Source organism: Aeromonas sp. SER (assembly GCF_038739615.1).
Classification (GTDB): Bacteria; Pseudomonadota; Gammaproteobacteria; order Enterobacterales; family Aeromonadaceae; genus Aeromonas; species Aeromonas jandaei.
The window spans coordinates 115,344-173,014 of sequence record NZ_JBCGFC010000007.1 but is presented as its reverse complement, the minus strand read 5'-3'; the positions used below and the strand labels follow the sequence as shown (position 1 = coordinate 173,014).

Here is a 57,671-nt window from a genome sequence, read left to right as displayed (position 1 = left end):
AGCCAGGCGTTGGAGATGGCGGACTGCTCGGCGTGAACCGAGTGAAACAGACCCTGACCCGCAAACTCCATGTTGGCACCGAAGTACCAGCTGCCGCTCAGGCCACAGGCGATGGCACCTACGTAAAATTTGGAGATGGGCGCCACCGAGCAGGCAGCGGCCAGCGGCAACAGGGCGAGGCGCAGGGCGCGATCATCGAGACCTGTGGCGGCTTTCAGGGTGGCGACTTGCTCCGGCGTGAAGCGGGCGTTGAAGTCGGCACTATCCAGCATGGGCTGCACGGCTGCTTTGAGCGGGGCAGAGAGGGTATCGAATGGCTTGGCAAAACGGGGATGCATAGTGTGTCCTCAAAGGCCAATTGGGCGGCCATTGTAGGGAGCAAGCTCGGGTAAATGTGTGAGCAGGCTCACGCCCTGATGGGCAAACGGAGGGGGATGGTAATGGAAACGTTTGTCTTGTGCAAATTGTGCGGCAGGTCGCACCCCGACAGCGCTGCAGAGCCGTCGGGGTGGTTAATCATCGGTCAGGTGAGCCAGTGATAGATGGCAAAAAGGAGGGGAGCGACGGCCGCGGTGAGGATCCCGCACACCACCATGGCGAGCGATGCAAAGGCCCCCTGGGTGATCCCCTTCTCGGCGGAGGTGGCGGTGCCGATGGCGTGGGCACAGGCCCCCATGGCGAGCCCTTGCGCTTCCGGGTCGGTCACTTTGAACAGTTTGAGCAGCGGGTAGCCGATCAGGGCGCCGACAATTCCCACCACCACCACCACGGCGGCCGCGATGGCGGGAATGCCGCCGATGGACTGGCTGACGCTCATTGCGAGCGGGGTGGTGATGGATTTGGTCGCCAATGAGGCGAGCAGCGCCGGATCTGTGCCCATAAAATGACCGATCAGCAGGGTTGTGCACACCGAGATCAAGACGGAGGCGAGGGTACAGATTAGGATGGGCTTGAGCTTGGCCTGGATCTGGCGCGCTTGCTGATAGAGCGGCAGCGCCAGTGCCACCACGGCGGGCTCCAGCAGCATGGTAATGGGGCTGCTGCCGCGCTCGTACTGCTCAAGGGGCAGATCGAGCCAGAGCAGCAGGCCGATGATCACCGCGGTCGGCACCAGCACCGGATTGATGATGGGCCAGGGCAGGCGGCGATAGAGGGCCCGGGTGGCGAAATAGAGCGCCAGGGTCAGGGGAATGGCTAGCCAGAAGATCATTTGTTCATCCTCTGGTAGAGCCGACCGACGGTGGCGAGGATCAGCACGATCCCGAGCACGATGCAGAGCATGATGACGCCGAAGGATTGGCGCAGGGGCTCAAGCCAGGCCACCAGCCCGACTGCAACCGGCACGAACAAAACGCCCATGTGGCGCAGCAGCAAACCTGCCCCCAGCTCGACCCAGTGCAGCTTGATCAGTTGCAGGGAGAGCAGCACGAAGAGCAGCAGCATACCGATGATGCTGCCGGGGAAGGCGAACGGCAGGATGGCTGCCACGGATTTGCCTGCCAGCAGGCAGGCGACGATGACCATAAAGTCACGAAAGTACAGCAAGGCGCGTTGCGCGATCACGTGAACCTCATCGACTGGGATGAAAAATCGCAGTTTACCAGAGAGGCCGGGTCGCGGCATTAAAACAATAACAACTGAAATCAGTTCATTTGAAGCTGATTTGATTGGCATTTTTGAAAAGTGCCTGATAGAACTCTTTTCGAACTACAAGGAGTAGTGATGACATCCCTCTTGTCCCGAGTTCGCCAGCTGGCGAACGATAATGCGTTGCCACCCCACATGCTGCAAACCCGTCAGTGGGACGGGCCCCTGTGCCGGGTGCGACTCGACAACACCGGTTCTGATGCCACATCAGTTGACCGCTGGGTGCTGTTTGACGGCAAGCTTGGCCTGCCGGTGGAGAGCGCCATCTATGGCGAAGGATTCCAGATGCTGGCCCAGACCATGGGTAGCTGGCTGTCACCGCAACATGTCGGCCGTTGCCCCGATGCCAGCGTCTATCGCATCACCGATGACAATGGCTATCACTCCATTCACAATCTGTTGCTGGTGGAGCATAACAAGGGGTGGCTGCTGCTAGCCTTTGCCAGCTGTCACCGTTTTGGCGGGGAATTTCGCCTCTACCCTGATGGTCGCTTGCAGATCCTGATGAACTGCGAAGGGCGAAAACTCGCGGCCGGTGAGCACTGGCAGAGCGAGGCGCTGATCTGCCTCGAAGGTCCGGAGCGCGAGGATCTGCTGGCCAAGCTGGCACAGCTGATCGAGGTCGAGCACGGCTCGCTGATCGGCCAGGTGAGTGAGCGCCCGAGCGGCTGGTGCTCCTGGTATCACTACTACGCCGAGGTGAGTGCTGCCGACATTCGCGAGAACCTGCAGGTGCGCGCCGAGCGCTTCCCAGCCCTGCGTTATGTGCAAATCGACGACGGTTATCAGGCCAAGATGGGCGACTGGCTCACCCCGTCGGCCAAGTTCGAGCAGGGGGTGGCATCGCTGGCTGCGGAGATCAAACAGGCTGGCTGCGAGCCTGCCCTCTGGGTCGCTCCCTTTATTGCCGAGCCCGGTTCACAGGTGTTTCAGGAGCACCCCGACTGGTTTGTGAAGGGGGATGACGGCCTGCCGCTCCCTTCCGAACGGGTTACCTATGGTGGTTGGCGTTGTACCCCTTGGTATGTGCTGGATGGTACCCACCCCGAGGTGCAGGCGCACCTTGAGCAGGTGTTCCGCACCCTGCGCGAACAGTGGGGCATCCACTATTTCAAGCTCGATGCCAACTTCTGGGGCGCCATCCACGGTGGCCGTTTCCACGATCCGGCAGCCACCCGGGTTGAAGCCTATCGGCGTGGTATGGCGGCCATCCTGCGTGGTGCAGGTGAAGGCGCTTTCCTGCTAGGTTGCAACGCGCCCATCTGGCCAAGCCTTGGGCTGGTGCACGGCATGCGGGTGAGCGATGACGTGGAGCGCAATGGCCACCGCTATCGCCAGATCGCTCGCGAGGCCTTCTGCCGCGCCTGGCAAAATGACAATCTCTGGGCCCTCGACCCCGACTGCATCTGTCTGCGTGATCTACCGAGCCAGCAGGCAAGCAAGGCGGATTACAGCTTCCATCTGGCAGCGCTGGTGGCGAGCGGCGGCATGATGCTGGCGGGTGATCGACTGCAAGATCTCGATGAGGAGCAGGCAGCGCAACTACGCAAGCTGCTGGGTCTTTGTGCTGCCCGGGCGCCCTCTGCCCGTTTCGAGTCGATGGACTTTGCCTGCGGCGAAGTAAGCCTGCCCGAGGGCGGCACTCTGCTCTGCCTCTTCAACTGGGAGGGGCAACCACAGGAGTTTCTGCTGCCGGAAGGGGGAACCGATTTTTGGCAGGGGCAGGCAGTAGGCACAACCGTGACCCTGCAAGGGGGCGAGGGGCGGGTGATCCACTACATCTGATAAGGCTCGTCTCTCAAACAATTCAGGCTCCTGCGGGAGCCTGAATTGTTTGCTATTTAGGGGGCCGTGTCAGTAACGCCACTCGACGCCAGCCGCGTATTTGGCTGAACCATAACCCGGGATATCGCTGCCCGAGGTGATGGCCTTGAGGGTGAGATTAGGGGTGATTGGCATACCAAAGCCAAAACCGATAGCCAGCCGATCGTTGGGGTTACCCATCACATCGACCCGCATCACCCGGTAAAGCGACATATCTTCGCTCAGGTGCATATAGGCCTGAGACGCGCGGTTATAGGCCTGACCAAACACCTCCAGCTGAAAGCCGGACTGGGCGGAGATGACCAGTGGCACCCCGACAAACTTGTAGAGGTTGGAGTTGTTGAAGTAGCTGTTGGTGACCTGAGGCGTGAAGTCGGTCTGCTTGTACAGGGTGCTGAAGCTGTGCTCAACGATGTGATAGGTCTGCTCAGGCAACTGCGCAAGGTAGTCCGGCATATCGAACCGGTATGCGGCGTTGGCTGCCAGCGGCAGCAGGGCCAGTAATCCCAGCAGAGCGTGGTGACGAGGCATCAGCAAATGGCTTCCGTTTGATCGGGGCAAGACAAAGGGATGCAACACATTGGTTTTTGAGAAGATCCCCTTCGTCATTATGACCTGAAGAAGGGGATTGGCGAGGAGGATTTAGTGTGAAATCACTCACAACTCATAAATCTTCCAGATAGTGGTAGAGACTCTTAAGAATCGCAAAGTTTCGTTCGTTACCCTGATTCTGCTCGGCCAGCGCTTCGAGACGCGGTACGTAGTCAGGCAGACGGTTGCTGAAGTAGTCGCTGCAGTGCAGGCGCCAACGTTTCTGCTCCGCTTCGCTCAGCGTGTGCGGCCAGTTGCGGGCGCGGTAGCGAAACAGCATCTCCGGCAGCCGTGCGTCGGTGAAGGCAAACTCCCGCTCGCCCAGCAGATCCGCCGGGGTGGCGCGCACCAGATCCATGGTGGACTTGTCGCCGTGACCGAAGAAGCCGGCGTAGAGCTGGGTGTCGGGGTCGCCGTCACTGCTGCCAGCAAACTCCTGATTGAATACTTCCACCAGTTTTTCCCGCACTTCGGGGTGGGCGCGCAGCAGATCCAGGCTCTTGCGGCACTGCTCCCGATCGATGCCCAGCTGGTCGGCCCGCTCTGCCGTCAGGGTGGCGGCCGGTGCAAGTACCGGACACTTGTTGATGTGCACCAGTTTGACCGGAATGCCCGCCAGATCCCCCAGCTCCTCTTTCTTGGTGTAGAGGCGCTCGCGGATCTCCTCGCTGGTGAGCTCGATAAGCGGGGTGGGGTCGCGGGTCAGATCGACCATGATCACCGCGTTCTGGTTGGTGGGGTGCCAGGCGAGCGGCGACACCCAGCTTGCGCATCCCTGCCACGGGGAGAACATGCCGGAGACGTGTACCAGTGGCTTCATGGTCACCACGTCGATCAGTGCCTTCACCTTGTTCTTGTTGCGAAGGTCAAACAGGTACCCGAACAGCTTGGGCTGGGCCTTTTTCACCAGCTTGGTCATCTCGATGGTGGCCAGCACGTCAGAGAGTGCATCGTGGGCATTGGCGTGAGTCACGCCGTTGGCGACAGTCAGCTTCTCCAGCCGGAAGCTCGGTTTGCCTTCATCATCAAAGGCCCACTCGATCCCCTCTGGGCGCAGGGCGTAGCAGGCCCGGAGCATGTCGAGGATGTCCCAGCGGGAGTTGCCGTTCTGCCAGCTGTAGGCATAGGGGTCATAGAAGTTGCGATAGAGGGTGTAGCGGGTCACTTCATCATCGAAGCGGATGCTGTTGTAGCCCAGCACACAGGTATTCGGAGTGGCGAACTGTTCGTGGATCTGGCGAATGAAATCCGCCTCGCATAGTCCGTCCTTCATCGCCTTTTGTGGCGTGATACCGGTGATAAGGCACGCCTCCGGATCCGGCAGGTAGTCCGCCGGAGGTTTGCAATAAATGACCAGCGGCTCGCCAATGATGTTGAAATCCGCATCGGTACGAATGCCGGCAAACTGCGATGGCCTGTCTTTGGCGGGGCTGATGCCGAAGGTTTCGTAGTCGTGGAAGTAGAATGTGGGCTCGTTGCCGGCGTGTGCTGTTTTGCTCATGTTGCTCGAGATGAGGTATCCGATGACGGCGGCTAGCGCCAAGATGGGCGGTGCCAAGCACCACAATTGCCTGCATGGTAAACCATAGTGCAGGAAGAACGAAGGGTTGGGCCCTCATTCGTCGCTTTATTAGACAAGGGGACCCTTTGTGTACCAGTAACAAAGCGCTGATTTGCAAATGTTCCGGCGGGTAGGAGGCCGCATAGGTACTTTTCACGGTAATCCTCTGCCACATCATACTTTTTGTCTGTCCACCAAGGCCAAGAGGAGGGCTGTTGACTAAATTATTTATATGAGCAGAGTAAAACGGCTCCTCTGATAACAACATGGCGGCATGGGATAGTGATCATGGACAGAATGCTGACGGAGAAGAACTCATTCTCGTTGCAGGTCGATCTTAGACAGGTGGTATATGCCTTGTCTGCATCGCTGGATCTGGTGGGTATTGGCGATGTTGCCCATGGTAAACGAGTCGGGATCATGGCAGCCGAGTGCAGTCGGGTACTGGGGATGGACGATGTGGAGCGCCGACTGCTCTTCGAGTTGGGCGTCCTGCATGACATCGGCGTCTCCTCGACAGTCATCCATCACCACCTGGTCAGCGAGTTTGACTGGGAGTCGTCACAGCTTCACTGTGAAGTGGGATATCAGCTATTAAAGGATTTCCGGCTGCTCGCTCCTTTGGCGCTTCCCATCCGTTATCACCACACTCACTGGAAGTTGCTGCGCAATTTACCCGACGTGGACAAGAAAGTTGCCCGTCAGGCCAATCTCATCTTTCTGGTAGACCGTTGTGACGCGCTGGCGGCCCCTCACTATAGCGACGGGTCGCTCTTGATGCATACCAACGAGATCCGCGAACGGCTGCAGGGTTATAGCGGTGAATTTTTTGACCCCGAGCTGGTAGCGGCATTTCTGCAAGCTTCTCGCTCGGAGGCTTTCTGGCTGCAACTGGAAGCTCGTTCCATCAATGACTACATGCTTGAGATGCTGCAAGAGCGCGAGCCTTGCATGACGACCAATGGCGAGCTGAAAGCATTGGCGCTGATTTTTTCGGGCATTGTTGATGCCAAAAGCTCGTTTACCATGGCTCACTCCTTCGGTGTTGCTCGTCTCTCGCGTCTGCTGGCCGAGCGTATGGGTGTCAGTCCCATCCATTGTGACATGCTGGAAATTGCCGGATTGCTGCACGATCTCGGCAAGCTGCGAGTACCGGATGAAATTCTGGATAAACCGGGGCGATTAACCTCTGAGGAGCGGGCCATCATCAATACCCACAGTTTCGAGACCTATCAGATCTTGCGCCATATCGAGGGGTTTGAAGAGATCGCGTGCTGGGCCTCCTATCACCATGAAGAACCGGACGGAGAGGGATACCCGTTTCATCTGCCGGCTTCGGCGATGGCATTGGAGGCGAGGATCTTGCGGGTGGCCGATATTTTTCAAGCCATGGTGCAGGACAGGCCGTATCGGCAGGGGCTCTCTGCTGGCGAGGCGCTCTCTTTTATGAAGCAGTTGGTTAGAGAGGGTCGGGTTGATGGCGACGTTGTCGCTGTGCTGGCAGAGAATTTGCCACAGATGGTACAGGCCGCTATTCCAACGGTAGAGGAGGTGTATGCGTACTGCTGACCTGCACTGGCTTCCAGCTATGCTTGGAATAAGCCGTGCATGGTGCTGATATCCACGTGCAATACGCAGGCTTGACTGAACACCATAGGGGAACAGATATGGAATCGCTAAAAGCCAGGGATTATATGCAGAGCAGACCCATCACCTTTAAAGCGGACATGATGGTACAAGCGGCAGTCGAGAAATTTTTAAACAGTCACCAACTGGGGGGCCCAGTGACCGATGAGAAAGGACATCTGATCGGCTGGATCTCCGAGCAGGATTGTATCGCGGTAATGCTCAAGGAGGCGTATCACTGTGAACAGGTGGCACAGGTACGGGATGTGATGCGCAGAGAGGTGCTGACGGTGGGGCCAGATACCAGCATTCTGACTCTGGCTGAGATGATGATGGGACAGAAGCCCAAGATCTATCCGGTAGTGGAGGAGGGCAGGCTGCTCGGAGTGATCAATCGCCACAATGTGATGCAGGCGATCCACGCTCAGCTCACTACCTGTTTTGTCCATAGCCACGGGTGAGTGCTGCGTCTCTATGTTGGAGCAGGCCAATGGCCTGCTTCGTTATTTTGGGAGACTGCAAGTTCGCCGACCTGATGCTTGCAATGAAGCAAAGGGGTCTACTCGTATGCCCCTAGCTTCATGTTAAGGCTTGCACCTCTCCTTCTCGCTCTTTAGGATCTGCCCCAGCTATCGATATGGCCCCCTTGTCGGGCACTCTTTTAAGGAATTCGTACCTTGTCTCTCTCTATCGAGGCGCTGCGCCGCCGTCTCTCTGCCTGCATGAATCTCGACGCCCGCCGCCTTTCCAGCCGTCTGCACGGGGTCAAGAAGCTGCCTGAAGGCAAACAAGCCGCCGTGCTAGAGACCATTGCCACCGATCTGGATGCGGCACAGGCGCGTTACCAATCCCGTCTTGCGGGCGTACCCAAGGTCACCTATCCGGATAACCTGCCGGTCAGCCAGAAGCAGGCGGAGATCGCCAAAGCCATTGAAGAGCACCAAGTGGTGATCATCGCCGGGGAAACCGGTTCGGGCAAAACCACCCAGATCCCCAAGATCTGTCTGGCGCTCGGGCGCGGGGTGAAGGGCTTTATCGGCCACACCCAGCCACGCCGTCTGGCGGCCCGTACCGTGGCGGCCCGTATTGCCGAGGAGATGGAGTCCGAACTCGGCCACTACGTGGGTTACAAGGTGCGCTTTACCGATCAGGTGAGCGAGCAGACCCACATCAAGCTGATGACCGATGGTATCCTGCTGGCGGAGATCCAGAACGACCGGATGCTCACTCAGTACGACACCATCATCATCGATGAGGCCCACGAGCGCAGCCTCAATATCGACTTCATTCTGGGCTATCTCAAACAGCTGCTGCCAAGGCGCCCCGATCTCAAGGTGATCATCACCTCGGCCACTATCGACCCGCAGCGCTTCTCCCGCCATTTCAACAAGGCGCCGGTGATCGAGGTCTCTGGCCGCACCTACCCGGTGGAGGTGCGCTACCGCCCGCTGTTTGTTGACAAAAAAGGCGGCGACAAGAACGAAGGGCTGGAAGAGCGCGACGAGCTGCAGGGGATTTTCGATGCGGTGGAAGAGCTGGCCCGCGAAGGGTTGGGGGATATCCTCATCTTCATGAACGGCGAGCGGGAGATCCGCGATACCGCCGATGCCCTGCGCAAGCTCAATCTGCGCGATACCGAGGTACTGCCGCTCTACGCCCGCCTCTCCAACGCCGAGCAGAACAAGGTGTTCCAGCCACACGCCGGGCGGCGCATAGTGCTCGCCACCAACGTGGCGGAGACCTCGCTGACGGTGCCGGGCATTCGCTACGTCATCGATCCGGGCACCGCCCGCATCAGCCGCTACTCCTGGCGCACCAAGGTGCAGCGCCTGCCCATCGAGCCGGTCTCCCAGGCCAGCGCCAACCAGCGTAAAGGGCGTTGCGGCCGGGTGGCAGACGGTATCTGTATCCGCCTCTACTCGGAGGAGGATTTCAATAGTCGTCCCGCCTTTACCGACCCCGAGATCCTGCGCACCAATCTGGCCTCGGTCATCCTGCAGATGCTGGCGCTCGGCCTTGGCAATATGGAGGCGTTTCCCTTTGTCGAGCCACCAGAGTCGCGCCATATCAAGGATGGCCTGACCCTATTGAAAGAGCTGGAAGCGGTGCGCGAGCTGCCCGCCACCGGCGATCGCGAAGCCAAACTCCAGCTGACCGAGACCGGACGCCAGCTCTCGCGCATTCCCCTTGATCCGCGTCTGGCGAAGATGGTGATCAGCGCGGCGCAGACCGGCTGTTTGAGCGAGGTGATGGTGATCACCTCCGCCCTCAGCATTCAGGATCCCCGCGAGCGGCCCATGGAGAAGAAGCAGGCCGCCGATGAGCAGCACCGACGCTTTGAAGACAAGGATTCCGACTTCCTCGCTTTTGTTAACCTCTGGAACTATCTGAAAGAGCAGCAGGATGCCCTGGGCAGCAACCCGTTCCGCCGCATGTGCCAGAAGGAGTTTCTCTCCTACCTGCGGGTACGGGAGTGGCAAGACATCCATTTCCAGCTGCGTCAGACGGTCAAGGAGCTTGGTTTTAAAGCCAACCATGAACCGGCGGATTTCAAGACGGTGCACTGCGCGCTGCTGACCGGCCTCTTGAGCCATATCGGCAACAAGGATTTGGAAAAGCCCGAGTTCCTTGGCGCCCGCAACGGCCGTTTCCACCTCTTCCCGGCCTCGGGCCTGTTCAAGAAGCCGCCCAAATGGGTGATGGCTGCCGAGCTGGTGGAGACCTCGCGCCTCTACGCTCGTATCAACGCCAAGATTGAACCCGAGTGGGTGGAGCCGCTGGCGGGGCACCTCATCAAGTTGCACCACAGCGACCCCCACTGGTCGAAGAAAAATGGCGCCGTGATGGCCAAGGAGAAGGTGACCCTCTATGGTCTGACTCTGGTCAATGAGCGCACCATCAACTTCAGCCGCATCGATCCGGCGCTGTGCCGCGAGTTGTTTATCCGCCGCGCGCTGGTGGAGGGGGATTTCGAGACCCGTCACCGTTTCTTCAGCGATAACCGCAAGCTCCTGGCCGAGGTAGAGGCGCTGGAGCACAAATCCCGTCGTCGCGACATTCTGGTGGATGACGAGGATCTGTTCCGCTTCTACGATGCCCGCTTGCCGGAGGAGGTGATCTCCACCCGCCATTTCGACAAGTGGTGGAAAGAGGCGCAAAAGCAGGACGCCGAGCTGCTCAACTTCGAAAAAGAGATGTTGATGAAGGGGGATGCGGCCCACATCAGCGATCTCGACTACCCCAACTTCTGGCAGCAGGGGCGCCTCAAGCTCAAGCTGACCTATCAGTTCGAGCCGGGAGAGGCGGCCGATGGCGTGACCCTGCATATTCCGCTGCCGCTCTTGAATCAGGTGGAGGTGAAGGGGTTCGAATGGCTGATCCCGGGTCTGCGTCATGAGCTGTTGGTGGCCCTCATCAAGTCGATGCCAAAGCCGATGCGCAAAAACTTCGTGCCGGCGCCGAACTATGCCGATGCACTACTCGCCAGTATCAACCCCGAGCAGGGGCCGCTGCTTGACGAGATGGAGCGCCAGCTGCGCCGGATGACCGGCGTGACCGTGCCCCGTGAATCCTGGGACTGGGCTGCGGTGCCCGATCACCTGAAACTCACCTTCCGGGTGGTGGATGACAAGCACAAGAAGGTGGCGGAAGGCAAAGATCTGGAGGCATTGAAAGAGTCCCTGCGTGGCAAGGTGCAGGAGACCCTGTCGCAGGTGGCGGATGATGACATCGAGCAGTCCGGCCTCACCCTGTGGAGCTTTGGCGAGTTGCCCCAAGAGTACAGCCAGAAGCGCGGCGGCTTCGAGGTGAAAGCCTATCCGGCCTTGGTAGACGAGAAAGATTCGGTCGCCATCCAGCTGGTGGAGAGCCCGGTGGTGCAGCAGCAGCTGATGTGGGCCGGTCAGCGTCGGCTGGTACTGCTCAACGTACCATCACCTATCAAGTACCTGCAGGAGAAGCTGCCCAACAAGGCCAAGCTGGGGCTCTATTTCAACCCGTTTGGCAAGGTGGCCGAGCTTATCGATGACTGCATTGCCTGCGGTTGTGACAAGCTGATTGAGCAGCACGGCGGTATGGCTTGGGACGAGGCTGGTTTCGAGGCGCTCAAGGAGTATGTCCGTGCCGAGCTCAACGATGCGGTGGTGGAGGTGGCCAAGCAGGTGGAAGCCGTGCTGACCCTCTCCCATGAGATCAAGAAACGGCTCAAGGGCAAGATGCAGCTCGACACCGCTTTTGCCATGTCGGACATCCAGCAGCAGTTGGGTAACCTCATTCACAAGGGCTTTGTCACCGAGACCGGCTGGCAGCGGCTGTCTGACTTGCTGCGCTACCTGCGGGCCATCGAGCGTCGCCTCGAGAAGCTTGCCATCGATCCCAACCGGGATCGGGTCTACATGCTCAAGGTGCATAGCGTGGAGTCGGAGTACAAGGCGCTGCTGGCCAAGATCCCCAAATCTCAGCTTATTCCCACCGAGGTGGCCAATATTCGCTGGATGATCGAGGAGCTGCGGGTATCGTTTTTTGCCCAGAATCTGGGAACCCCCTATCCGGTGTCGGATAAACGGGTGCTGAATGCTATCGCTCAGTGCTAAGCTGCTATCTGTCTGTTTTAACTGCGTGATATAGAGTGTGGGAAGGGGCTGCCAAGGTGGTGGGCCCTTTTAAACGGAAGTCAGGGAGGCAAGGATGCTGGGGATCTGGTTGAGTGTGGCGCAGGTGGTGATCAGCGGTTACCAGCCTATTGCAGAGCAAACCTGGGTGCAGTTGAACCCTGAGTATTACCCTTTAGCGCGCAAACCGCCCGCCATGTTTGTGGCATGGCACGGCAACCAGTTTCCGCCGCTGGCCCAGAAACAGAAAAATGGTCGCTGGCAGCTCCTCTTTCCTGCCCGGCTGGTACCTCCTTTTGATCTGTTCGAGGGGGAGGCCGAGCTCTCCAAAGCTTATCTGGCAAGGTTGCGGCGCATCGACGAGATGGCTTATGGCGTCGCATCCGTTCAGGCTGTTGCTGCAGTGCAGCAGCAGGGGCTCTCTCCGTTGGATGAAAATGGGCAGCTTGCTCCCTTTATTGCCGAGTTCAGTGCCGCGCATACCATGCCGGTTCAGCTTGCGGTAACGCCTCGCTACGAGGCGGAGCCGTTGCTGGCGATGCTGGGGAGCGTTGCGCGTGAATCGGTAAACAATGCTGATATCCAGCTGGCTGCTGCCGCCTCCACCGATAGCGCCACCCTTACGCTATCGGCCCCGGCTGCAGGAGGTGAGCGTGCCGTGTGTCATCAGGTGGCGGCCGGTGAGACGCTGTGGCGCATAGCGAACCAGCTCTCCAGTGCCATGGGGGCCGATACGTACAGCTATTTGTTGGCGTTAGTGGCTGAAAATCAGGCGCGACTTGGCCATAGCATCCGGGTCAAAACGGGGGATGGTCTCTACTGTCCCCGCGCCGAGACGCTGGCGCAGTTTGATGCGCTGAGCCCGGCCCAGCGGCAACAGCAATTTGCCCGCCTTGAGCAGGGGCGTTAAGGCTCGGGATTAGCCTTGTATCCGCTATTGGCCCATGGTAGTATTCGCGCTCGTTTTGCGAGGTGCTGACCGGTCGCAGTTAGCACCATAAATTCATCCAAAAGAGATACATACTATGTCTTTCGTATTCCAAGCTGAAGTCCGTTCTGACCTGGGGAAAGGTGCGAGCCGCCGCCTGCGTCAAGCTGACCAAGTTCCTGCCATCGTTTACGGTGCAGGCAAAGAAGCTCTGTCCGTCGCTGTTGACCACAAGAAAATGATCCTGGCTCAAGAGAAGCCGGAATTTTATGAGTCCGTACTGACTCTGGTCATCAACGGCGAAGAAGTTAACGTAAAAGTGAAAGCTATCCAGCGTCACCCGGTACGTTACAAGCTGGTTCACCTGGACTTCGTTCGCGTCTAATCGCGAGCCGTCAGGTTGAAGAAAAGCCACTCTCAGGAGTGGCTTTTTACTATCTGGCGTTTGGTTGTTTTCACTGTGTGAAAAGAGGGCTTTGCCCTCAGGCTTCATTACCCCAGCTGGTTCAGCGCCTGCTGACAGCGCTGTTCGGCGGCATCCAGCTCCAGCAACACCATCCTGATATCTTCCATCTGTTGTTGCAGCGTTTCACGTTTATCCGTTACCAGTCCCAGCATGGTTTGCAGCTGGGTGCGGCTGCTCTTGTCGGCATCATAGAGATCAAACAATTCGCGGATCTCGGCGAGGCTGAAACCAAGACGTTTGCCACGCAGGGTCAACTTGAGGCGAACCCGATCCTGCTTGCTGTAGATGCGGGTCTGGCCCTCTCGTGCGGGATTGAGTAATCCCTGATCCTCATAAAAGCGGATACTGCGCGTCGTAATATCAAATTCCCGAGCCAGCTCACTGATGCTGTAGCGCCGGGCTTCATCCCTGTTTTTGTTCATACAGACTTCTTGGCGAACTAAATCCTGCTGGCACCTTACCTAAACGTAAACTGCACTGCAACTCTTGTTCCCGTGGCACAGAAAACCTATGTTATGGCCATGTAACAAAAAGAGGCTGGCAAATGGATATTGCGATTGTGGCGGCAAAGCGGACCCCGATGGGGGCATTTCAGGGTGCATTGGCAGAGGTAACGGCACCTGAGTTGGGGGCGTGTGCCATTGAGGCTGCGTTGCAGCAAAGCGGCCTGCATCCGGAGCAGGTCGACGAAGTCTTTATGGGCAACGTGCTGTCGGCCGGGGTGGGGCAGGCTCCCGCCAGACAGGCGATGTTGAAAGCGGGATTGCCGCCATCGATACCCGCAACCTCAGTCAACAAGGTGTGTGGTTCTGGTATGAAGGCGGTGATGCTGGCGGCAGATTCTATCCGGCTTGGCGACAACCGGGTTGTGGTTGCGGGTGGCATGGAGAGCATGAGCCGTGCCCCCTATCTGTTGGATAACGCCCGTAGCGGTTTTCGGATGGGACATCAGCGGGCGCTGGATCACCTCTTTCTCGACGGATTGCAGGATGCCTATGATGGCCAGCTGATGGGAATCCATGCCCAGCGCAGCGCTGATCTGGCCGGTTTGACCCGCAGTGCCATGGATGAATTTGCCCTGGCATCGCTCCAGCGTGCCCTTGATGCCCAGCAGGCTGGCTCGTTTAGTTCGGAGCTAGCGCCTTGTCATTGTGAGGGGCGCTTGCTGCTGGCAGAGGATGAGCAACCCGGCCGAGGACGGCCGGAAAAGATACCAACGCTAAAACCTGCGTTTGGTAAAGAGGGGACCATTACTGCAGCCAATGCGAGCTCCATCTCTGATGGTGCGGCGGCGCTGATATTGATGGATAGCGCTACGGCAGTTGCCCGGCAGGTGCCGGTATTGGCAAGGATCGTCGGTTATCAGAGCCATGCAGCCTTGCCAGCCGAGTTTACCTCGGCACCCATTGGCGCAATATCCAAATTGCTGGAGCGGCTTGACTGGTCAGTGGAGGAGGTTGATCTCTTTGAGATCAACGAGGCATTTGCCATGGTGACCATGTTGGCCATGGCGGGATGTGGTATCCCTCATGACAAGGTCAATGTATACGGTGGGGCCTGTGCACTGGGGCATCCGCTCGGAGCGAGTGGTGCCCGTATTCTGGTCACCCTGGTCTCGGCCCTGCGTCAGCGGGGAGGGAAAAGAGGGATTGCCTCTCTGTGTATCGGAGGGGGAGAGGCGACAGCGATCGCGGTGGAGATCGATTAGTCGGTTGCTTCCATCGCCTGCAGCTGCTCGTTGACCCAGGTGGTTGCAGCCAGATAGAGGTGGCTGACCTTCTCCTCGCTCAAGCCAAGCTTGGCTGTTCTGGCTGTGACTCGTGACCAGTTGGCATTCTCGTAGTCTTCGCAAAACGCGAGGTAGAAGCCGAGATTGCCCTTGCGCTCAAGCAGTGCCAGCCGGATGGCATCGATCAGCGGAATGGTGCCGAGCAGCTTGTCCATCGGCTGCTCCATCAACACATCCAGCAGGGAGAAGAGGCCGGTGATAAAAGCTTGTGGCGCCTGCTGGGTCGGGGCATGAGCGTGGGCCAGCAGCTCACAGAAGCGGGCTCTGATCAGCGACATCTGATAGAGCTCAGCACTCTTTCCCTTGCCTGCACTGGTGGCAGCAACCAGCGAGACAAAACGCTTTAGCTGGGTGTTGCCAAGGTAGATGGCGGCCTGGCGAAATGAAGAGATGGGATTGGTGTGTCCTTTGAGATGGTTGACGTAGCGCAGTAGCTTGAGGGAGAGGGAGATATCCTGGCTTAGCAGCTGCTCGATCCGGTTGATGTCAGGTTCGGCCTGATTGACCACGTTGAGCAGTTGCATCACGACGACCTGGGCTGGCTCCATGGTCGCCTGCTTGACCATCTCGGGGCGACTGAAGAAAAAGCCCTGAAATAGCTGGATCCCAAGCTGCTTGACCCGCTCGAATTCCGCCTTGTCCTCCACCTTTTCGGCCAGATAGGTGAGATTCATGCTTTGGTGGCGCTGGATGAACACCTTGATCTGCAGTAGCGGTGTTGCCCGCAGATCGAACTTGATGATCTTGATAAATGGGAGGAAACGCTCCCAGTCTGGCGACATGGTGAAGTCATCGAGCGCCAGCGTATAGCCCAGTTTATGGAGCTGTTTGACCTTCTCCAGCAGGGCATCGTCCGGTGCAGCATCCTCCAGAATTTCTATCACCACCTTCTCTGGGGGGAGGCACTCTGCCAAACCATCCAGCAACAGGGAGTGGGGGAAATTGATAAAGCAGGGGCGGCCGCCCAGTAGCTGATCGATGTTTTGTTGCAGGAACTGTTCAACGACAAGACTCGACGTTGCTTGCCGTGAGGAGATGCTCGGGAAGACATTATTCAGGCTATCGCGAAAGAGCAGCTCATAGGCGTAGGTATTAAGGTCTCTGTCGAGAATGGGCTGTCTTGCAACGTAGGAATACATGCCTAGCTCCGATATGGGTACTGGCTTGATTTTATGGTGTTGCAGAACACTATGCCAGTCCTGACCCTATTGAGTAAGGCAATAATTGGCATAGTGTTTTTCTGTCAGAGCCGAATTTAGAAGAGATAGCTCATTTGTAAGCCAGCCAGCCAGGCATCCCCTTCAGAAGTGCCCCGGAAGGTTGACGTCGTTAGCGGGTTGCCCGGTTGCAGCTCCATCTTCTCGGTGACATCGACCTTTTTACCGTCGATCAGGGTCAGCCCCAGATCCACTGTCAGGTTGGGTGTGAACTGATAACCCATGCCAAGGCTGTACCAGATACGATCGGCATCCGGTATGGAGATGGTACGGCGATCTGCAGGTACTGGGCTTGCATCATAAGCGACCCCGGAACGCAGTTGCCATTGGGGAGTCAGTTGATAGGTCATGCCAATGGCATAGCGCCAGCTATCTTCCCAGTGTTCATCCTTGATATGCATGTTGGACATGTTATCGAGATCTGCTTCCAGCTGGACGAATTTGCTCCAGTTGGTCCAGTTCAGGCTGCCATGAAGAGCCAGCTTGTCTGTCAGCTGATGAAATGCCGCCAATTCAGCCGTTGCGGGCAACGGCAGATCCAGACTGCCGGTATCTCTGATCTCGGTAACGGAGCCATCTGCATTGGGTCGGCCCACGATAGCATCTCCCGAGAGGGTTAAAGTGACATCATGGCGGTAGGAGAGGCCAATCCGGGTTTGCTCCGACAACTCCAGTAAAGTGCCGACATTCCATCCCCATGCCCAGCCATCCCCTTGCAGATGTTTTGCTATCAGGTTGCGAGAAGGGAAGGTGCCACCCACTTCGCCCTCGCCCTGAATAGCAGAGATCCCGGCACCAATTGACCACATCTCATTGATGCGATAGGCGAGTGAGGTACCCAGATCCATGGTCTTGATATCAGATACATTGCCAAAGTGACCGGCGCTGTAGTTATCCGGCATCTTGACGCCGAGACCGTAATAAGAAGTGGCCGAGAATCCAAGGCGCCACTGCTCATTGAGTGGAATAATGAGATAGGCGTTGGGAACCCAGGCCGCGGCAGCGATATCGTGTGCACTGGCATCGGAAGTGACGATGCCGGCTTTGGTCGGCAAGCGGGTATTACCTTCAATATTTACGTCAGGGCTGACGTAAATTGCTCCGCCCGAAAATGCCATCTTGTCGAAGCGAGTCATGGCTGCCACGTTGCGAGATAAAACGCTGGCATTGTCCGCGATAGCCGCTTCTCCGGCAAAGGCTCGACCAAGCCCGGTTGCCGATTGTTCAGCCAGCTGGAAACCTGCAGCATGGGTGTGACCAGCCATCACCAACAGAGCAAGAGCGGATAGTTTGAGAGTGGAATGCATGAAATATCCTTGCGTGTATACCGAGCTTTCACTCGGCCATATCATTGAAGGCGGGATTTTATATGGTACGACCAGCAAGGCAACGGTGATGGCGTGCATCTGGGAAAAACGGGATTAAATGCTGATGAAACCAGTTCTAATAGATTGATTAAAAAAGAAAAATAAACAGATGTGTGCTACATGTGTTCGCTGAAAACGGGATCTTGCATAAAAAAAGAGCGCCTTGCGGCGCTCTTTTAAATTGCTCAACAATCAGAACTTCATGTTGAACTGGGCAGATGCCAGGAAGGCGTTGCCGTGGGAAGTGCCCTGCCAGCGTGGGTTATTCACTGTGCCATCATGGCTAACGAGGCCTTCGTTTACATCAACCTTCTTACCATCCAGATAGGCCATACCGAAATCAACACTCATATCAGGGTTGATATGGTAGGTGGCACCAGCACTGTACCAGATACGATCAGAGTCGGGGATACTCAGACTACGGTACTCAGCTTCGATAGGGGAGTTGTCATATGCAAAGCCCATACGCGCTTCCCAAGACGGGTTGATGTACCAAGTACCACCGATAGAGTAACGAACAGAATCTTTGAACTTCTCATCTTTTTGCAGGCAGACACCTTTTGAACACTGAGAACTGGTTGCTTTGAGCTCTTCGAAGGCGCTCCAGTCAGTCCAGTTGACAGAGTAGTGGACGGCAAACTGCTGGTTCAAACGGTGATAACCTGCAAACTCGGCTTGAGCTGGCAGATCCAGTTTCAGGTTTCCGTCAACAGTTTTGTAGTTAGAGCTGGTGCCGTTAAAGTCGCCATCAAAACTGAGATCAACTTGGGAGCGATAGGTCAAAGCAAAACGGTGGTTTTCGTTAACTTCATACAAAGTACCAACGTTCCAGCCGAAGCCCCATGTATCACCCTTCAGCCCTGCAATTTTTGTATCAGCAGAATGTTGTACGCCTGTTGCCGCAGTCAATGTAGGAGCCAATACCCCTGCATAACGGTTCAATTCGGCTTCAGCATACACGGCGTTGATACCAGCACCGATGCTGAATTGTTCGTTGATGCGGTAGGCGATATTCGGGTTGATATTGAAAGTTAAGAGTTCTGTATCACCAGCGCCTGAGCCAGCGGCAAAATTCTTGTCGTACTCGGTAGAGAGACCGTAGTTGGAGAAAAGCCCAATACCCCATGCCCACTTATCATTCAGCGGCTGAATGAAATAGGACGCAGGGACGAAAGCCGCAGGAGCAATATCCGAAGCGGACGCATCACGATTGAAGTAATTGGGAACTGTACCTGCTTTTGTGGTCAGATTTCCGCTGGTTTTCCCCTCAACATCCACATCCGGCTTGATATAGGTACCGGATACAGAAACTGCCATCTTGTCGAAGGTAGTCATGGCTGCAGGGTTGCGGGCCAGGACGGAGGCGTTGTCGGCAATGGCTGCTTCACCAGCATAGGCACGACCCAGACCGGAGGCTGAGTGCTCGTTCAACTGGAATGCCGCTGCATGGACTTGACCGGTGGCCAGCGCAATGGTGGCGGCAATCAGGCTCTTCTTAAACATAGTTGTCGTCATGGTGGTCTCTCTTGTAGGCAGATTTTTTTGTCGATATTGGCTGCATGTTCAATGCAAACCTCGACAAAATCCGTTTTTATTTCAGCTTCTTCCGAATCAATTCTGGCGTGATTCTATGTATCTGGTAGGAGGTAAGAAATCAGACCAGTGACAGCAGAATACATAAAAGTGATCGATCTGTTAATCATTTGTTTTAACCTGATGTTTAATTCATCATTTACGGGGTAAGACAGGGTGTTTTTTAGGCGAAACGGTTGATCCTGCTCACAAAAATAATTTTGCTGTTTTTCGCAATTTTGCGACAAAAAGCAGGTAATGGGTCGGGAAAGAGAGGGGAAACAGGCAGCGGGCTGGTGTCACTGCCTGTTTTTACCGATGGAATCGGTTCGTTAAATGTTCCAGTGAAGTCGTGATTGCAGGGCCGTAGCGACGGGGGCAAGCGGCTCCTTCATCTGGCCAATCAGTACCATATTTCCTCCTTTTAACTGGACGATCTCTCCTTTGAGGGTGCCATCTTCAAAACTGGGCTGCAGAGAGAGAGGAACATGCTTGGGAACCAGAAAGAGGGTAACGGGTCCCATCTTGCCCTGGATCACCATATGCAATGCCGGCCCCTGATAGAAGGCGCAGTGGTTGACATAAGTCACCCTGAGACCATCCATACCACTCAGGGTCGCGCCATATTTCTCCATCTTGGCGTTGATGCTCTGCAAATTGACCCGCTCATCGATACCTTCGATAAACGGCTCCTCACCATAGACATGGGCCATCGCCACCTGAGCGAGGGAGAGTGTTTGATCGGAGCTGGCAGGCCAACTTATCCAGCGGGTACTCACTCCAAGTAGAAAAGCGACGGATGCAGCCATGGCCACGGCCCACCAATGGGATTTCGGCACAGTGCTGCTGGCAACATGCCGTGTTTTCTCCTGCTGATCTGCACTCTGTTGCAGGGCTTGTCTGAGCAGGATCCGCTCTGCCAGCCCTGACGGCGGCTCGATACTCATGGTGCGCGCAATCTGTTGCTCGAGAGTTTTCATCTCGTCGAGATAGCGCAGGTTGGCAGGATTGGCACGGGCAGCCTCGAGGAAGTCGGGTTGCTGATCGCCGGGCTGGATCATGGCGCGACGGCGAAACTCGAGTTCATCCATGTCCATCTCCTCTTGATAATTTCTTCTGCGCCATCGCCTCTTTCAGCTGGTTGCGGGCGCGAAACAGTCTTGTCATGACCGTGTTTTTGTTGAGCCCGAGCAGTTCGGCAATGTCCTCACCGCTAAATCCGCCCAGCACCTGCAGCATCAGGGGCTCCCGATACTCTTCGGGCAGGCGGGCAATGTGACGATGCAACCACTCGTTCTCCATCTCCTCTTCGCTGTGTAGCGTATCGGGCTGGGGTTGGGGATGGTCGTCCAGATCCACCAGATCAAACTGTTTGCGCTCGAAACGGCGGGCATTCTCCCGGCGCAAGATAGTGATCAACCAACCTTTGGCTGCCTGATCGTCCTGCAGGGCGTTGATACCCTTCCAGGCTCGCAGGAAGGTTTCCTGCACCAGATCTTCCGCGACGTGAGGATCCCTCACCAGCCAGTAGGCGTAGCGATAGATATCCTTGTGCAGCGCATGAACCAGCGCTTCGAATTTGGTTTGTTTGTCAGCCATAGGGTCATAGACCGGCAAAGTGGCCGGATCATTTCCACTTTTATGAGGCTGACCCCGCTTTTTTCTAAAAAAGAGCAATAGGTGTGTCTCCTGTTGTGGAGGCTGGGTTAACCCCGTAAGGGGAACCGGTGGGCCATCAGAGCAAGGAGCTGAGCGATGCCCGCTGTTTCAACGTGGCAGAGCTCACGGGAGATTGTGCGCCATGGCACGACTGGTGCCGAGGGCGCAAAGCAGGCGCGATCCAGCTTGGCTTGCCATCTTTGCAACTGCTCTGTATTGGCCGGTTTGGCCCAAACGGATGGGGCGGAAAGCGAGACCCAATGGCGCAGGGCCAGGCGGCTTTGTTCGCTCTGCTGGCTGGCAAGTGTTCGTTGCAGACGATAGAAGGCGAGCCAGCGCGGATAGTTGTGTCTTATGCCTCGCAGCAGCAGCGCCAGCAATACCCACCAGAGGCTCTCGTTGGCCAGTGGCAGTGACTCGCCCGTACCTTGCCGGCTGGCCGGTTGGAAAACGAGGCGAGTGGCAGGCAGCTTCGCCTGTTCTATACGACCGGTCACGGTATTGAACCAGGGCAGGGTGATTGCCGGTAGCTGATACTCTCCTGCCTCGCCGGCCAGCAGGGTTTGGCGCCACTCCCGCTCAAACAGCAGTTTGCCCTCCCGATAACGCTCCTGCTGCTGCTCGCCATCGGGGTGCGCTTGCAGCCCGGCGGGGAGCTGCTGTGCCATAAGAGGGGCAAGCTGCACCTGACTGCTGTCGCCATTTTCGAGCGTGATGGTAATGACCCGGATCAGCGGCTCCCCTGCGTGCCCCTTTGCCGAGGGCTCTATCCGCTGGGTCAGCAGCAAGCGACTGGCTACCGGCGTTGCGGGTGCTTGATCTACGCGTACCTGAAGGGGGGCTGCCCGGGCGGCAAGGCGTTGAAGCTGGCCCCCGTTTTGGGGCAATTCTCCCTGTAGCCTCGGGGAGTCGATAAGCCAGAGGCCCGGTGCCTTGGCCTGGATAAGCCAGCTGCGGGTCAATCTGCCGGGCAGCCCGCTCTGCACTGGGGGAAGCCACTCATCGCTGCCAAGGCGGCGAATGATGAAATGGGGCGAGTTGAGTTCACTGAGCCCGGGTTGCTGCATGGTGGTGGGGAGCCAGAGCGTGAGCCGATAGATCACCGGCTGACCGGGATAGAGGGGGCCCTGATGATCAAGCTGGGTCTCCATCTCCAGTGCGGCTGGGGGTGGTGGTGCAGGCAGAGTTTGTTGTGGTGCTGGGGCCTTGAGTGTCAGCTCGGGTGTCCACTCGTTGCCAAGCTTTAGCGGTGCGATCGCCATGCTGGCAGGATCATCTGGCTGGCTGGTCAGGTGCAACGGGATCTGCCAGCGGGTCAACTGCTGCACCGGGGTGGATACCCGACTCATGGTGACTCTGCCCACGGCGAACTGGCGCAGCAGCGGTGTGATCTCGAGCTCGTTGCCCTGACGCACGCCATCCGCCTCGATCACCAGCAACCAGTCAGCCGGGGTGGCACCAGGCAGCAATTCAGCCCGTGGCTGTGCCCAGCCGGGGAGGCTCAGCATCACAAGCAGTAGCCAGCAGAGCATGTGCTGCTTCACCATGGCTCTTCTACCTTGATGAGCTCACGGCGCAGCGCCTCTTTGCGCAGCCGCTGTTCCAGCAAAAGCACTGGCGGCGCAGGGGGCAGTGGTACCACATCGACCTGTGCCTTTTCTGGTTTGCTGGATGCGCTGCTGGGCGTTGCTTCTGCAGGGGCTGCCGACTCACCGCCTTGCAGTAGTGAGAGGTTATAGAGGGCATCCTCATGGCGTGGTTCAATGGCCAGTGCGGCCAGATAGGCCTCTTTGGCTGCGGCCAGTTCCCCCAATTGGATCAGCGCATTGCCCCGGTTGTAGTGGGCGGTCGCGCTTGTTTCCTGCTCGTAGGCCGCGACGGCTTGCCGGTAATCGCCAGCCCGATACCAAGCGTTGCCGCGCCATACCGGGTTGCCGAATGTGCTGGCTGCCAGCTGGTACTCTCCTTTGAGATAGGCTTGCATCGCCTGCTCGTCTGGTGATAGCGGGAGGGGGGAGGCTTGCGTCGGGGCTGGCGCCAGCAGCGACCAGCTGATGGTTATTGCAATGAGAAGTTGGGTTCCCACCCGGGCAAGCAGCGCCAGGGGCAGTAGCGGCAACAACAGCCAGGGGCCGAGATCGCGCGGCGCCGGGGCGAGCGCCACCGTAGTGGTCGGCAGCGGAGCAAAACGGGGAGATTCGCTGCCCAGCCACTGCAGTTCGCCACCCAGCTTGTGCGCCAAGGTAGCCATGGCTTCGCTCTGTGGTGCTGCCAGTTGGGCTGGGGGGCGTGTGGCAAAACCCAGTTCATTGGCCGGAATGGGTGGCATGGCCGCAGGTTCTGCACTGCTGGCAAGGAGAATATCGAGTCGCGGGCTATTGCTGTTGTGACAGAAAAGGCTCTCCTGACAGGGCCACTGCGCGGCAATCTCATCCATCTGTTTGTTACTCAGGCCGTCGGTGATGAGCAGCAGACGTGCCTGCTCACCGGGGGCAATCTGTTTCATGGCAAGGGCGATGGCCCGCGCGGGGTTACTGCCTTGCAACGGCATGATGTCGGGGCGCAGATCGGGCAGCAGCAGGGCGATGGCTTGATGATCCCGGGTGGGGGGCATGGCGAGATAGGCGTCGCCAGCGTAGAGAACGAGCGCAATCCGGGCGTTGTTGGCAGTGCCAAGCAGTTGCTGAAGTTGCAGTCTGACCCGGGTAGCACGATCCGGTTTTAGGTCGGTGGCCTGCATCGAGCGGGAGAGATCCAGGATCCAGATATCGAGTGGCGCGGCCGGTTGCGCTTGCCACTCACTGCGCAGGGCGGGGCCGCTGAGGGCCAGAATGACCGGCAGGGTCGCCAGCCAGAGCCAGGGACGAGCCGGTTTAGCTTCTGGCAACAGGTAGGCGCGCATGGCCGGAGCCAGCATGGGGGGCAGGCGACGACGCCGCCATCCCTGCCAGAGCCACGGGATGAGCGCCAGTAGCCAGAGTGGCCGGAGCAGGATCAGATCCATCGTCTCATTCTCAGCAGCAGGGCGCGGGTAAATCGGTTATCTACCCCGCCATGGCCTGCGGGCAGCAGTAACAGCGCACAGGCCAGCGCCAGCGGCCAGGGATAAAGCTCTGTCACCGGTTGATAGTGGGCGACGGGATGGGCGGTCGGTTCCAGCTGGTTGATGGCCTCGTTGATCGCCTCCAGATCGTTCTGGCTGCGGGCGCGAAAATAGCGCCCATTGCCAATTTGGGCCAGCTGCTTGAGCAGGGGCTCATCAAGCTCGCTGCTGGGATCGCTCTGATCTGCGCCAGTGTCATTGAAAGGCTGCACAAAGGTATCGGGGTCGGCTCCGACCCCAAGGGTGTAGATACGTATCCCCTGCGCTGCTGCGAGTTTGGCCTCTTGCTCCGGATCGGCACTGCCTGCGGTATTGCGCCCATCGGTTACCAGCAGCAGCGCCGTCGGACTACCCCGCTCGGCATGCTGGCGTGCCAGCAGAATCGCTTCACCGAGGGCGGTGGTACGGCCAACCAGATCAAAGTCGAGCTCGTCGCTCAATGTCAGCAGCGCCGGGATCTCCTGGGTCAAGGGAGAGAGCAGGTAGGCGTGATCGGCAAAGACGACCAGCGCGATCCGATCGCCGGCGCGCTGGGCGATCAATCTCTTGATTTGCTGGCGAACCGCCGTCAGGCGCGCCAGCTGCTCGCCGCTGTCGAGCATATCCGGGGTGCGCATGCTATCGGAGAGATCGACCGCCAGCAGCAGATCACGGCTCCCCTGATAGCGCACCACCGGCTCTTCCCACCACTGGGGACGGCAGAGCGCTGCAATCAGGGCGCACCAGATAAGCCCCGCTCGCCACAAAGACATACCTGCATGGGCGCGCAGCAGGGGAAAGCCGGGGTGGGCAAGATAACCGTGGCGCAGGGGCGGCAGGCCGAAGCGCACCAGCAATGGTAGTACCAGCGAGAGCGCAAACCAGGGCCAGGCAAGGGTCATCGGTTTCCCCTTGCACGGGCTTTTCTAGCCAGCCGTGGCTTGTACAGAAAATAGGCGCGACCCCAGCGGTAATAGTTCTGTTTGAGCTGCTCGCTCTGTTCGTGGTCGGGTGCCTGATTTCCATAGAGCCAGCTGTTCCAGTGATGGGCAAACTGGCTGAAACGGGTACTACCCTGACGATCCAGAAACGCAAGCCACTCCTCTCCCTGCAGCAGGCGAGACTCGGGCCAGCGATGCAGCGCCTCCTGGCGCAGGTGATCCTGGATGCTGTTGACCAGCAGTTGTGGATCGCCCTCCAGCTGCCTGCACCAGCGCCTGTATTGCCGTACTCGCATTGCCAATCTGATGATCAGCACCAGTAGCAAAACGAGGATCAGGAGCCATAGCAGAGCTTGTAAACGGGGATCGAGGAGTTGCTCGCCAACCTCGGGGCCTGGATGAATGTCCCGGATCTTGTCTTTCAGCAGGGCGTTCAGGGGGGCAGTAATGGCCTCTGATGCCGGACTGCTGGTCAGGAGTGGCGCTATCCCTGATGACATAACCCCTCCTGCCACTGTTGTTGCAGTGTCCGACCGTTATCGAGCAGGTAGAGGCGCTGTACCAGCGGCAGCAGCTGTTGCCTGCCCAGTTGCAGTTGCTGCTCGGCCGCCTGCTGGTAGCGATGGGAAAAACCGCTGTGCTGTCCATCGAGCCAACCCTGATAGGGGGCTGAAGCCCGGTTGATGGCTACCGGCAGCAAACCGCTTGGTGGCAGCGTGGCTTCCAGCGGATCACGGATCTGCCAGTAGTGAATATCGTGACGCAGCGAAAGTTGTTGCAGCCGTTGGCAGAGCGCTGATTCACAGGGGCGGTGATCGGTAATGATGGTCAATTTGGCGCCGTGGGGGAGTGCCGTTTGTCCGAGAGTATCGGCCAGTGTCTGGGAAAGTGGCTGGCGGGCCAGCCCCTGCCGGTAGTGATGGCAAAGGGATTCGAGCAGCGGTAGCACGTTGCCCCGCTGGCTCTGGCGATGGGGGGCTATCCCATGGCAAATCAGGGTGTTGTGCTGTTTCTCATGTCGCCAGATAAGGGCGGCCGCCAGCTCGCAGCCAAGGCGAGCCTTGAGCTGCATGGTGGAGCCGAAATACATGGCGGGGGAGAGATCGAGCAGCAGCCAGTGCGCCTGATCCTGCTCTTCACGATAGAGACGGGTATAAGGGCGCCCAAGGCGCGCAGTCACCCGCCAGTCGATATGACGAACCTCGTCACCCGCCTGATAGGCGCGCAGCTCGCGAAAGGTGAGCCCGGGAGTGCGTCCCGGTTTGCCACGCTCGGTGCTATTTCTGCCCGTGCGGGGGGGCGCCTTGGCCTTGGCCCAGTAGCGGATCTTGAGCAGCTGTGGCAGCGACAGGGCGATATCGGGATGGAGGTCCGGCGCTAGGGACATGGCACCTGATCCAGCAGCTGGGCGATCAGGGTGTCGTTATCCAGATTGTCCGCCAGGGCCTGATAGCTTGGGATAAGGCGGTGACGGAGCACCGGATAGGCTTGCAGCTGGATATCTTCCGGCAGCACGAAATCCCGTCCCGCCAGCCAGGCGCGGGCGCGGGCTGTACGGGCCAGTGCCAGCGTGGCTCTCGGGCTTGCCCCCACCGCGAGCAGCGGTTCAAGGGCAGGGCAGAGGCCGCTACCGGGTCGAGTAGCGCATACCAGCTCAACCAGATAGTGTTCAAGCCTGCTCTGCATGCTGACCGCCAGCACTTCGCTGCGAGCGCCTTGCAAGGCGCTCTGGCTCAGGGTCACTGGCGCTGCGCCAAGCTGTTCGCCACCGGCATTGAGCTGCAAGATGGCGAGCTCCATGGCCGGGCTCGGATAATCGACTATCAGCTTGAGCAAAAAACGGTCGAGCTGTGCTTCCGGCAGGGGATAGGTTCCCTCTTGCTCGATGGGGTTCTGGGTGGCTGCCACCATAAAGAGCGGCGGCAGGCGCCAGCTCTTTTTGCCCACGGTAATTTGGTGTTCTGCCATCGCCTCCAGCAACGCAGATTGCACCTTGGCCGGCGCACGGTTGATCTCGTCCGCCAGTATCAGATGATTGAACAGGGGGCCGGGCTGGAATACAAAACTGGCATCCTGCGGGTGAAACACCTCGCTGCCGGTCAGATCTGCCGGCAGCAGATCAGGGGTGAACTGGATGCGAGCAAAACGCCCCTCGACAGCGCCAGCAAGCGCCTTGACGGCACGAGTTTTGGCAAGGCCGGGAGCGCCTTCGATTAATACATGTCCTTCACATAACAGGGCGATCAATAGCCCTTCGATGAGCTCATCCTGTCCCAGAATTTGACTGGCAAGATAGTCCCTCAGTTGTTTGAACTCCGCCGCTGCCATGCGATAAACCCGTTGTTTTTATGGAAGTTGATCTTTTTATACTCCACTTGAGCCACAAGGGCGAGTGAAGGGCGCCAGCCTTGCTGAATTTAGTTTCAATCAGCTGTATGAAACTTGTGATTGGATTGTTAAGATGTGGCGCAATGAGGTCAGACCTCTCCCTTATAAACCCAAGGAGCCAGGATGAAACAGCCATTGAAACTGACGACTCGCCAGGGCGAACGGATTGCCGTCGTGGCGGGGCTGCGCACCCCATTCGCCAAGCAGGCGACCGCCTATCATGGCGTCCCTGCGGTGGATCTCGGCAAGCTGGTGGTGAGCGAGATGCTCGCCCGCACCGATCTCGACCCCAAGCTTATCGATCAGCTGGTGTTTGGCCAGGTGGTTCAGATGCCGGAAGCCCCCAACATTGCCCGTGAAATCGTGCTCGGCACCGGTATGAGCGTCAACACCGATGCCTATAGCGTCTCTCGTGCCTGCGCCACCAGTTTTCAGGCGGTGGCCAACGTCACCGAATCCATCATGGCCGGTACGGTAGATATCGCCATCGCCGGTGGTGCTGACTCCTCTTCCGTGTTGCCTATCGGGGTGAGCAAGAAGCTGGCTCGCGCTCTGGTGGATCTCAACAAGGCGCGCAATCTGCAGCAGCGCTTCAATATTTTGCGTCAGCTGCGGGTCAAGGATCTGCTGCCGGTGCCGCCTGCGGTGGCGGAATACTCCACTGGCCTCTCCATGGGACAGACCGCCGAGCAGATGGCCAAGAGTCACCAGATCAGCCGCGAGGCGCAAGATGCGCTGGCGCACCGCTCCCATACTCTGGCGGCGCAAGCATGGGCCGAGGGCAAGCTCAGTGGCGAGGTGTTTACCGCCCATGTACCGCCCTACAAGTCGCCGCTCGAGCGGGACAACAATATCCGTGAAAGCTCGGACTTGGCGAGCTACGCCAAGCTCAAGCCGGTCTTTGATCGGGTTCATGGCACCGTCACTGCAGCCAACGCCACCCCACTCACCGACGGCGCTGCCGCCGTGCTGCTGATGCGGGAAGGGCGAGCCAAAGAGCTGGGGCTCGAGCCGCTTGGCTATATCCGCAGCTTCGCTTTTTCGGCCATCGATGTGTGGCAGGACATGCTGATGGGCCCCTCCTACGCCACGCCGCTGGCGCTGGACAGAGCCGGCATCACGCTCAGCGATCTCACCTTGATCGACATGCACGAAGCCTTTGCCGCCCAGACCCTGGCCAACCTCAAGATGTTTGCCAGCAACGAGTTTGCCCGTGACAAGCTGGGCCGCGATCATGCCATCGGCGAGGTGGACATGGAGAAGTTCAACGTCCTCGGTGGTTCGCTGGCCTATGGCCACCCCTTTGCCGCGACCGGTGCGCGGATGATCACCCAGACCCTGCACGAGCTGCGTCGTCGTGGTGGGGGATTGGGACTCAACACCGCCTGTGCGGCGGGTGGATTGGGCGTGGCTATGGTGTTGGAGGTTGAATAATGAGCGCTAAGACTTTTTCCCTGAATGTTCGCCATGATGGCATTGGCATTCTCACCATGGATGTGCCGGGCGAGAGCATGAATACCCTGAAAGCCGCCTTTGTGGAGGAGATCCGCAGCGTGCTGGCCGAGGTGAAACGCAACAAGGATTTGATCGGTCTGGTGATCACCTCCGGCAAGAAGGATTCCTTCATCGCCGGAGCCGACATCACCATGCTGGCCGCCTGCGCCAGTTCCAAGGATGCCGAGACCCTGTCGCGGGAAGGGCAGGTTATCTTTGCCGAGATCGAGTCATTGACCATCCCGGTGATCGCCGCTATTCACGGCCCTTGCCTCGGCGGCGGGTTGGAGCTGGCGCTGGCCTGTCATGGCAGAGTGGTGACCGATCACGGTAAAACCGTGCTGGGTCTGCCCGAGGTGCAACTTGGTCTGCTGCCAGGATCCGGTGGTACCCAGCGCCTGCCGCGCCTTATCGGGGTGGCCAAGGCGCTTGATCTGATGCTGACCGGCAAGCAGGTGCGCGCCAAGCAGGCCAAAAAGTTGGGGCTGGTGGACGATGTGGTACCGCCTTCGATCCTGCTGGATGCCGCCATCAAGTTGGCCAAGAAGGGCAAGCCCCGCCACGAGTTGAAGCGGGATCTGCAGGGCAAGCTGCTGGAGACCAACAAGCTTGGCCGCAAGGTGCTGTTCGATCAGGCACGCAAAGGGGTGATGAGCAAGACGCGTGGTAACTACCCCGCGCCGGAGCGGATCCTGGACGTGGTGCGCATCGGTGTGGAGGAGGGGATGCAGGCTGGCCTCGCCGCCGAGTCCCGCCACTTCGGCGAGCTGGTTATGACGGTCGAGTCTGCTGCCCTGCGTTCTATCTTCTTTGCCACCACGGAAATGAAGAAAGAGGTCACCTATCAGGGGGCCGAGCCGCGCAAGGTGGGTCACGCGGCCGTGCTGGGTGGTGGTCTGATGGGGGGCGGCATCGCATTCGTCACCGCCACCAAGGCGGGCGTACCGGTGCGGATCAAGGATGTGGCAAGCGCCGGGATCGGCAATGCCATGCGCTACAGCTACGATATCCTGGCCAAGAAACTCAAGCGCCGTCATATCCTGCGCAGTGAGCTTGAGAAGCAGATGAGCTTGCTGACCGGTACTCTGGACTACTCCGGTTTCCACCGGGTCGACATGGTGGTGGAGGCGGTGTTTGAAGATCTCAATCTCAAACACCAGATGGTGAAGGATGTGGAGCGTGAGTGTGGTGGACACACAGTGTTTGCCTCCAATACCTCGTCACTGCCCATCAACCAGATAGCTTCAGTAGCGAGCCACCCCGAGCGGGTTATCGGGTTGCACTACTTCAGTCCGGTCGACAAGATGCCGCTGGCGGAGATCATCCCCCACGCCGGCACCAGTGCCGAGACGGTCGCCACCACTCTGGCCTTTGCCCGCGCACAGGGCAAAACGCCTATCGTGGTGAAGGACGAAGCCGGTTTCTACGTCAACCGCATCCTAGCCCCCTACATGAACGAAGCAGCACGTCTGGTGCTGGAAGGGGAGCCAGTAGAGGTGCTGGATAGCGCGTTGCTCGACTTCGGTTTCCCGGTTGGCCCCATCACATTGCTCGACGAAGTGGGCATCGATGTGGGGGCCAAGATCTCCCCAATCCTCGAAAAAGAGCTGGGTGGCGAGCAGTTCCAGGCACCCAAGGCGTTCGACAAGCTGCTGCAAAACGATCGCAAGGGGCGCAAGAATGGCAAGGGCTTCTACCTCTATGGCAAGGCAGCCAAAGGTAAGAAGAAGGTGGATGAGAGCGTCTACGATGTGCTGGGGATCAAGCCGGTGGCCAAACTTGCCAAACAGGAGATTGCCGAGCGTTGTGTGCTGCTGATGCTCAATGAAGCTGCCATGACCCTTGACAGTGGTGTGGTTGCATCGGCCCGTGACGGCGATATCGGTGCCATCTTCGGCATCGGTTTCCCGCCCTTCCTCGGTGGCCCGTTCCGCTATATGGACAAGCTCGGTATCGACCATCTGGTTGGCCGTCTGGAGTATTACCAGAAGCGCCACGGTGATCGGTTCGCTCCCTGTGCCCGTCTCAAGGCGATGGCCGCGGAGCAGCAAACCTTCTACTGATAACCGCTGCAGATTGATCGCAAGCAAAAGAGGCCCGCACACCATGCGGGCCTCTTTCTATGTTGTGGTTTGTTCGGGTTATTCAGGTGGTGCTGCGATGATGCAGGCAGAGGCGAAGGCCGAAAAAATGGCCCACCGAAGTGGGCCATTTGCGAGGTAGCATGGTTCAGATACCCGGCTTACGCTCCGGGCAGCGGCCGATGATATCTGCAGGCAGATCGCCGTTATCCTGTTCCAGCACCACGTCGAATCCCCACAGCTGATGCAGGTGTTTGAGCACCTCATGGCGTGAGTCGCCAAGGGGTATGCGGTTGTGGGGAACATAGCGCAGGGTAAGGGAACGATCCCCTTTTACTGCCACGTTGTAGACCTGTATGTTGGGCTCCAGATTGCTGAGGTTGTACTGGGCCGACAGGGTATTGCGCACTTGACGATAGCCTTCGTCATTGTGGATGGCGGAGACCTTCAGATAGTTCTTCAGATCATCGTCATCAATGGCGAACAGCTTCATGTCGCGCATCACCTTCGGACTCAGGAACTGGCTGATAAAGCTCTCGTCCTTGAAGTTCTGCATGGCAAAATGCAGCGTCTCCACCCAGTTGCTGCCAGCGTAATCGGGGAACCAGTATCTGTCCTCCTCGGTCGGGTTCTCGCAGATGCGGCGCAGGTCGGTAAACATGGCAAACCCCAGCGCATAGGGGTTGATCCCCGAGTAGTAGCGACTGTTGTAAGCCGGTTGATAGACCACATTGGTGTGGCTGTGCAGCACCTCCATCATGAAGCGATCGCTCAGCTTGCCCTCGTCATAGAGGTGATTGAGGATGGTGTAGTGCCAGAAGGTAGCCCACCCCTCGTTCATCACCTGGGTCTGCTTTTGCGGATAGAAGTACTGGCTGATCTTGCGCACGATGCGCACTATCTCGCGCTGCCAGGGTTCCAGCAGGGGGGCATTTTTCTCGATGAAATAGAGAATGTTCTCCTGAGGTTCGGCAGGGTAGCGTCTGTCTTCCACCCCAGCAGCTTTATGCTGCTTGGGGAGAGTACGCCACAGCTCGTTGACCTGGGTCTGCAGATAGTCTTCCCGCGCCTTCTGACGCCGTTTCTCCTCTGCCATCGAGATCTTCTGGGGCCGCTTGTAGCGATCGACCCCGAAGTTCATCAGGGCATGGCAGGAGTCGAGCAACTGTTCCACCGCTTCTATACCGTGCTTCTCTTCACACTGGGTGATGTAGTTCTTGGCGAACAGCAGGTAGTCGATGATGGAGGAGGCATCGGTCCACGCCTTGAACAGGTAGTTGTTCTTGAAGAAGGAGTTGTGACCGTAGCAGGCGTGGGCCATCACCAGTGCCTGCATCGGCATGGTGTTCTCCTCCATCAGGTAGGCGATGCAGGGATCCGAGTTGATGACGATCTCGTAGGCCAGTCCCATCTGGCCGCGCTTGTAGTTGCGCTCGGTATGGATAAAGCGCTTGCCGAACGACCAGTGTTGATAGCCGATGGGCATGCCGACGCTGGAGTAGGCATCCATCATCTGCTCGGCGGTGATCACCTCGATCTGGTTGGGGTAGGTGTCCAGCTTGTAGAAGCGGGCGACCCGAGCGATCTCCTGGTGATAGGTCTCCAGCAGATCGAAGTTCCAGTCAGGCCCATCATCTAGTGGCGCTACACGTTTTGCAGTTTCGATCATGTGACCTCCTCACGCCGCTTGCTTCTTGAACAGCTCCCGGAATACCGGATAGATATCCTCAACCTTGCGAATATGCTCCATCGCAAAGTGGGGGAACTGGCTGGCCACTGATTCATACTCGTGCCACAGGGTCTGGTGAGCACGGGTGGTGATTTCGATGTAGGAGTAGTAGCGCACCCTTGGCATGATGTCCCGCGCCAGAATTTCCCGGCATTGTGGTGAATCATCTGCCCAGTTGTCACCATCCGACGCCTGCGCCGCATAGATATTCCACTGGTTGGCCGGATAACGCTCGTTGATGATGTCGTTCATCATTTTGAGCGCACTGGAGACGATGGTGCCGCCAGTCTCCTGGGAGTAGAAGAACTCGTGCTCGTCCACTTCCTTGGCCTGGGTGTGGTGGCGGATGTAGACCACCTCTACGTTCTTGTAGGTCCGGCTCAGGAACAGATAGAGCAGGATATAGAAACGCTTGGCCATCTCCTTGGTGGCCTGATCCATGGAGCCCGAGACGTCCATCAGACAGAACATCACCGCCTGACTGGAAGGGACGGGCCGTTTCACGAAATTGTTGAACTTGAGATCAAAGGTGTCGATAAATGGCACCGCATCGATCCGTCGTTTCAGTTCGCGGACCTCCTTCTCGAGCTGGGCAATTTCGGCAAAGTGTTCGTTGGGATCGGCGGCCAGCTGTGCCAGTCGCTCTTCCAGTTCATGCAACTGGCGCTTTTTGCCAGCTTGCAACGCCATGCGACGCGCCAGCGAGTTTTGTAGCGAGCGCACCACGTTTATGTTGGCGGGCACCCCGTTGGATGTGTAGCCCGCCCGATAGGTTTTGACTTCCATCAGCTGATTGAGCTGGGTTTTCTGCAGTCTGGGCAGCTCCAGATCTTCAAACAGCAGATCGAGATACTCATCCTTGGAGATTTGGAACACGAAATCATCGGCTCCTTCCCCCTGATTGGATGCCTGCCCCTCGCCGGAACCCTGTCCACCGCCCCCTCCTTTGGGGCGGTCAATCTTGTCGCCGGAGACGAATTGATCGTTACCGGGATGCACCATCTCCCGTTTACCGCCTTGCCCCTGATGAAAATGGGGCTCGCCGATATCCTTGGTCGGGATGCTGATGCTCTCGCCCTTGTCTACGTCCTGAATGCTGCGCTTGGAGACAGCATCAGAGACCGCTTGTTTTATCTGCTTCTTGTAACGGCGGATGAAGCGCTGCCGATTGACAGCGCTTTTGTTTTTGCCGTTGAGCCTGCGGTCGATAAAATGCGCCATAACTCCCCCTTGAACAGTCAGGGTCAGGATGACTTGCGAACCCTGAGATACCATTCGGAGAGCAGTCGCACCTGTTTGCGGGTGTAGCCTTTCTCCATCATCCGTTCGACAAAGTTATCGTGCTTCTTCTGCTCCTCGGCCGAGGTTTTGCTGTTGAAGGAGATAACCGGCAGCAGCTCTTCCGTGTTGGAGAACATCTTCTTCTCAATCACGGTGCGCAGCTTCTCGTAACTGGTCCAGTTGGGGTTACGGCCTGCATTGTTGGCTCGGGCACGCAGCACGAAGTTGACGATTTCGTTACGGAAATCTTTCGGGTTGCTGATCCCTGCGGGTTTTTCAATTTTCTCCAGCTCGCTGTTGAGGGACGCTCTGTCAAACAGTTGGCCGGTTTCGGGGTCACGGTACTCCTGATCCTGGATCCAGAAGTCGGCGTAGGTGACGTAGCGATCGAAGATGTTTTGGCCGTACTCTGAGTAGGACTCGAGATAGGCGGTCTGGATCTCCTTGCCGATGAACTCCACATAGCGGGGAGTCAGATAACCCTTGATGAACTCAAGGTAGCGATCGTGCAGCTCTTGCGGGAACTGCTCGCGCTCGATCTGCTGCTCCAGCACATAGAAGAGGTGCACTGGGTTGGCTGCCACTTCCGCGTGGTCGAAGTTGAAGACGCGGGAAAGGATCTTGAACGCAAAGCGGGTAGAGAGACCATTCATCCCCTCGTCCACACCGGCGTAGTCGCGATACTCCTGATAGCTCTTCGCTTTTGGATCGGTGTCTTTGAGGCTTTCGCCATCATAGACCCGCATCTTGGAGTAGATGCTGGAGTTTTCGGGTTCTTTCAGCCGTGACAACACCGAGAACTGGCCCAGCAACTCGAGTGTACCCGGGGCGCACTTGGCCTCGGTCAGTTCGCTGTTGACCAGCAGCTTCTCGTAGATCTTCACCTCTTCGGAGACGCGCAGGCAGTAAGGCACCTTGACGATGTAGACCCGGTCGAGGAAGGCTTCGTTGTTCTTGTTGTTGCGGAACTGCTGCCACTCGGATTCGTTGGAGTGAGCCAGCAAGATGCCGTCAAAGGGGAGGGCTGAGAGCCCTTCTGTACCGTTGTAGTTCCCCTCTTGGGTTGCAGTCAGCAGCGGGTGCAGCACCTTGATGGGCGCTTTGAACATCTCCACAAATTCCATCACACCCTGGTTCGCCTTGCACAGTGCACCCGAGTAGGAGTAGGCATCGGCATCATCTTGGGCGAAGTGCTCCAGCATGCGGATATCGACCTTGCCGACCAGTGAGGAGATGTCCTGGTTATTGTCATCACCGGGTTCAGTCTTGGCGATGGCGATTTGATCGAGGATGGAGGGGTTGACCTTCTCCACCTTGAACTTGGTGATGTCGCCACCAAACTCGTGCAGACGCTTGGCAACCCAGGGGGACATGATGGGGCGCAGATAGCGGCGCGGAATGCCGTACTCTTTTTCCAGAATTTCGCCATCCTCTTCGATGTCGAACAGACAGAAGGGGTGATCGTTGACCGGTGAGCCCTTGATGCGATAGATGGGCACCTTCTGCATCAGGGATTTGAGTTTTTCTGCCAGCGAGGATTTACCGCCGCCAACGGGTCCCAACAGATAGAGGATCTGTTTCTTCTCCTCCAGCCCCTGGGCGGAGTGTTTGAGGTAGGAGACAATCTGCTCGATCGCCTCTTCCATACCGTAGAAATCTTTGAATGCCGGATAGCGTGCCACGACGCGGTTGGAGAAAAGCCGGCTCAGTCTGGGGTTGGCAGAGGTATCTACCATCTCAGGTTCACCGATGGCGGTCAGCAGACGTTCGGCCGCAGAGGCGTAGCAGGCTTTGTCCTGCTTGCACATATCCAGAAACTCCTGGATGGTGTACTCCTCTTCCCTTGCCTTTTCGTATCGCTGTTGGTAGTGCTCGAAGATGCCCATAACTTTGCCCTCGTTATAGTCGCTTGCCCTGAAAAAGTTGGATGACTGCTTTTGTGTTGTTTGCAATGTTAAGCCTAGTCAACAGCCCCCAGTAATCCATCAAGGTCGATTGGTTAAATGCGGAGGAAACCTGCCCGATCCTTGTGCGGGAGGGTCAGTCAACAACACACCTATGTTACTGACTGTTAAATTATTTTTGCCACGATAGTGAGGTAAATGTCAAAGACATAAAAAATAAATGTTTATTGGAAAGTGGAAACTGACGGTGTTGCCTGAAAGGTGAGCAGTAAAAGATGAGGCGGGGGTTGGCTTGCACAGATATGGATAAAAAATCATTACGTTCACGTCAACGTAAATTCAATAAATTAGACTCTTAGCTCTAATTTTTACATTGACGCTACATTCTTGCTGCCCTAGATTGGCCATGTGTGAGTAGCGAGACGCTTTAGCAAGAGAGTGTATCGTGACCTCACCAAGCTCTGTCTAAGCACGTTTCCGTTGGCTTGACCCTCGCAATCGCGAGGGTCTTCTTTTTCCAGCTTGTCTGAATCGTTACGGGATGTAAGAGGTGTGCGAATGGTCAGGCGTAGGCTTGCTCGACCGCCAGCAGCACGTCAGCAAATGGATGTTGTGCCAGCTGGCCGAAGCCGGCCAACGATCTTGCCTTGATTTTGCTGGTGAGCGGCGTGGCGATGCCGCACAAAAAGCGGGTGAGCACGCGTGCGTCCTGTGAGCCTGCCTTGGCGATGAGTGGATCGCACCAGGCGCGGATCCCCGCATCATTTGGCATAGTCTGCAGGGGCAGGGGAGGCAGTACAGCAACCTGGCCACGACAAACCGAGCAGTGACCACAATGGGTCGGAGCTGCCTCATCTGCGAAATAGCGGGCGAGGCGGTGGCTCAGGCACTCATCCGAGGTGAAAAAGTCGAGCATGGCTTGCAGTCTTGCCAGCTCGCTCTGCTCTTTTTGCAGGAATAGAGCGTGCAGTGCGCTGGCCTGCGCAGCGGGTTCCCAGTCATGGCGGTTGATCCGGTAGACCTCAGTCATCTGCTTGCTCTCAAGCTCGATCCAGCCCTGTTGCTGCAAATAGTCGAGGGCGGCGACCGCGCGTTGCCGCTCCCCCTGGTAACTCTGCCAGAGGGCATCGAAATCCATGGTGCACCAGCTGCGTGCCAGTGGCGCGCAGGCGAACAGCTGCTCCAGAAACTGACGTCGTTCCGGGTTGAAGCGGGCAAGAATGTCGCGCTTCTCCAGCACGAATTTGAAACGGTAGTCAGCGTAGTAGCTGTAGGCCGGGGTGATGATGCCCGCCATCTCCAGATAGACCAGCAGGGTTTTAAGCGGCAATTGGCGGATATTGGTATCGTTCGAGAGGCGCAGCAGAGTGAACTCCCACTCGGATCCATTTTGGCGGATCTGGCCGAGGAGTTTAACAATGGCGTTCAGATCGGGCGTATCGCCATAGACAAAGTTTTCTAGCACCGGCAGCTGGCTCTGGTTGGCCAGCACGATGCAGCGTGATGGCTGGCCATCTCGCCCGGCGCGGCCAATCTCCTGGCTGTAGTTCTCGATGGACTTGGGCAGGTCATAGTGGATCACCTGGCGGATATCGGCCTTGTCGATCCCCATGCCAAACGCGATGGTGGCGACGATGCAATCCACCTTGCCGCTCATGAAGTCGAGCTGGATCTGGCTGCGCAGCGCCGCATCGAGCCCGGCATGGTAGGCACGGGCGTTGATCCCCCGTCTGGCCAGCACCTCGGCGCATTCCTCTGCCGTATGTTGCAGGGTGACATAGACGATGGTCGGTGCCCCTTGAGAGTGTGCCAGCGTCTGACAGAGCCATTCGCTGCGCGCCTCCGGTAGCATCGGGATGACCGACAAGTCGAGGTTGGGCCGGTAGAAGCCAGTGACGACTACTCCTTGCGGCTCAATGGCGAACTTGGCTTGCATGTCGCCAATAACGGCTTGAGTTGCGGTGGCTGTCAGCAGCAACACCTGCGGGATCTGCAACTCCTGACGGTAGTCCGGCAGCTTGAGGTAGTCGGGGCGAAAGTTGTGGCCCCACTCCGAGATACAGTGCGCCTCATCGACGACCAGCAGCGAGAGTGGCACCTGCTGGATGAAGCGGCGAAAGCGCTCGTTCTTGAGCCGTTCCACCGAGATCATCAGGATCTTGAGCTCGCCATCCAGTGCCTGTTGCATCACCTGTCGGCTCTCTTCCGGACTCTGGCTCGAGTCGAGAGTGGCTGCGCTGATCCCCTTGCTTTTAAGGAAGGCGAGCTGATCGTGCATCAACGCAATCAGGGGCGAGATCACCAGCGTCAGGTGGGGCAGGGCAAGGGCGGGCAGCTGATAGCAGAGGGATTTGCCAGAGCCGGTGGGGAAGATGGCAATAGCACTCTGGCCAGCCACGATCCGGTTGATGACCGCCTCCTGGCCAGGCCGGAGACTGGAGAAACCGAAGTGTCGGGTCAGAAGGGAGGGGATCATGGCAAGGCTCCGCAGCAAATGGAGGATGATACCACAGTTGGCCATTCGCCCGGGTGTTGATAAAACGAACAAAATGGATGGTTACTCTGTTGTTGTGTTTTTGTTGCGGTCATTTGTGCCGGATACTGGATATTTTTTGGTAGGTCTCTGGAAAAAAGCGGTGGTGAATGGGATATTTCGTCATGCAATCCGGTGACCGGTGGATCGGCCCGACAGAAGGCTGGCCGCAGGCAACCCGTCAGAACGGAATCATGCTGACGGGAGGGTTGCAGACAGGACTCATGAATCGAGCACTACGGTGCCTAGGGACTTTTTTGATGACACAACAACACCCCCTCCTTCGGCTGGTCAATAGCACCAGTCTGGTCAGCCAGATCCTGGTTGGTCTGGTTTTCGGTATCTTGCTGGCGATGTTTGCTCCCGAGTGGGCCAAAACGGCAGGTCTGCTTGGCAGCCTGTTTGTGGGCGCACTGAAAGCGGTGGCACCGCTGCTGGTATTTGTACTGGTCATGGCTGCCATCATTGGTCACAAGCAGGGTCAGAAGACCAACATGCGACCGATTTTGCTGCTCTATCTGTTTGGCACCTTCTCTGCGGCCGTGGTCGCGGTGATTGCCAGCTTCCTCTTCCCCTCCGATCTGCATCTGGTGGCCAATACGGCCGAGATCACTCCGCCGGGCGGCATCACCGAGGTGTTGCAGACCCTGCTGTTCAACGTGGTAACCAACCCGGTGAAGGCGCTGATGGATGCCAACTATATCGGCATTCTGGCGTGGGCTATTGGTCTGGGCATCGCCATGCGCCATGCCAACGAGAGCACCAAGGCGCTGATCACCGATTTGTCCCACGGCGTCTCGGCCATCGTGAAAGCGGTGATCCGCTGCGCGCCGCTCGGGATCCTGGGTCTGGTCGCCTCCACCTTGGCGGAAACCGGCTTTGACGCCCTGTTTGGCTATGCCCAACTGCTGGTGGTGTTGATCGGTTCCATGCTCTTTATCGCCTTCGTGGTCAACCCGCTGATCGTATTTTGGAAGATCAAGCGTAACCCCTATCCGCTGGTGCTGACTTGCCTGAAAGAGAGTGGTGTGACCGCCTTCTTTACCCGCAGCTCTGCGGCCAATATCCCGGTCAACATGGCGCTGTGTGAAAAACTGCGTCTGCCGGAGGATACCTATGCGGTCTCCATTCCGCTGGGCGCCACCATTAACATGGCGGGTGCAGCCATAACCATTACTGTGCTCTCCATGGCGGCGGTGCATACCTTGGGGATGGAAGTGGATCTGGCAACCGCTGTGCTGCTCTCCGTGGTCGCCACCATCAGTGCCTGTGGCGCGTCCGGTGTAGCCGGTGGCTCCCTGCTGCTGATCCCGCTCGCCTGCAGCCTGTTTGGTATCGGCAACGATATCGCCATGCAAGTGGTAGCCGTCGGCTTTATCATCGGCGTACTGCAGGATTCTGCCGAGACTGCACTTAACAGCTCCACCGACGTGCTCTTCACCGCTGCGGCCTGCATGGCCGAAGATGAAACCCTGCTGGAACCTGCCGCACTCCCCAGCAGCGAGGCCTGATTTCAGCTTCGCTGGTTAATGCTGTTTTTTGGCGCCCTCTTCGGAGGGCGCTTTTTATTGCCTCGATTTTGCCTTGTTTCGTGGGTATTGCCCAACTATGCAGGGGCTTGGCAAATAGATAGGCAGACAGTCAGAAGGCTGTTGCGTAGTGACGGGTTGGGATGTGTTTACCCCACAGGGCGAGATAAAAACGGGTTCTCATGATGTGAGAGGAGGGCTGTGATGGCACAGATATGCAGTAGTGCAGGGAGCTTGGTTAACCGGGGCAACTGAGTAAAGGAGCTGGTATTTCCAGAGAAGAACGCAAAATGACGCAATAAAAAAACCAGCCGTTGCCGGCTGGTTTTTGACTATCGGTGGCGGGATTAACCGACAAGCTGATAGAGGATGGCGGAGATGGCAGTCAGGCCCATCACAGTCACGAAGACGTTGCTGATGTGACCCTGATATTTCGCCATGGCCGGGACGCGCTTGATGGCGTACATCGGCATGATGAACAGGATGGTCGCGATGATGGGGCCGCCCAGTGATTCGATCATGCCCAGGATGGAGGGGTTGGCAATGGCAGTGCCCCACAGGGTCAGGATGAAGAAGGCGATGATGAACATCTCGACTTTCTTGGCGTTCGGCTCTTTGCCGGATTTGCGCATGTTCTGCACGATCATCCCTTTCAGACCTTCACGGGCACCCAGATAGTGGCCGAAGAAGGAGGAGACGATGGCGACGAACGCAACCAGCGGACCGAAGTAGGAGATGATGGGGCTCGCATGCTGGTTGGCCAGATAGGAGAGCACGGCGATGTTCTGGGCTTTGGCTTCAGCCAGCTGAGCCGGTGTCAGGCTCATCACGCAGGAGAAGACGAAGAACATCACGAAACCCAGCAGCACCATGGCGGTACGCTTGAGGATGGCATCGGCTTTCTCGACGGCGTGCTCACCGTGGTCGCGGCGCTGGGCCAGCGAGAAGCTGGAGATGGCCGGGCTGTGGTTGAAGGAGAAGACCAGCACCGGGATGGTCAACCACAGAGTGACGGCGAAATCCTTGGCAGAAGGCACTTGCTCCAGAGCGGCACCAGTCCAGTCCGGGATCAGGTAGAGGGAGATACCGGCCAGGATGGCGATCAGCGGGTAGACCAGTACTTCGGTCACTTTCAACATCAACTTCTCGCCAGCCAGCATCACGGACATCATGCCCATGATCAGCACGATGGAGAGGATCCAGCGCGGCGGTGCACTCATCTGCAGCTGGTTGACCATGAAGCTTTCCACGGTGTTGGTGATACCCACGCCGTAGATCAGCACGATGGGGTAGATCGCGAAGAAGTAGAGCAGGGTGATCAGCTTGCCTGCACCGGCACCAAAGTGCTCTTCTACCACCTCGGTGATATCCGCATTGGGCTTTTTGGAGGAGAGAACGAAACGGGCCAGGCCACGGTGAGCTAGGTAGGTCATCGGGCCAACCAGCAGCGCCATCACCACCAGTGGCCAGAAGCCGCCCATGCCTGCGTTGATCGGCAGGAACAGGATGCCTGCGCCAACAGCGGTACCAAACAGGCTGATAACCCAGGTTGAATCTTGTTTTGTCCAGCCTTTACTCTTGGCGAAGCTTGTTCCTTGCTCCTTTACGGTCGCGGCATCCTGTGCGCCAGTGACAGTATTTGACATCTATCTCACCCCGAATTGTGGTTCTTATTAAGTCGGCGGCAAGGATACGGTTTTTTTAATCAAAAATGTTGATCAAATTCATCTTTAACAGACGAAAACCCCGAGTTTCTTATAGAAACGTGATCAAAACAGTAAAAAATCAATTTTTGTTTATCATTTGGCACGTTAGTTTAATGTTAATGATTAAATTCCGTCCTGCCAAAGGCTGTTAAATTGTTATCGCTCGAGGTGCTGGGCCAGCTGACAGATCATGCTGGCTGTGGCACCCCAGATGTAGTGCTGTTGCCAGGGGATCCAGTAGACGGTGTGCTGTTTGCCCGCCCGAACAAAGGTGAGGGCGATATGATTGCGGCGATCGAGCAGGTGGTTTAACGGTACCTCAAAGGCATGCTCCACCTCATCTGCACTCAATTCGAGGGGGTAGTCGGCATCGAGCAGAGCCAGGACCGGCAGTACCTCGAAGCGCGAGATGGTATTGAGCGGATTGAGGGTGCCGATCACCTGCACGAGGTGAGAGGGGATGCCGAGCTCCTCTTTGGTCTCCCGCAGCGCGGTGGCGATGAGATCCTGATCATCGGGGTCCTGGCGCCCGCCCGGAAAGCTTATTTGCCCGGCATGATGACGCAACCGGGTGCTGCGGCGGGTGAGCAGCAGGTGCAGGCCGTCGTGGCGCTCCACGACAGGCACCAGCACCGCTGCCGGGCTGAGGCCGGCGATGGCGAGGCGATGGGCGGGCGCCGGTCGTTGCAGGGAGAAGCGGGTCAGCAGTTCGTGGCGATCCATGGCGTAACGTGGTTCCGTGGCAGTTTCTCTGGGGCTCTGGCTCACAGTGCGGTGAGCAGGGGCAGAATGCGGGCGACCTTGTCATAGGTCTCCTGATATTCGCTGTCGGCGTCGGAGTCGGCGATGATGCCACCACCGGCCCAGCAGTGCAGACGGCCCGCTTCGGCAATCAGGGTGCGAATGCAGATGCTGGTGTCCATCCGGCCATGCTGGCTGAGGTAGCCGATGCTGCCGCAGTAGGCGTTGCGTCGCTGGGGCTCCAGCTCCTCGATGATCTCCATGGCGCGGATCTTGGGCGCACCAGTGATGGAGCCACCCGGGAAACTGGCGCGCAGCAGATCGCCCCCTTGCCAGCGGCTATCGAGCTCGCCATGAATGGTGGAGACCAGATGGTGCACTGCCGGAAAGGACTCTACCGCAAAGAGGTGAGGGACGCTGACCGAGCCCGGCCTGCTCACCCGCCCGATATCATTGCGCAGCAGATCCACGATCATCAGATTCTCTGATCTGTCCTTGTCAGCCTGTGACAGCTCTTGGGCTATATCCTGATCGATGACTGGATCAGGATGGCGCGGGCGGGTGCCCTTGATGGGCTTGGTCTCGATATGGCGACCATCGAGCAGCAAGAAACGCTCGGGGGAGAGGCTTAAAATGGCGCTGTCCGGCAAGCGCAAAAAGGCAGAGAACGGTGCCTTGTTGGCCGCTGCCAGCGTGCAGTAAGCCTGCCACTCATCGCCCTGATAGGGGGCGCTGAAGCGCTGGGTCAGGTTGATCTGGTAGCAATCCCCGGCCGCGAGGTACTCCTGAATGCGGGCAAACTTCTCGCCATAAGCTTCTCGGCTCATGTTGCTTTGCCAGCTGCCTTGCAGGTGGAAAGGGGGCGCCAGTTCGGCAACTTGCTGCTCGAGCCAGGCGATACGTCTGGCAAGACCCGCTTCATCTCCCCAGTGCACCAGTTGCCAGGCGCCGGTCTCGACGCTGCGCAGCAGCGCCCAGTCATAGATCCCCACCGCCATGTCGGGCACCTTGATATCGGCGGCAGCCTGACTTGGCAGTTGTTCAAAGTGGCGGCCCAGATCGTAGCCAAACAGCCCGAGCGCCCCGCCTATAAAGGGCAGCTTGCTGTCATGCGCGGCCGGTTGGCCAAGTAGTTGCTGCTGTAGTTCGGCCAACAGGGTGAGGGGGTCACCATGATGCTCTTTTTCTACATTGTTGCTGCGCACCGTGGTGAGCTGGCCGCAGGTTTCGAGAGTGGCCAGCGGATCGGCGGTGATGATGTCGAAGCCATTGTCGGCACCAAGTGGGCCGGCTGACTCCAGCAGCATGGCCCACGGCTGATGTTGCAGCCGTGCAAATAGCGCGTGGAGAGGTGTGTGATGATCTGGATAATGGATATGCAGTGATGGCGTCATTTTATGTTACACAGGCAACAGTTTGATTCCCGAACCCTAGTCGGTGCTGGTGGGCAAGCGTATCATAGGTGTCGGTGACTAAAGAAAAAACTGCTGTGCTTCAGGTTTTTTGCTGACCGATAGTGTTTGGTTTGCGCCTCTGTACAGCCATCATATGGAAGCCCTTGTCCATCGCCCCCGTGCGACGCAAGGACCAGTGAGGATGATATGAGCATTATAAAAAAACAGGATTTTATCGATTCCATCGCAGATGCCCTCCAGTACATCTCCTATTACCACCCGCTGGATTTTGTCCAGGCCGCCAAAGCTGCTTATGATCGGGAAGCCAACCCCGCAGCCAAGGATGCGCTGGCCCAGATCCTGATCAACTCACGCATGTCTGCCGAAGGCCACCGTCCGCTCTGCCAGGATACCGGCATCGTCACTTGCTTTGTGAAGATCGGCATGCAGGTGCAGTGGGACAGCGACATGACAGTGCAGGAGATGGTGGATGAAGGTACCCGCCGAGCCTACACCAACCCGGACAACCCGCTGCGCGCCTCGGTGCTGGCCGACCCGGCCGGCAGTCGCAAAAACACCAAAGACAATGCTCCGGCGGTCGTCCATATCGACATGATCCCGGGTGACAAGGTCGAGGTGAGCATCGCCGCCAAGGGCGGTGGTTCCGAGAACAAATCCAAAATGGTCATGCTCAATCCCTCCGATGATATCGTCGAGTGGGTGCTGAAAACCGTGCCGACCATGGGCGCGGGCTGGTGCCCGCCAGGTATGCTCGGCATCGGCATCGGCGGTACCGCCGAGAAGGCAGCCGTGCTGGCCAAAGAGGCGCTGATGGAGCACATCGACATTCAGGAGTTGATGGCCCGTGGCCCGCAAACCACTGAAGAGAAACTGCGCGTCGAGCTCTACGACAAGGTCAACAAGCTGGGGATCGGTGCCCAAGGTCTGGGCGGCCTCACTACCGTGCTGGATGTGAAGGTGAAATCCGCGCCGACTCACGCTGCCTCCAAGCCGGTGGTGATGATCCCCAACTGCGCCGCGACCCGTCACGTTCACTTTGAACTCGATGGTTCAGGCCCCGCCGAACTGACGCCGCCGAAACTGAGCGACTGGCCGGAGATCACCCGTGAAGCGGGTGGCAACGTCCGCCGTGTCAACGTCGATGGTATCACCAAGGCCGAGCTGGCCAGCTGGAAGAGCGGTGATACCGTGCTGCTGTCAGGCAAGATCCTCACCGGTCGCGATGCTGCCCACAAGCGTATCGCCGACATGCTGGCCCGCGGCGAAGGGCTGCCGGAAGGGGTCGATTTCACCAACCGCTTCATCTACTACGTTGGCCCGGTCGATGCGGTGCGCGACGAAGTGGTCGGCCCGGCAGGTCCCACCACTTCCACCCGGATGGACAAGTTCACCGACATGATGCTGGGTGAAACCGGCCTGATCGGCATGATCGGCAAATCCGAACGCGGCCCGAAAACCGTCGAGAGCATCAAGCAGCACAAGGCGGTCTATCTGATGGCCGTTGGTGGCGCCGCCTATCTGGTGGCCAAGGCGATCAAGAAGGCCCGCGTGGTTGCATTTGCCGATCTCGGCATGGAAGCGATCTACGAGTTTGAAGTGGAAGATATGCCGGTGACCGTAGCGGTCGACTCCGAAGGCAACAATATCCACGAAACCGGCCCGGCCTACTGGTCTGCCAAGATTGCCGAATTGGATGGCAAACTCTCCTCCTGATCCGGCGTGCGGCCCTGGTGCCGTGATTGGCTGGATAGAGCAGATAAAAAAGGATGGCCGCAAGGCCATCCTTTTTGTTATCCACACTTCCAGTGACGAAGTGCCGGAACCGGTAAAAAGAAAAAGGCGGGATAACCCGCCTTTTGTCGTCATGCCAGTAGCTGCTTAGTCGCAGGCAACCTGCATGACCTTGATGGCCAGACCGCCACGGGAGGTTTCACGGTACTTGGAGTCCATGTCCTTGCCGGTGACGTACATGGTGTCGATCACCTTGTCCAGCGAGACGCGCGGCTTGGAGGTACGACGCAGGGCCATACGGGAGGCGTTGACCGCCTTCATGGCTGCGATGGCGTTACGCTCGATGCAGGGTACCTGAACCTGGCCGGCAACCGGGTCACAGGTCAGACCCAGGTTGTGCTCCATACCGATTTCAGCGGCTTCGCAGACGTGCTCCGGGCTACCGCCCATCAGCTCGGTCAGGCCGGCAGCGGCCATGGAGCAGGAGACACCCACTTCACCCTGGCAGCCAACTTCGGCGCCGGAGATGGAGGCGTTCATCTTGTAGAGGATGCCGACGGCACCGGCTGCCAGATAGAAACGGGTGTACTCGTCGCGGCCAACCGGCTGGATGAACTTGTCGTAGTAGGCCAGTACGGCCGGGATGATGCCGGCAGCGCCGTTGGTCGGAGCGGTAACTACGCGGCCACCGGCTGCGTTCTCTTCACTCACGGCCAGAGCGAACATGTTGACCCAGTCAACGATGTTCATCGGGTCGCTCGAGAGATTCTCGTTGGTGTTGAGCTGACGGTAGAGCGGAGCCGCACGACGGGGCACGCGCAGCGGGCCGGAGAGAACGCCTTCGGTACGGCAGCCGCGCTCGATACCTTCACGCATGGTGTTCCAGATCTTGCCGAACTTCTTGTAGATCTCTTCCGGGGTGTTGAAGCACTTCTCGTTTTCCATCATCAGGGCAGAGATGGAGAGACCGGTCTGGCTGCAGTGGGCAACCAGCTCGGCGGCGCTCTTGAACGGATAACGTACGGACATGTCGCCGCTGTCAGCCTTGCCGAAGTTCTCTTCGTCAACGATGAAACCGCCACCGATGGAGTAGTAGGTCTTGCTGTAGACAACTTCATCTTCGATCAAAGCAGTCAGCTTCATGCCGTTTTCGTGCAGCGGCAGGGCTTCGTCGTGGAATACCATGGCATCGCGCGGGAAGCTGACGGTGTGGCAGTGCAGGCCGATCGGCAGACGCTCGGTCTGTTCTACGCGGGAGATAAATTCAGGGATGGCATCGATATCGACGTTTTCCGGCAGGTTGCCGGCCAGGCCCATGATGATGGCGGTGTCGGTGTGGTGGCCTTTACCGGTCCAGGAGAGGGAGCCGTAGACATCGACATTGATGCGGGTGATATCGCGGATCTTGCCGCCTGCGCGCAGTTCGTCAACAAACTGTTTGGCTGCTTTCATCGGGCCAACAGTGTGGGAAGAAGAGGGGCCTACACCGATTTTGAAGATATCAAAAACGCTGATCATGTCACTATTACCTCAGGGTAGAAGGGGGCGGCATGCCCACTCACAGAAATTTGGGAGATCCAAGGAACGCGCTGGTTTGCGCAGGTCACTGAACCAGATAACCGTAGTGTAACGGCTCGCGACCTAAAAAAAGTTGAAATAGATCTATTTTTGTTGAGTTTGAGGCGCGAGTATAAAATTTATTTTGGTGCTTATCCATTTTGTTAAGCGTTTGCCCATAAAAATACCCGGCGATGCCGGGCATTTCAGAACCAAATGGAGTCAATTGCCGTTTTTTAACATTCGGTAATGTTAACGGCGAGGCCACCACGGGCCGTCTCCTTATATTTGGTCTTCATGTCGTTGCCAGTCTCCCACATGGTTTTGATCACCTTGTCCAGCGACACCTTGTGCTCCCCAGTGCCACGCAGGGCAAGACGAGCTGCATTGATCGCTTTCACTGCGCCCATGGCGTTGCGCTCGATGCAGGGCACCTGTACCAGCCCGCCAATGGGATCGCAGGTGAGCCCGAGGTTGTGCTCCATGCCGATCTCGGCGGCGTTTTCCACCATGGCCGGGCTGCCACCCAAGAGTTCGGTCAGCGCGCCGGCCGCCATGGAGCAGGCCACGCCAACCTCACCCTGACAGCCCACTTCCGCTCCCGACAGGGAGGCATTCTTCTTATATAAGATGCCGATGGCTGCCGCGGTGAGGAAAAAGCGCACCAGCTCGTCGTCATCGACCTTGTGGACGAAGCGATCATAGTAGTGCAGCACCGCCGGAATGATGCCGGAGGCGCCGTTGGTGGGGGCGGTGACCACTCGTCCGCCCGCCGCATTCTCTTCGTTGACGGCCAGCGCAAACAGATCGACCCACTCCATCACCATCAGGGGATCCTTGTTGAAGTTGGTCTCGCAGCTGAGTTGGCGAAACAGCCCTGGGGCGCGGCGTCGTACCTTGAGCCCGCCCGGCAGAACCCCTTCGCTCTTGCATCCCCGCTCGACGCAACCCTGCATCGCCTGCCAGATCTTGCGAAGACCGCTCTTTATCTGCTCGTCGCTGCGAAAGACCCGCTCGTTGGCCAGAATGATGCCGGAGATGGAGAGACCGCTCTCCTGACAGTGTGCCAGCAACTGGGCGCCGCTCTCGAAGGGGTAGGGAATGGGATGTTCGCTATCCGTTCTGGCGGCTTCCTCCTTGGCGGTTGCGAAGTGGCTCTCTTCAATGATGAAGCCGCCGCCAATCGAGTAGTAGGTCTGGCTGAAGCGCAGGTTTTCCTCTTTATCAAAGGCCCGCAGAGTCATGCCGTTGGTGTGGGCCGGCAGGGTTTTGCGGCGGTTGAAGATGATGGCACCGGTGCGCGGAAAATGGCTTGGTTGCTCGCCTGCCAGCTGCAGGCTCTGCTCCTTTTCCACTCGTGCCAGAATGGCGGGAATGGCATCGATATCGACCGATTCCGGTTCAAAGCCCGACAGCCCCAGAATGATCGCCTTGCCGGTACCGTGTCCCTTGCCGGTCTGCCCCAGCGAGCCGTAACACTCCACTTCGACTCGCGCAGTATGAGGTAGATGGCCACGTAGCTTAAGCTGCTGCACAAAGGCATAAGAGGCGCGCATGGGACCGACTGTATGGGAAGAGGAGGGGCCGATACCGATAGAGAAAAGGTCAAACACACTGATCATGACACCACTCCGATGATGGTTTATGTCTGTTTATTCTAGGATTTTTGCCATGGATGAAAAGCGGGGATGTGCCGCGCTGTGACATGAGTAGAGATATGAAGAGCGGGAGGGAGAGAGGGCTGAAGGGATGAGCCCCTTCAGCCGGACAGATCAGTCGAGAAATTCACACAGGTAAGCGGTGGGGGTAGTCACCTCCAGCTTGAAGGAGGAGTGGCCCGCAACCAGGAAGGATTCACCCTGGCTGTAGGTGTGCCACTCATCTTCATCCGCCAGCTGGATGGTCAGGGCGCCCTTGATCACCGTCATCCGCTCGGGGGCGGCGGTATTGAACAGGTATTCGCCGATGTTCATGACGCCGACAGTAGATTTCTCGCCTTTTTGCTCAAAACCGATGGATTTTACATTTCCGTCAAAATATTCGTTAACTTTCAGCATCTTTACATCCTTGTATGTTCGGTTGTGCAGCCAAGCTAGCACAACATTTTGCCAGTTGTCATTGGACTGACAGCAAAAAACGCAACCAAAGGGTGGAAAATGCGCTTTTTAGAAAATTATTAATAGCTTCTGTTAACGATTTGTCGATTTCAAACAGCAATGAAATATGCGATAACACGCCGCAGCAGGGGAATGTGCAGGAGCTCATTCCCCTGTCTGGTTTATTGCACTGGGAAAGTGCGAATGTAGCTACATAAAGGAAAGTACTGTGTTGACTAAAGGACTCATAAAAAATATTGGCTTCCAGGTTGTGGTGGCCATGGTACTGGGGGCTGTGGTCGGGGTGCTCATGGGTGAGCAGGCCACCATCTTTGCCCCACTCGGTACCCTCTTTATCCAGCTGATCAAGATGCTGGTGATCCCACTGGTGGCGGTTGCCATCCTCTCCGGCGCCGCCAATCTGGGGGCAAGCCCGGCAGCGGGCAAGATAGGGGTGGCCACGCTGGCCTTCTTCCTTGTCACTTCGGCACTGGCCGTGTTGCTGGCACTGGTGATGGGGCAGATCTTCAAGCCGGGTGTCGGTGTCGATTTTGGCTCTGTCTCCTCCATGTTTGGCGGTGATTATGCCGATAAAGGGGCGCTGCCGGATGCCGTCGCAACCCTGCTTGGCATGATCCCGACCAACGTGTTCCAGTCCCTCAACGAGGCGAACATTCTGCAGATCCTGGTGTTCTGCATGTTCCTCGGCATTGCGCTGGCCAAACAGCCGCGCGAGCGGGCCAAGCCGCTGGTCGATGGCCTCAATACCCTGGTGGATGCCTTTGTCTGGATGATCAACAAGGTAATGATCATCGCGCCGCTCGGGGTATTCGGTCTGATGGCTGATGCCATCGGCACCTATGGCTTCGATGTGCTGACGCTGGTGCTCAAGCTGTTTGTGGTCTATGTCGCTGCGATTCTGATCTTCGGCTTTGTGGTCTACCCGCTGCTGGTGGCGCTCTTCTCCAACACGCCGGTGATGACCTATATCTCGGCGATGAAGAAGCCGCAGATCGTTGCCTTCTCTACCGCCTCCTCCATGGCGACCCTGCCGGTCAATATGGAGACCTGCGAGCAGGATCTGAAGGTGACCAATGCAACGGCCTCTTTCGTGTTGCCGCTGGGGGCCACCATCAACATGAGCGGCAACGCCATCTATTACGGTCTGGTCGCCATCTTCTTTGCGCAGGTTTACAACATTGATCTGAGCGTTGGTGCCTGGGCCGCCATCATAGTGACAGCTACCCTGGGCGCGATTGGTCAGGCCGGTGTACCGGGCCCGAGCTTCCTGGTGGTGGCGGTGTTGCTGGCGGCAGGGATCCCCATCGAAGGATTGCCGCTGCTGTTCGCGCTGGATCGCCTGTTCGACATGATCCGGACTTCCCTCAATATCACCGGTGACGCAGCCTGCGCCGTGATCGTTGACCGTTTCAGCCCGGAGTATGACCCGCAGCGCTGGAACAAGGTATAAGCGGGATTACCCACGGGTAGACACGTCCAGTAATGCCACAAGCCTCCACCTTCGGGTGGGGGCTTTTTTGTGCCCGCTGGTTACTGGAAAAATGGATTGGTCAGAACAAACAGCAAAGCGGTAGAAGAGGAGGAAAGGATATGGAGAGAGGAATGGTGTTGTCAGACGGCAGGTAGCAAAAAGGGGAGCTTGGCTCCCCCGAGGATGGTCTGACGTTGGCTCAGTCAGAAGTGTGGTTAAACAAGCAACCACAACAGCTTGAAATCATATCCATGTTGACCATTTCGGCACTGATGGCTGAAAACACCAGTTTGTGGTGATTAAAGCGTCATGCCAGAGAGGCTCGTTCCCGATTGATGCCTCTCTATCCGACTCAGAGCTGTGACAGCGAGGGCAGAGAGACAGCAACCAGGGTGAAAAACACGGTAAAAACAGCGGTAACAACAAACTCTTTCATCTTTTTTCTCCCCAGGTTGTTGGTTGATGAGGTCAAGATACCATAACAGGAGCTTAAAACAAGGGTTTAATTGATAAAAGTGAGCTTTGTGTTCTTCGTGGCAATGAAAGCTCTGTTTTTGCAATCCTTTGGCTGTTTTATCCTCTATGTTTGAGGTGCTGGTTGTTTTAATGGGGCTGTCACATTAAAAGTTCTTTATTTTCAGTGTGTTAGTTAATCGCATGGAATATGAACTCTGGGGTTTGAATAGGGCCATTAATTGGTTTTACATTTTTTGTTGGGCTAGGCAGCCATTTTTAGCGTCAAAAAATGGCTGTGAATCTGGTTTTACCGCTTATGGCGAAGATAATCCCCCTCTGAAAGAGACTAATGCCGGTATCGGCATGCAATCCAGCGCCATGGTTAGGGTTTTATCACGATCTTCTGTTCATGGATCTGCATAAATAGCCCTGCTTTTAGCGATGTAGCCGGATCTGAGAGAGAAAAAATGCAGAGGTAGCCAATTTTTTAGCCTCTGACTATGGATGAGATAGCGTGATTGATATTGGTTGGTGCAATAGTGGCTTGGGAAGCGGTTTTTCCCTCAAGGGGACAAGTTGCAACCTGCAGGGGGGGAGCGAGATAGGCCCCCGATCTGCGACTGCCTGTATCTGTAGCCAATGTTGAGCCCCGTCGGTGCGGATTAGAGATAACGCATCGCCTAACAGGAGCACCAGAGGACAACAGTAACAGTGGGGGGAATAAGATAGAGCGGAAGAGATGATGCAGAAAGGAGGCTGGGCAAGCAGTCGGTAGCGACTGGCAACGGTGGGTCAATTGGCTGAGCTGAAGCGCAACCCCAACCTCAAGCCGGTCATATAGGCGTTGTTGTTATATCGCAGTTGTCGGGCCTGCCTGATGACATTGCCAAATGTATTGGCACCAATCCATTTCCTGGGCACCACGGTGCTCTGCGGCTAGAAATAGAAAAACCCTCCGGATGGAGGGTTTTTGCATAACCAGCTTGTTCCGGCAGTGCTTAGAACAGGGTGGTGGAGAGGTTGTAAAGCTCCTGATCGAACGGACGCTTCATGTTCTCGATGCAGTCGATGATGTCGTGGTGTACCAGCTCGTTGCGCTGGATACCGACGCAGCGACCACCGTGACCAGCCAGCAGCTGCTCAACGGCATAAGCACCCATACGGCTGGACATGATGCGGTCACGGGCAGTCGGGGCACCGCCACGCTGGATATGGCCCAGGATGGTAGCGCGGGTTTCACGACCGGTCAGGGCTTCGATGTCCTTGGCCAGTGCGTTCACGTCGGTAACGTGCTCGCAGATGGTGATGATGGCGTGCTTCTTGCCCTTGGCTTCGCCTTCCTTGATCTGCTTGAGCAGCTTCTCTTTGTCGAAGGCCACTTCCGGTACGATCACGTACTCGGCACCACCAGCAACGGCGGCAGACATGGCCAGATCGCCACAGTGGCGTCCCATGATCTCGACCACGGAGATACGGTGGTGGGAGCTGCAGGTATCGCGCAGACGGTCGATGGCGTCAACCACCACGTTCAGAGCGGTATCAAAACCGATGGTGAAGTCGGTACCGGCGATATCGTTGTCGATTGTGCCCGGCAGGCCGATGCAGGGGAAACCCTCTTCGGTCAGCTTCTTGGCACCCATGTAGGAGCCGTCACCACCGATGACGACCAGCGCATCGATACTGTGCTTTTTCAGGTTCTCGATCGCTTCGGCGCGCACTGCGGGGTCTTTGAAGGCTGGGAAACGGGCGGAGCCGAGGAAAGTACCACCACGGTTCACCACGTCGGAAACGCTGTGACGCTCCAGCTTGACGATGCGATCCTGGTGCAGACCGAGGTAGCCATCATAAATACCGTAAACTTCCAGGCCGTAATGCAGACCGGCGCGAACCACAGCGCGGATGGCTGCGTTCATACCCGGCGCGTCGCCACCACTGGTCAGAACACCAATACGTTTGATTTGTTTGGTCATGAGTGCCTCTGGATCTGAGTTGTCAAATACGAATGTTTGGAAATAGACAAGCCACTTTTACTATATCGGCTTTCGTATGGGATGCGGGGGCCACCATAGGAAAAGCGATACAAGAGAGGGGACAAGCCCCTCTCTTTGCCGTAATCAGCGATTACTTGGCAGCGCCAGCGATGATCTGGGAGAAGTCGTCCACTTTCAGGGACGCACCACCGACCAAGCCACCGTCGATGTCCGGCTGACCGAACAGGTCGGCAGCAGTGGCGCCAGTGACGGAACCGCCGTACAGGATCTGTACTTTGGCAGCAACGGCGGCATCAAAACCGGCCAGGTACTGACGGATGTGAGCGTGAACGGATTGAGCGATCTCCGGAGTGGCAGTCTTGCCAGTACCGATGGCCCATACCGGCTCGTAAGCGATAACGGCGTTGTTGAAGGAGGCGATACCGCAACGGTCGATAACGGCTTTCAGCTGGGTCTCAACCACGTTCTTGGTCACGCCGGCTTCGAATTGCTCCAGAGTTTCACCGATGCACAGAACCGGCACCAGGCCGCCTTTCTGGATCGCCTCGTACTTGGCAGCAACTACGTCGTCACTCTCTGCGTGCAGGGTACGACGCTCGCTGTGGCCGACCAGGGAGTAGGTGCAACCGAAGGCTTTCAGCATGGACGGAGCGTTTTCACCGGTGAAGGCGCCAGACTCGTGTACGTCGGCGTTCTGGGCACCGTAGGCGATTTTGGTGCCTGCGGTCAGCTGCTCAACCAGACCCAAAAAGATAACCGGCGGGCAGACGGCGACTTGCACAGAAGGATGAGCGGCAGCAGCCGGGGTCAGTCCTTTGATCAGAGCTTCTACAGAAGCCTTGGTGCCGTTCAGTTTCCAGTTACCCATTACCAGGTGCTGTCTCATCTTCTTAATCTCCTAGGCATTTGATTGCGCAACATTATATGAATTGAACCGAGCCCAAGATAGCTGACCCGGCGGCAAATGACGTAATTTTTTTTCGCTTTCCTGATCCAAATCAGGAATGAAACGCTTGATTGCTCATTCGTTAACCTGCCCCCGCAAGCGAGCCCACCATACCCCAATCCATTCGTGGATGGCAGCTTCGGAATACATCAGATAACGCCCTTTGGGTAAATAACTGTAGAGCGGTTGGGCCACCTGGCTCTGCTTGGCGGTGTAATCGGTGGGGGCCGGCACGGCGTTGAGCCCCTGACCCTGATAGAGGGCCATGGCGCGCGGCAGGTGGGTGGCAGAACTGACCAGCGCCACCTCTTTTCCTTTCAGATGTCGGCTGATACTGACCGCCTCATCATGAGTGTCTTTGTTGTTTTCAAACAACGTCATCCGCGAACGGGGAATACCGAGGCTCTCGGCCATCCGGGCATTGACCTCGGCATTGGAGAGGGTATCCCCCGACACATAGCCGGAGAAAACCAGCTCGGCTTCGGGATAGGCCTGGGCGAGGCGCACCCCCTCCAGAGTTCGTGCCAGCGAGATATTGTTCTGCCAACTGCGCATCGGCAGCGCCGGATCGCTGACATGGCCGTTGCCGAGCACCACGATGGCGTCGATGTTGGGATGCTGGCTCACCTCGAACGGCGGGAAGGTTTGCTCCAGCCCGCGGGCCAGTTCGTAGCTCACCGGCCGCATTCCCAGCAGGGCGACCAGCAGCAGCGACAGAGTCGCCAGCAGCTTGCCGGTTTTCTGAAAACGGGTGAACCAGAGCAGCAGCAAGGCGACCAGCAGCAGGGAGAGGGAGAAGGGGAGCGGCATCAGCAGCTGACCAAGCCACTTTTTGAGCACAAACACGGCAGACACTTCCTTGAGTTTTCAGCAAATTCGGGATGTGACAGAATACCTCTCTTTTTTGGGATGGCCACAACCCCGTGGCGCTAATGTTGAGTTTCTCCTTGAAGCACGATCAGAGTTTTGACGGGCGCGCCGACAAGTTCGCCCGCAACATTTACGACTCCACCAAGGGGCGCATCCGCACCACCATTGTCTGGAGCGACATCGAAGCCTGCCTGGCCCGCCTTGGCAACCGACCGCTGCGCATCCTCGATGCGGGGGGCGGTTTTGGCTATTTCGCCCAGAAGCTGGCGGCCATGGGTCATCAGGTGGAGCTGTGCGATCTGTCAGCAGAAATGCTGAAACTGGCCCGCAGCCAGATCGCCGAGAAGGGGCTGGAAGACAAAATTCGTCTCATCCATTGCCCCATTCAGGATCTGAAGCAACACGTGACCGGGACCTTTGATCTGGTGCTCTGCCATGCGGTGCTGGAGTGGCTTGCCGAGCCGCGTCAGACCTTGCTGGGTCTGTTCCCTTTCGTCAATGCCGGGGGCATACTGTCGCTGCTTTTCTACAACCGTCATGGCCTGCTGTTCCAGAGCCTGGTGGTGGGCAATTTTGACTATGTGCGCCTTGGTCTTCGCAAGAAGCGTCAGACTGCGCTTACGCCCACGAATCCCCAGCTGCCGGAGCAGGTCTATGACTGGATTGGTCGTGGGGGGCTGCGCATCATCGGCAAGACCGGGGTGCGGGTGATCCACGACTATATGCGTCACAAGCAGGATCAGGTGGAGAAGTTCGACGATCTGCTGGCCATGGAGCAGCAATATTGCCGTCAGGAGCCTTTTGTCTCCCTCGGTCGCTATATCCATGTGATGGCCCAGAAGCCGGCCAGCTGATTGCTCGCGGTTCACGTCGATGTGAACCATGTTTCGATGCTACCGGATGTAGCCGCGCGCACGATTTTGCGCCCAATACAACAACGAGATGACAACATCATGATGAGTACATCCCGTACCCTGCCAGAGCGTTCTTTGCCGGAGCTAGTAGGGTGGGTCAGGCAGGAGGGGTTGGCGCTGAGCCTGCCAACCGACCGGCTGGCCTTTCTGATTGCAATCAAGACCCTGTCCGAAGATGAGTCGGATCTGTCGGAAGCGGCGCTGCACGATGCCTTTGGCTATGTCAGCAGCGCTTTCGGTCAGATGGACGAGACCCTCACCGGTCGCGCCAACAACGCCATCAACGATCTCATTCGCCAGCAGCTGCTGTCGCGTTTCAACACCGACATGGTGGCGGGGGAGAGCCTCTACCGCCTGTCGCGCCTGGGTGTGAGCATCGTCGACTTCTTTATGGATCAGCGTCAGGTTGACTCCATCAAGCTCTCCATTCTGCTCGAACACCTGGCTTCCGAGCTCGACACCGCCCGCAAGGCGGCGCTGGAGACCAACACCCGCGAGCAGTGGGATGCCGAGGTGCTGCCGCGCCTCACCTTCTCGTTGGAAGAGACCCTTGGACGTATCGATCTCACCCAGCGCGCCATGGATGAGCAGCAGAATCAGGTCAAGAGCGAAATCGCGGCCCTGCTGACCCAGAACTGGGTCGATGCCATTCACAGCTGCGAAAAGCTGCTGCACGAGACAGGCCAGACCCTGCGCGAGCTGCAGGATACCCTGGACGCTGCCGGCCACCGCCTGCAGGCGGGGCTGCTCAATATTCAGGAAGCGGCGCAGGGGCGCGACGATCTGTTCCACGTCGAGGAGCTGACTCACGCGTTGCAAGGTCGTCTTGACGTCATCACCAGCTGGGGTCAGCAGTGCATCGAGCTCTGGTCCCGCTACGACAGGCACGTCCACAAATTTATCCGCAACGCCATCGACATGGACAAGAACCGCGCCTTCAGCCAGCGGCTGCGCGAGTCCATCCGCAATTTCGAGCAGCACAACTGGCAGCTGCGGGTGGCCGAAGAGCCCCGTCTGCTGGAGTTGCGCGACGAAACCATCGCCATCCACGACGAGGAGGTGACCGGTGAGGTGCCACTCGAGATGGAGTACGTCGAGATGGTGGACATCAACCAGGAGCTGGCCGAGCGCATCGAGCGCTATCTGGCCCGCTACCCCGAGCAGGGCCAGCAGCTGGACTTGGCCGATGTGCTGCGGGAATACCTGCTGGACTACCCGGCTCATGCCCACTTCGATGTGGCGCGTCTTCTGATCGACCAGGCCGTGCGCCTGGGCCATGCCAGCGGCGAGCGCGAACTGCATCGCCAACCCGCATGGAAACCCATTAACCAAGCTGGATCCAAGGTTCAGGCCTATGTCATTGATCAATTCTGAGTTTCCCTTGCCGCTGCGCCTCGCAGAGGCGATTGCCAACCCCTTGTTTCCGCGCATCGATACCGCCTTGCGCTCCGGTCGTCACATCAGTGCCGACGAGTTCGAGCAGCATTCGGCGCTGGTCGAATATCACAGCGAGCTGGAGATCTTCTACGGCCGCTATCAGGTGGAGCTGATCAAGGCGCCGGAAGGCTTCTTCTACCTGCGCCCGCGCCCGAGCTCCGACATCGGCACCACTGTGCTCTCCGAGCTCGATATGCTGGTGGGCAAGGTGCTCTGCTACCTCTACCTGAGCCCGGACCGTCTGGCTTCGGAAGGGGTATTCGCCATGGCCGAGCTGCAAGAAGAGGTGCTGAGCCTCGCCGACGAGAAGCAGCTGCTGCGGATGGTCAACAGCCGCTCCGGCGGTACCGATCTCGACAAGAAGAAGTTGCTCGAAAAGATCCGTACCTCCATGCGCCGTCTGCGCCGCCTTGGCATGATCACCGCCCTTGGCAACGGGGATAAATTCCGGGTCAACGAATCGGTGTTCCGTTTCGCCGCTGACGTGCGTTCCGATGAAG

The 57,671-nt window shown here is 57.7% G+C and carries 46 protein-coding genes (2 of these 46 cut by a window edge); 16 read left to right on the top strand and 30 right to left on the bottom strand.

Annotated features, from left to right (window positions below; all coding sequences use genetic code 11):
• The 3 genes from cdd to AAHA41_RS12595 form a co-directional block, all read right to left on the bottom strand.
• Window positions 1-338 carry the 5' portion of a cytidine deaminase gene (gene cdd, locus AAHA41_RS12605; RefSeq protein ID WP_005345271.1) on the bottom strand. The gene continues 547 nt to the left of window position 1, outside the view, so only the first 338 of its 885 coding nucleotides appear in the window; it begins with the start codon at window positions 336-338; the stop codon falls past the left edge of the window.
• 185 nt (window positions 339-523) lie between these two features.
• Window positions 524-1,210: an LrgB family protein gene (locus AAHA41_RS12600; RefSeq protein ID WP_104014718.1), complete on the bottom strand. Its 687-nt coding sequence runs from the start codon at window positions 1,208-1,210 to the stop codon at window positions 524-526.
• Window positions 1,207-1,563, bottom strand: coding sequence for a CidA/LrgA family protein (locus AAHA41_RS12595; protein WP_005333279.1), 357 nt, complete (start codon window positions 1,561-1,563; stop codon window positions 1,207-1,209). Before AAHA41_RS12595 ends, AAHA41_RS12600 begins: the two co-directional genes overlap by 4 nt.
• Window positions 1,564-1,722: 159 nt before the next feature.
• On the opposite strand from AAHA41_RS12595, the gene AAHA41_RS12590 reads away from it, so the two are divergent.
• Window positions 1,723-3,432 (top strand): glycoside hydrolase family 36 protein, encoded by a 1,710-nt coding sequence (locus tag AAHA41_RS12590; RefSeq protein WP_323069168.1) that lies wholly within the window; start codon window positions 1,723-1,725, stop codon window positions 3,430-3,432.
• Window positions 3,433-3,501: 69 nt separating this feature from the next.
• On the opposite strand, the gene AAHA41_RS12585 is transcribed toward AAHA41_RS12590, so the two are convergent.
• Together AAHA41_RS12585 and sbcB are read right to left on the bottom strand one after the other, a co-directional pair.
• Complete coding sequence (locus AAHA41_RS12585) at window positions 3,502-4,002, bottom strand: hypothetical protein (protein WP_323069215.1); 501 nt, start codon at window positions 4,000-4,002, stop codon at window positions 3,502-3,504.
• Window positions 4,003-4,135: 133 nt separating this feature from the next.
• Window positions 4,136-5,563 (bottom strand): exodeoxyribonuclease I, encoded by a 1,428-nt coding sequence (gene sbcB / locus AAHA41_RS12580; RefSeq protein ID WP_323069167.1) that lies wholly within the window; start codon window positions 5,561-5,563, stop codon window positions 4,136-4,138.
• 348 nt (window positions 5,564-5,911) lie between these two features.
• On the opposite strand from sbcB, the gene AAHA41_RS12575 reads away from it, so the two are divergent.
• The 5 genes from AAHA41_RS12575 (at window position 5,912) to rplY (ending at window position 13,172) form a co-directional block, all read left to right on the top strand.
• Window positions 5,912-7,192: an HD domain-containing phosphohydrolase gene (locus AAHA41_RS12575; RefSeq protein ID WP_323069166.1), complete on the top strand. Its 1,281-nt coding sequence runs from the start codon at window positions 5,912-5,914 to the stop codon at window positions 7,190-7,192.
• 98 nt (window positions 7,193-7,290) lie between these two features.
• Entirely contained in the window at window positions 7,291-7,710 is a 420-nt protein-coding gene (locus tag AAHA41_RS12570; RefSeq protein WP_323069165.1) for a CBS domain-containing protein, read from the top strand.
• Window positions 7,711-7,926: 216 nt separating this feature from the next.
• Window positions 7,927-11,841 carry an ATP-dependent RNA helicase HrpA gene (hrpA, locus tag AAHA41_RS12565; RefSeq protein ID WP_323069163.1) on the top strand — a complete coding sequence of 1,305 codons (3,915 nt, stop codon included), beginning with the start codon at window positions 7,927-7,929 and terminating at the stop codon, window positions 11,839-11,841.
• 94 nt (window positions 11,842-11,935) lie between these two features.
• Window positions 11,936-12,769 carry a hypothetical protein gene (locus AAHA41_RS12560; RefSeq protein ID WP_323069162.1) on the top strand — a complete coding sequence of 278 codons (834 nt, stop codon included), beginning with the start codon at window positions 11,936-11,938 and terminating at the stop codon, window positions 12,767-12,769.
• Between the two features lie 115 nt (window positions 12,770-12,884).
• Entirely contained in the window at window positions 12,885-13,172 is a 288-nt protein-coding gene (gene rplY, locus AAHA41_RS12555; protein WP_042030867.1) for a 50S ribosomal protein L25, read from the top strand.
• Window positions 13,173-13,279: 107 nt separating this feature from the next.
• Here rplY and AAHA41_RS12550 read toward each other — a convergent pair whose 3' ends face one another.
• Complete coding sequence (locus AAHA41_RS12550; RefSeq protein ID WP_033112630.1) at window positions 13,280-13,675, bottom strand: MerR family DNA-binding transcriptional regulator; 396 nt, start codon at window positions 13,673-13,675, stop codon at window positions 13,280-13,282.
• A gap of 122 nt (window positions 13,676-13,797) precedes the next feature.
• Between AAHA41_RS12550 and AAHA41_RS12545 the strand changes: the two genes are divergently transcribed.
• Window positions 13,798-14,961 carry a thiolase family protein gene (locus AAHA41_RS12545; RefSeq protein WP_323069160.1) on the top strand — a complete coding sequence of 388 codons (1,164 nt, stop codon included), beginning with the start codon at window positions 13,798-13,800 and terminating at the stop codon, window positions 14,959-14,961.
• Here the strand turns inward: AAHA41_RS12545 and AAHA41_RS12540 are convergent.
• From AAHA41_RS12540 to AAHA41_RS12490, 11 genes are all read right to left on the bottom strand, one after another.
• The gene (locus tag AAHA41_RS12540) at window positions 14,958-16,181 is read right to left on the bottom strand and encodes an EAL domain-containing protein (protein WP_041207627.1); all 1,224 of its coding nucleotides are present in this window, start codon (window positions 16,179-16,181) and stop codon (window positions 14,958-14,960) included. The two genes, AAHA41_RS12545 and AAHA41_RS12540, sit on opposite strands and share 4 nt — an antisense overlap.
• 116 nt (window positions 16,182-16,297) lie before the next feature.
• The gene (locus AAHA41_RS12535) at window positions 16,298-17,566 is read right to left on the bottom strand and encodes an outer membrane protein transport protein (RefSeq protein WP_323069214.1); all 1,269 of its coding nucleotides are present in this window, start codon (window positions 17,564-17,566) and stop codon (window positions 16,298-16,300) included.
• A gap of 252 nt (window positions 17,567-17,818) precedes the next feature.
• Complete coding sequence (locus AAHA41_RS12530) at window positions 17,819-19,141, bottom strand: outer membrane protein transport protein (RefSeq protein ID WP_156852705.1); 1,323 nt, start codon at window positions 19,139-19,141, stop codon at window positions 17,819-17,821.
• 389 nt (window positions 19,142-19,530) lie between these two features.
• Window positions 19,531-20,289 carry a DUF3379 domain-containing protein gene (locus tag AAHA41_RS12525; protein WP_323069159.1) on the bottom strand — a complete coding sequence of 253 codons (759 nt, stop codon included), beginning with the start codon at window positions 20,287-20,289 and terminating at the stop codon, window positions 19,531-19,533.
• On the bottom strand, window positions 20,282-20,875 hold the full coding sequence (locus AAHA41_RS12520) for a sigma-70 family RNA polymerase sigma factor (RefSeq protein WP_323069157.1): 594 nt from the start codon (window positions 20,873-20,875) through the stop codon (window positions 20,282-20,284). The genes AAHA41_RS12525 and AAHA41_RS12520 overlap by 8 nt, the downstream gene beginning before the upstream one ends.
• A gap of 29 nt (window positions 20,876-20,904) precedes the next feature.
• Window positions 20,905-22,404, bottom strand: a complete 1,500-nt coding sequence (locus tag AAHA41_RS12515) for a hypothetical protein (protein ID WP_323069155.1) — start codon at window positions 22,402-22,404, stop codon at window positions 20,905-20,907.
• Window positions 22,398-23,861 (bottom strand): VWA domain-containing protein, encoded by a 1,464-nt coding sequence (locus AAHA41_RS12510; protein ID WP_323069154.1) that lies wholly within the window; start codon window positions 23,859-23,861, stop codon window positions 22,398-22,400. The genes AAHA41_RS12515 and AAHA41_RS12510 overlap by 7 nt, the downstream gene beginning before the upstream one ends.
• Window positions 23,852-24,841, bottom strand: coding sequence for a VWA domain-containing protein (locus AAHA41_RS12505; RefSeq protein WP_323069153.1), 990 nt, complete (start codon window positions 24,839-24,841; stop codon window positions 23,852-23,854). Before AAHA41_RS12505 ends, AAHA41_RS12510 begins: the two co-directional genes overlap by 10 nt.
• The gene (locus tag AAHA41_RS12500; RefSeq protein ID WP_323069151.1) at window positions 24,838-25,380 is read right to left on the bottom strand and encodes a DUF4381 domain-containing protein; all 543 of its coding nucleotides are present in this window, start codon (window positions 25,378-25,380) and stop codon (window positions 24,838-24,840) included. Before AAHA41_RS12500 ends, AAHA41_RS12505 begins: the two co-directional genes overlap by 4 nt.
• Window positions 25,365-26,267 (bottom strand): DUF58 domain-containing protein, encoded by a 903-nt coding sequence (locus AAHA41_RS12495; protein ID WP_323069149.1) that lies wholly within the window; start codon window positions 26,265-26,267, stop codon window positions 25,365-25,367. The genes AAHA41_RS12500 and AAHA41_RS12495 overlap by 16 nt, the downstream gene beginning before the upstream one ends.
• The gene (locus tag AAHA41_RS12490; protein WP_323069148.1) at window positions 26,258-27,208 is read right to left on the bottom strand and encodes an AAA family ATPase; all 951 of its coding nucleotides are present in this window, start codon (window positions 27,206-27,208) and stop codon (window positions 26,258-26,260) included. The genes AAHA41_RS12495 and AAHA41_RS12490 overlap by 10 nt, the downstream gene beginning before the upstream one ends.
• Window positions 27,209-27,391: 183 nt before the next feature.
• Between AAHA41_RS12490 and fadI the strand changes: the two genes are divergently transcribed.
• Both fadI and fadJ read left to right on the top strand, forming a co-directional pair.
• Complete coding sequence (gene fadI / locus AAHA41_RS12485) at window positions 27,392-28,702, top strand: acetyl-CoA C-acyltransferase FadI (RefSeq protein ID WP_323069147.1); 1,311 nt, start codon at window positions 27,392-27,394, stop codon at window positions 28,700-28,702.
• Window positions 28,702-30,825, top strand: a complete 2,124-nt coding sequence (fadJ, locus tag AAHA41_RS12480; protein ID WP_323069145.1) for a fatty acid oxidation complex subunit alpha FadJ — start codon at window positions 28,702-28,704, stop codon at window positions 30,823-30,825. Before fadI ends, fadJ begins: the two co-directional genes overlap by 1 nt.
• Window positions 30,826-30,991: 166 nt before the next feature.
• On the opposite strand, the gene AAHA41_RS12475 is transcribed toward fadJ, so the two are convergent.
• The 4 genes from AAHA41_RS12475 to AAHA41_RS12460 all read right to left on the bottom strand — a co-directional run bounded on the left by AAHA41_RS12475 (window position 30,992) and on the right by AAHA41_RS12460 (window position 38,233).
• Complete coding sequence (locus tag AAHA41_RS12475) at window positions 30,992-32,512, bottom strand: SpoVR family protein (RefSeq protein WP_323069143.1); 1,521 nt, start codon at window positions 32,510-32,512, stop codon at window positions 30,992-30,994.
• 9 nt (window positions 32,513-32,521) lie between these two features.
• A complete protein-coding gene (locus AAHA41_RS12470) occupies window positions 32,522-33,793 on the bottom strand; it encodes a YeaH/YhbH family protein (protein WP_323069141.1) in 1,272 nt (423 codons plus the stop codon).
• Between the two features lie 23 nt (window positions 33,794-33,816).
• Window positions 33,817-35,739, bottom strand: coding sequence for a PrkA family serine protein kinase (locus tag AAHA41_RS12465; protein ID WP_033113275.1), 1,923 nt, complete (start codon window positions 35,737-35,739; stop codon window positions 33,817-33,819).
• 580 nt (window positions 35,740-36,319) lie between these two features.
• Window positions 36,320-38,233: a RecQ family ATP-dependent DNA helicase gene (locus tag AAHA41_RS12460; protein WP_156852716.1), complete on the bottom strand. Its 1,914-nt coding sequence runs from the start codon at window positions 38,231-38,233 to the stop codon at window positions 36,320-36,322.
• Between AAHA41_RS12460 and AAHA41_RS12455 the strand changes: the two genes are divergently transcribed.
• Together AAHA41_RS12455 and sstT are read left to right on the top strand one after the other, a co-directional pair.
• Window positions 38,232-38,429 carry a hypothetical protein gene (locus AAHA41_RS12455; RefSeq protein WP_323069140.1) on the top strand — a complete coding sequence of 66 codons (198 nt, stop codon included), beginning with the start codon at window positions 38,232-38,234 and terminating at the stop codon, window positions 38,427-38,429. The two genes, AAHA41_RS12460 and AAHA41_RS12455, sit on opposite strands and share 2 nt — an antisense overlap.
• Before the next feature lie 121 nt (window positions 38,430-38,550).
• Complete coding sequence (sstT, locus tag AAHA41_RS12450) at window positions 38,551-39,801, top strand: serine/threonine transporter SstT (RefSeq protein WP_215807987.1); 1,251 nt, start codon at window positions 38,551-38,553, stop codon at window positions 39,799-39,801.
• Between the two features lie 365 nt (window positions 39,802-40,166).
• Here the strand turns inward: sstT and AAHA41_RS12445 are convergent, their stop codons facing one another.
• The 3 genes from AAHA41_RS12445 to pabB all read right to left on the bottom strand — a co-directional run bounded on the left by AAHA41_RS12445 (window position 40,167) and on the right by pabB (window position 43,573).
• The gene (locus AAHA41_RS12445) at window positions 40,167-41,465 is read right to left on the bottom strand and encodes an HAAAP family serine/threonine permease (protein ID WP_323069138.1); all 1,299 of its coding nucleotides are present in this window, start codon (window positions 41,463-41,465) and stop codon (window positions 40,167-40,169) included.
• A 216-nt stretch (window positions 41,466-41,681) separates the two neighbouring features.
• The gene (locus AAHA41_RS12440) at window positions 41,682-42,248 is read right to left on the bottom strand and encodes a CoA pyrophosphatase (RefSeq protein WP_323069137.1); all 567 of its coding nucleotides are present in this window, start codon (window positions 42,246-42,248) and stop codon (window positions 41,682-41,684) included.
• Window positions 42,249-42,289: 41 nt separating this feature from the next.
• Entirely contained in the window at window positions 42,290-43,573 is a 1,284-nt protein-coding gene (gene pabB, locus AAHA41_RS12435) for an aminodeoxychorismate synthase component I (protein WP_323069136.1), read from the bottom strand.
• A 294-nt stretch (window positions 43,574-43,867) separates the two neighbouring features.
• Here pabB and AAHA41_RS12430 point away from each other — a divergent pair, with 294 nt between their 5' ends.
• Window positions 43,868-45,394: a fumarate hydratase gene (locus tag AAHA41_RS12430; RefSeq protein ID WP_042030888.1), complete on the top strand. Its 1,527-nt coding sequence runs from the start codon at window positions 43,868-43,870 to the stop codon at window positions 45,392-45,394.
• Between the two features lie 165 nt (window positions 45,395-45,559).
• On the opposite strand, the gene AAHA41_RS12425 is transcribed toward AAHA41_RS12430, so the two are convergent.
• From AAHA41_RS12425 to AAHA41_RS12415, 3 genes are all read right to left on the bottom strand, one after another.
• Window positions 45,560-46,930 (bottom strand): L-serine ammonia-lyase, encoded by a 1,371-nt coding sequence (locus AAHA41_RS12425; protein WP_041207648.1) that lies wholly within the window; start codon window positions 46,928-46,930, stop codon window positions 45,560-45,562.
• Between the two features lie 275 nt (window positions 46,931-47,205).
• Window positions 47,206-48,591 (bottom strand): L-serine ammonia-lyase, encoded by a 1,386-nt coding sequence (locus tag AAHA41_RS12420; RefSeq protein WP_323069134.1) that lies wholly within the window; start codon window positions 48,589-48,591, stop codon window positions 47,206-47,208.
• A 150-nt stretch (window positions 48,592-48,741) separates the two neighbouring features.
• Complete coding sequence (locus AAHA41_RS12415) at window positions 48,742-49,026, bottom strand: pyrimidine/purine nucleoside phosphorylase (protein ID WP_043850878.1); 285 nt, start codon at window positions 49,024-49,026, stop codon at window positions 48,742-48,744.
• 268 nt (window positions 49,027-49,294) lie between these two features.
• Between AAHA41_RS12415 and AAHA41_RS12410 the strand changes: the two genes are divergently transcribed.
• Window positions 49,295-50,536, top strand: coding sequence for a dicarboxylate/amino acid:cation symporter (locus AAHA41_RS12410; RefSeq protein WP_042030891.1), 1,242 nt, complete (start codon window positions 49,295-49,297; stop codon window positions 50,534-50,536).
• Between the two features lie 1,475 nt (window positions 50,537-52,011).
• On the opposite strand, the gene pfkA is transcribed toward AAHA41_RS12410, so the two are convergent.
• From pfkA to elyC, 3 genes are all read right to left on the bottom strand, one after another.
• The gene (gene pfkA / locus AAHA41_RS12405) at window positions 52,012-52,983 is read right to left on the bottom strand and encodes a 6-phosphofructokinase (protein ID WP_323069132.1); all 972 of its coding nucleotides are present in this window, start codon (window positions 52,981-52,983) and stop codon (window positions 52,012-52,014) included.
• A 151-nt stretch (window positions 52,984-53,134) separates the two neighbouring features.
• Window positions 53,135-53,890: a triose-phosphate isomerase gene (gene tpiA / locus AAHA41_RS12400; protein ID WP_041207655.1), complete on the bottom strand. Its 756-nt coding sequence runs from the start codon at window positions 53,888-53,890 to the stop codon at window positions 53,135-53,137.
• 135 nt (window positions 53,891-54,025) lie between these two features.
• On the bottom strand, window positions 54,026-54,796 hold the full coding sequence (elyC, locus tag AAHA41_RS12395; RefSeq protein ID WP_323069131.1) for an envelope biogenesis factor ElyC: 771 nt from the start codon (window positions 54,794-54,796) through the stop codon (window positions 54,026-54,028).
• A gap of 101 nt (window positions 54,797-54,897) precedes the next feature.
• Between elyC and cmoM the strand changes: the two genes are divergently transcribed.
• The 3 genes from cmoM to mukE all read left to right on the top strand — a co-directional run.
• The gene (cmoM, locus tag AAHA41_RS12390) at window positions 54,898-55,674 is read left to right on the top strand and encodes a tRNA uridine 5-oxyacetic acid(34) methyltransferase CmoM (RefSeq protein WP_323069130.1); all 777 of its coding nucleotides are present in this window, start codon (window positions 54,898-54,900) and stop codon (window positions 55,672-55,674) included.
• A gap of 99 nt (window positions 55,675-55,773) precedes the next feature.
• Complete coding sequence (gene mukF / locus AAHA41_RS12385) at window positions 55,774-57,108, top strand: chromosome partition protein MukF (RefSeq protein ID WP_111901131.1); 1,335 nt, start codon at window positions 55,774-55,776, stop codon at window positions 57,106-57,108.
• On the top strand, window positions 57,089-57,671 hold the 5' portion of the coding sequence (gene mukE / locus AAHA41_RS12380; protein WP_005336835.1) for a chromosome partition protein MukE. 137 nt of this gene lie beyond the right edge of the window; only the first 583 of its 720 coding nucleotides appear in the window; the start codon lies at window positions 57,089-57,091; its stop codon lies beyond the right edge, outside the window. Before mukF ends, mukE begins: the two co-directional genes overlap by 20 nt.

Coding starts and splice junctions, on each gene's coding strand:
- AAHA41_RS12600 (WP_104014718.1), bottom strand. CDS start 1,210: ATGATCTTCTGGCTAGCCATTCCCCTGACCCTGGCGCTCTATTTCGCC.
- AAHA41_RS12590 (WP_323069168.1), top strand. CDS start 1,723: ATGACATCCCTCTTGTCCCGAGTTCGCCAGCTGGCGAACGATAATGCG.
- AAHA41_RS12585 (WP_323069215.1), bottom strand. CDS start 4,002: ATGCCTCGTCACCACGCTCTGCTGGGATTACTGGCCCTGCTGCCGCTG.
- sbcB (WP_323069167.1), bottom strand. CDS start 5,563: ATGAGCAAAACAGCACACGCCGGCAACGAGCCCACATTCTACTTCCAC.
- AAHA41_RS12575 (WP_323069166.1), top strand. CDS start 5,912: ATGGACAGAATGCTGACGGAGAAGAACTCATTCTCGTTGCAGGTCGAT.
- AAHA41_RS12570 (WP_323069165.1), top strand. CDS start 7,291: ATGGAATCGCTAAAAGCCAGGGATTATATGCAGAGCAGACCCATCACC.
- AAHA41_RS12560 (WP_323069162.1), top strand. CDS start 11,936: ATGCTGGGGATCTGGTTGAGTGTGGCGCAGGTGGTGATCAGCGGTTAC.
- rplY (WP_042030867.1), top strand. CDS start 12,885: ATGTCTTTCGTATTCCAAGCTGAAGTCCGTTCTGACCTGGGGAAAGGT.
- AAHA41_RS12550 (WP_033112630.1), bottom strand. CDS start 13,675: ATGAACAAAAACAGGGATGAAGCCCGGCGCTACAGCATCAGTGAGCTG.
- AAHA41_RS12545 (WP_323069160.1), top strand. CDS start 13,798: ATGGATATTGCGATTGTGGCGGCAAAGCGGACCCCGATGGGGGCATTT.
- AAHA41_RS12540 (WP_041207627.1), bottom strand. CDS start 16,181: ATGTATTCCTACGTTGCAAGACAGCCCATTCTCGACAGAGACCTTAAT.
- AAHA41_RS12535 (WP_323069214.1), bottom strand. CDS start 17,566: ATGCATTCCACTCTCAAACTATCCGCTCTTGCTCTGTTGGTGATGGCT.
- AAHA41_RS12530 (WP_156852705.1), bottom strand. CDS start 19,141: ATGACGACAACTATGTTTAAGAAGAGCCTGATTGCCGCCACCATTGCG.
- AAHA41_RS12525 (WP_323069159.1), bottom strand. CDS start 20,289: ATGGATGAACTCGAGTTTCGCCGTCGCGCCATGATCCAGCCCGGCGAT.
- AAHA41_RS12515 (WP_323069155.1), bottom strand. CDS start 22,404: ATGGTGAAGCAGCACATGCTCTGCTGGCTACTGCTTGTGATGCTGAGC.
- AAHA41_RS12510 (WP_323069154.1), bottom strand. CDS start 23,861: ATGGATCTGATCCTGCTCCGGCCACTCTGGCTACTGGCGCTCATCCCG.
- AAHA41_RS12505 (WP_323069153.1), bottom strand. CDS start 24,841: ATGACCCTTGCCTGGCCCTGGTTTGCGCTCTCGCTGGTACTACCATTG.
- AAHA41_RS12500 (WP_323069151.1), bottom strand. CDS start 25,380: ATGTCATCAGGGATAGCGCCACTCCTGACCAGCAGTCCGGCATCAGAG.
- AAHA41_RS12495 (WP_323069149.1), bottom strand. CDS start 26,267: ATGTCCCTAGCGCCGGACCTCCATCCCGATATCGCCCTGTCGCTGCCA.
- AAHA41_RS12490 (WP_323069148.1), bottom strand. CDS start 27,208: ATGGCAGCGGCGGAGTTCAAACAACTGAGGGACTATCTTGCCAGTCAA.
- fadI (WP_323069147.1), top strand. CDS start 27,392: ATGAAACAGCCATTGAAACTGACGACTCGCCAGGGCGAACGGATTGCC.
- fadJ (WP_323069145.1), top strand. CDS start 28,702: ATGAGCGCTAAGACTTTTTCCCTGAATGTTCGCCATGATGGCATTGGC.
- AAHA41_RS12475 (WP_323069143.1), bottom strand. CDS start 32,512: ATGATCGAAACTGCAAAACGTGTAGCGCCACTAGATGATGGGCCTGAC.
- AAHA41_RS12470 (WP_323069141.1), bottom strand. CDS start 33,793: ATGGCGCATTTTATCGACCGCAGGCTCAACGGCAAAAACAAAAGCGCT.
- AAHA41_RS12465 (WP_033113275.1), bottom strand. CDS start 35,739: ATGGGCATCTTCGAGCACTACCAACAGCGATACGAAAAGGCAAGGGAA.
- AAHA41_RS12455 (WP_323069140.1), top strand. CDS start 38,232: ATGGCAAGGCTCCGCAGCAAATGGAGGATGATACCACAGTTGGCCATT.
- AAHA41_RS12460 (WP_156852716.1), bottom strand. CDS start 38,233: ATGATCCCCTCCCTTCTGACCCGACACTTCGGTTTCTCCAGTCTCCGG.
- sstT (WP_215807987.1), top strand. CDS start 38,551: ATGACACAACAACACCCCCTCCTTCGGCTGGTCAATAGCACCAGTCTG.
- AAHA41_RS12445 (WP_323069138.1), bottom strand. CDS start 41,465: ATGTCAAATACTGTCACTGGCGCACAGGATGCCGCGACCGTAAAGGAG.
- AAHA41_RS12440 (WP_323069137.1), bottom strand. CDS start 42,248: ATGGATCGCCACGAACTGCTGACCCGCTTCTCCCTGCAACGACCGGCG.
- pabB (WP_323069136.1), bottom strand. CDS start 43,573: ATGCTGCTGGAGTCAGCCGGCCCACTTGGTGCCGACAATGGCTTCGAC.
- AAHA41_RS12430 (WP_042030888.1), top strand. CDS start 43,868: ATGAGCATTATAAAAAAACAGGATTTTATCGATTCCATCGCAGATGCC.
- AAHA41_RS12425 (WP_041207648.1), bottom strand. CDS start 46,930: ATGATCAGCGTTTTTGATATCTTCAAAATCGGTGTAGGCCCCTCTTCT.
- AAHA41_RS12420 (WP_323069134.1), bottom strand. CDS start 48,591: ATGATCAGTGTGTTTGACCTTTTCTCTATCGGTATCGGCCCCTCCTCT.
- AAHA41_RS12415 (WP_043850878.1), bottom strand. CDS start 49,026: ATGCTGAAAGTTAACGAATATTTTGACGGAAATGTAAAATCCATCGGT.
- pfkA (WP_323069132.1), bottom strand. CDS start 52,983: ATGACCAAACAAATCAAACGTATTGGTGTTCTGACCAGTGGTGGCGAC.
- tpiA (WP_041207655.1), bottom strand. CDS start 53,890: ATGAGACAGCACCTGGTAATGGGTAACTGGAAACTGAACGGCACCAAG.
- mukF (WP_111901131.1), top strand. CDS start 55,774: ATGATGAGTACATCCCGTACCCTGCCAGAGCGTTCTTTGCCGGAGCTA.